General features: G+C 45.3%; 43 protein-coding genes and 1 riboswitch (2 of these 44 only partly in view). Of the genes, 22 read left to right on the top strand and 21 right to left on the bottom strand.

The window, feature by feature from the left end; translation table 11 throughout:
• The 7 genes from SPB21_RS16255 to SPB21_RS16225 form a co-directional block, all read left to right on the top strand.
• On the top strand, window positions 1-1,755 hold the 3' portion of the coding sequence (locus tag SPB21_RS16255; RefSeq protein WP_499867159.1) for a two-partner secretion domain-containing protein. The gene continues 918 nt to the left of window position 1, outside the view; 1,755 of the gene's 2,673 nt are visible here — the last part of the coding sequence; the start codon falls outside the window, past its left edge; it ends in the stop codon at window positions 1,753-1,755.
• A gap of 87 nt (window positions 1,756-1,842) precedes the next feature.
• Window positions 1,843-4,419, top strand: coding sequence for a CHAT domain-containing protein (locus SPB21_RS16250; RefSeq protein ID WP_499867158.1), 2,577 nt, complete (start codon window positions 1,843-1,845; stop codon window positions 4,417-4,419).
• Window positions 4,394-4,579, top strand: coding sequence for a hypothetical protein (locus tag SPB21_RS16245; RefSeq protein ID WP_163700962.1), 186 nt, complete (start codon window positions 4,394-4,396; stop codon window positions 4,577-4,579). Before SPB21_RS16250 ends, SPB21_RS16245 begins: the two co-directional genes overlap by 26 nt.
• Before the next feature lie 305 nt (window positions 4,580-4,884).
• Window positions 4,885-5,781 carry a DUF928 domain-containing protein gene (locus tag SPB21_RS16240; protein ID WP_250565885.1) on the top strand — a complete coding sequence of 299 codons (897 nt, stop codon included), beginning with the start codon at window positions 4,885-4,887 and terminating at the stop codon, window positions 5,779-5,781.
• 209 nt (window positions 5,782-5,990) lie between these two features.
• Entirely contained in the window at window positions 5,991-8,738 is a 2,748-nt protein-coding gene (locus SPB21_RS16235; protein ID WP_499867157.1) for a CHASE2 domain-containing protein, read from the top strand.
• Entirely contained in the window at window positions 8,735-10,132 is a 1,398-nt protein-coding gene (locus tag SPB21_RS16230; RefSeq protein WP_499867156.1) for a sensor histidine kinase, read from the top strand. The genes SPB21_RS16235 and SPB21_RS16230 overlap by 4 nt, the downstream gene beginning before the upstream one ends.
• A 197-nt stretch (window positions 10,133-10,329) precedes the next feature.
• Window positions 10,330-12,105, top strand: coding sequence for a ShlB/FhaC/HecB family hemolysin secretion/activation protein (locus tag SPB21_RS16225; protein WP_499867155.1), 1,776 nt, complete (start codon window positions 10,330-10,332; stop codon window positions 12,103-12,105).
• Between the two features lie 32 nt (window positions 12,106-12,137).
• Here SPB21_RS16225 and SPB21_RS16220 read toward each other — a convergent pair whose 3' ends face one another.
• Window positions 12,138-13,805 (bottom strand): GH3 auxin-responsive promoter family protein, encoded by a 1,668-nt coding sequence (locus tag SPB21_RS16220; RefSeq protein ID WP_499867154.1) that lies wholly within the window; start codon window positions 13,803-13,805, stop codon window positions 12,138-12,140.
• Between the two features lie 122 nt (window positions 13,806-13,927).
• Between SPB21_RS16220 and SPB21_RS16215 the strand changes: the two genes are divergently transcribed.
• Window positions 13,928-14,416 carry a sterol desaturase family protein gene (locus tag SPB21_RS16215; RefSeq protein WP_490795474.1) on the top strand — a complete coding sequence of 163 codons (489 nt, stop codon included), beginning with the start codon at window positions 13,928-13,930 and terminating at the stop codon, window positions 14,414-14,416.
• Between the two features lie 53 nt (window positions 14,417-14,469).
• Here the strand turns inward: SPB21_RS16215 and SPB21_RS16210 are convergent, their stop codons facing one another.
• Entirely contained in the window at window positions 14,470-15,201 is a 732-nt protein-coding gene (locus SPB21_RS16210) for an aspartyl/asparaginyl beta-hydroxylase domain-containing protein (RefSeq protein WP_499867153.1), read from the bottom strand.
• 129 nt (window positions 15,202-15,330) lie between these two features.
• Between SPB21_RS16210 and SPB21_RS16205 the strand changes: the two genes are divergently transcribed.
• The gene (locus tag SPB21_RS16205) at window positions 15,331-15,765 is read left to right on the top strand and encodes a hypothetical protein (RefSeq protein ID WP_163667334.1); all 435 of its coding nucleotides are present in this window, start codon (window positions 15,331-15,333) and stop codon (window positions 15,763-15,765) included.
• A 35-nt stretch (window positions 15,766-15,800) separates the two neighbouring features.
• On the opposite strand, the gene SPB21_RS16200 is transcribed toward SPB21_RS16205, so the two are convergent.
• Window positions 15,801-16,700, bottom strand: coding sequence for a LysR family transcriptional regulator (locus SPB21_RS16200; protein ID WP_499867152.1), 900 nt, complete (start codon window positions 16,698-16,700; stop codon window positions 15,801-15,803).
• Window positions 16,701-16,871: 171 nt separating this feature from the next.
• On the opposite strand from SPB21_RS16200, the gene SPB21_RS16195 reads away from it, so the two are divergent.
• The gene (locus SPB21_RS16195; RefSeq protein WP_499867151.1) at window positions 16,872-17,576 is read left to right on the top strand and encodes a pirin family protein; all 705 of its coding nucleotides are present in this window, start codon (window positions 16,872-16,874) and stop codon (window positions 17,574-17,576) included.
• A gap of 133 nt (window positions 17,577-17,709) precedes the next feature.
• Window positions 17,710-18,135, top strand: a complete 426-nt coding sequence (locus SPB21_RS16190; RefSeq protein ID WP_163667345.1) for a hypothetical protein — start codon at window positions 17,710-17,712, stop codon at window positions 18,133-18,135.
• 13 nt (window positions 18,136-18,148) lie between these two features.
• On the opposite strand, the gene SPB21_RS16185 is transcribed toward SPB21_RS16190, so the two are convergent.
• The 8 genes from SPB21_RS16185 to SPB21_RS16150 form a co-directional block, all read right to left on the bottom strand.
• On the bottom strand, window positions 18,149-18,688 hold the full coding sequence (locus tag SPB21_RS16185) for a GNAT family N-acetyltransferase (RefSeq protein ID WP_163667348.1): 540 nt from the start codon (window positions 18,686-18,688) through the stop codon (window positions 18,149-18,151).
• A gap of 163 nt (window positions 18,689-18,851) precedes the next feature.
• A riboswitch (Glutamine riboswitch) is annotated at window positions 18,852-18,927 on the top strand.
• A gap of 455 nt (window positions 18,928-19,382) precedes the next feature.
• Complete coding sequence (locus SPB21_RS16180) at window positions 19,383-19,916, bottom strand: hypothetical protein (RefSeq protein WP_499867150.1); 534 nt, start codon at window positions 19,914-19,916, stop codon at window positions 19,383-19,385.
• A 193-nt stretch (window positions 19,917-20,109) separates the two neighbouring features.
• Window positions 20,110-20,559, bottom strand: coding sequence for a GNAT family N-acetyltransferase (locus tag SPB21_RS16175; RefSeq protein WP_490795534.1), 450 nt, complete (start codon window positions 20,557-20,559; stop codon window positions 20,110-20,112).
• A gap of 154 nt (window positions 20,560-20,713) precedes the next feature.
• Window positions 20,714-21,043 carry a hypothetical protein gene (locus SPB21_RS16170; RefSeq protein WP_499867148.1) on the bottom strand — a complete coding sequence of 110 codons (330 nt, stop codon included), beginning with the start codon at window positions 21,041-21,043 and terminating at the stop codon, window positions 20,714-20,716.
• Between the two features lie 32 nt (window positions 21,044-21,075).
• Window positions 21,076-21,594, bottom strand: a complete 519-nt coding sequence (locus tag SPB21_RS16165; RefSeq protein ID WP_499061738.1) for a GNAT family N-acetyltransferase — start codon at window positions 21,592-21,594, stop codon at window positions 21,076-21,078.
• A gap of 894 nt (window positions 21,595-22,488) precedes the next feature.
• Complete coding sequence (gene crtI / locus SPB21_RS16160; RefSeq protein WP_499867147.1) at window positions 22,489-24,135, bottom strand: phytoene desaturase family protein; 1,647 nt, start codon at window positions 24,133-24,135, stop codon at window positions 22,489-22,491.
• A 69-nt stretch (window positions 24,136-24,204) separates the two neighbouring features.
• Complete coding sequence (locus SPB21_RS16155; RefSeq protein WP_250565391.1) at window positions 24,205-25,023, bottom strand: GNAT family N-acetyltransferase; 819 nt, start codon at window positions 25,021-25,023, stop codon at window positions 24,205-24,207.
• Between the two features lie 129 nt (window positions 25,024-25,152).
• Window positions 25,153-25,659 (bottom strand): DUF1499 domain-containing protein, encoded by a 507-nt coding sequence (locus SPB21_RS16150; RefSeq protein ID WP_499867146.1) that lies wholly within the window; start codon window positions 25,657-25,659, stop codon window positions 25,153-25,155.
• A 287-nt stretch (window positions 25,660-25,946) separates the two neighbouring features.
• On the opposite strand from SPB21_RS16150, the gene SPB21_RS16145 reads away from it, so the two are divergent.
• The 3 genes from SPB21_RS16145 to SPB21_RS16135 all read left to right on the top strand — a co-directional run bounded on the left by SPB21_RS16145 (window position 25,947) and on the right by SPB21_RS16135 (window position 27,841).
• The gene (locus SPB21_RS16145) at window positions 25,947-26,273 is read left to right on the top strand and encodes a hypothetical protein (protein WP_499867145.1); all 327 of its coding nucleotides are present in this window, start codon (window positions 25,947-25,949) and stop codon (window positions 26,271-26,273) included.
• Window positions 26,274-26,383: 110 nt separating this feature from the next.
• The gene (locus SPB21_RS16140) at window positions 26,384-27,424 is read left to right on the top strand and encodes an alpha/beta hydrolase (RefSeq protein WP_499061742.1); all 1,041 of its coding nucleotides are present in this window, start codon (window positions 26,384-26,386) and stop codon (window positions 27,422-27,424) included.
• A 51-nt stretch (window positions 27,425-27,475) separates the two neighbouring features.
• Window positions 27,476-27,841: a hypothetical protein gene (locus SPB21_RS16135; RefSeq protein ID WP_499867144.1), complete on the top strand. Its 366-nt coding sequence runs from the start codon at window positions 27,476-27,478 to the stop codon at window positions 27,839-27,841.
• 29 nt (window positions 27,842-27,870) lie between these two features.
• Here the strand turns inward: SPB21_RS16135 and SPB21_RS16130 are convergent, their stop codons facing one another.
• From SPB21_RS16130 to cofH, 3 genes are all read right to left on the bottom strand, one after another.
• Window positions 27,871-28,722, bottom strand: a complete 852-nt coding sequence (locus SPB21_RS16130) for an alpha/beta fold hydrolase (protein ID WP_163667378.1) — start codon at window positions 28,720-28,722, stop codon at window positions 27,871-27,873.
• Window positions 28,637-29,365 carry a hypothetical protein gene (locus SPB21_RS16125; RefSeq protein WP_499867143.1) on the bottom strand — a complete coding sequence of 243 codons (729 nt, stop codon included), beginning with the start codon at window positions 29,363-29,365 and terminating at the stop codon, window positions 28,637-28,639. Before SPB21_RS16125 ends, SPB21_RS16130 begins: the two co-directional genes overlap by 86 nt.
• A gap of 118 nt (window positions 29,366-29,483) precedes the next feature.
• Window positions 29,484-30,635, bottom strand: a complete 1,152-nt coding sequence (cofH, locus tag SPB21_RS16120) for a 7,8-didemethyl-8-hydroxy-5-deazariboflavin synthase subunit CofH (RefSeq protein WP_163667383.1) — start codon at window positions 30,633-30,635, stop codon at window positions 29,484-29,486.
• A 149-nt stretch (window positions 30,636-30,784) separates the two neighbouring features.
• Between cofH and SPB21_RS16115 the strand changes: the two genes are divergently transcribed.
• Window positions 30,785-31,804, top strand: coding sequence for a glucokinase (locus SPB21_RS16115; protein ID WP_490795570.1), 1,020 nt, complete (start codon window positions 30,785-30,787; stop codon window positions 31,802-31,804).
• Window positions 31,805-31,949: 145 nt separating this feature from the next.
• A complete protein-coding gene (locus SPB21_RS16110; RefSeq protein WP_499867142.1) occupies window positions 31,950-32,714 on the top strand; it encodes a YebC/PmpR family DNA-binding transcriptional regulator in 765 nt (254 codons plus the stop codon).
• Window positions 32,715-32,878: 164 nt separating this feature from the next.
• Here the strand turns inward: SPB21_RS16110 and SPB21_RS16105 are convergent, their stop codons facing one another.
• From SPB21_RS16105 to SPB21_RS16095, 3 genes are all read right to left on the bottom strand, one after another.
• A complete protein-coding gene (locus SPB21_RS16105; protein WP_499867141.1) occupies window positions 32,879-33,337 on the bottom strand; it encodes a hypothetical protein in 459 nt (152 codons plus the stop codon).
• 155 nt (window positions 33,338-33,492) lie between these two features.
• Window positions 33,493-34,872, bottom strand: a complete 1,380-nt coding sequence (locus SPB21_RS16100; protein WP_163696979.1) for a pentapeptide repeat-containing protein — start codon at window positions 34,870-34,872, stop codon at window positions 33,493-33,495.
• A gap of 111 nt (window positions 34,873-34,983) precedes the next feature.
• Window positions 34,984-40,932, bottom strand: coding sequence for a HEAT repeat domain-containing protein (locus SPB21_RS16095; RefSeq protein ID WP_499867139.1), 5,949 nt, complete (start codon window positions 40,930-40,932; stop codon window positions 34,984-34,986).
• 368 nt (window positions 40,933-41,300) lie between these two features.
• Between SPB21_RS16095 and SPB21_RS16090 the strand changes: the two genes are divergently transcribed.
• Both SPB21_RS16090 and SPB21_RS16085 read left to right on the top strand, forming a co-directional pair.
• On the top strand, window positions 41,301-44,993 hold the full coding sequence (locus SPB21_RS16090) for a CHAT domain-containing protein (protein ID WP_499867138.1): 3,693 nt from the start codon (window positions 41,301-41,303) through the stop codon (window positions 44,991-44,993).
• Between the two features lie 63 nt (window positions 44,994-45,056).
• Complete coding sequence (locus tag SPB21_RS16085; protein ID WP_499867137.1) at window positions 45,057-47,312, top strand: ShlB/FhaC/HecB family hemolysin secretion/activation protein; 2,256 nt, start codon at window positions 45,057-45,059, stop codon at window positions 47,310-47,312.
• Window positions 47,313-48,081: 769 nt separating this feature from the next.
• Here the strand turns inward: SPB21_RS16085 and SPB21_RS16080 are convergent.
• Window positions 48,082-49,632, bottom strand: a complete 1,551-nt coding sequence (locus SPB21_RS16080; RefSeq protein ID WP_163667406.1) for a bifunctional pantoate--beta-alanine ligase/(d)CMP kinase — start codon at window positions 49,630-49,632, stop codon at window positions 48,082-48,084.
• A gap of 164 nt (window positions 49,633-49,796) precedes the next feature.
• Window positions 49,797-50,711 (bottom strand): septal ring lytic transglycosylase RlpA family protein, encoded by a 915-nt coding sequence (locus tag SPB21_RS16075; RefSeq protein ID WP_499867136.1) that lies wholly within the window; start codon window positions 50,709-50,711, stop codon window positions 49,797-49,799.
• Window positions 50,712-51,304: 593 nt separating this feature from the next.
• Between SPB21_RS16075 and purM the strand changes: the two genes are divergently transcribed.
• Window positions 51,305-52,369: a phosphoribosylformylglycinamidine cyclo-ligase gene (gene purM / locus SPB21_RS16070; protein ID WP_499867135.1), complete on the top strand. Its 1,065-nt coding sequence runs from the start codon at window positions 51,305-51,307 to the stop codon at window positions 52,367-52,369.
• 66 nt (window positions 52,370-52,435) lie between these two features.
• On the top strand, window positions 52,436-53,266 hold the full coding sequence (locus tag SPB21_RS16065; protein WP_163667415.1) for a prohibitin family protein: 831 nt from the start codon (window positions 52,436-52,438) through the stop codon (window positions 53,264-53,266).
• Window positions 53,267-53,383: 117 nt separating this feature from the next.
• Here the strand turns inward: SPB21_RS16065 and SPB21_RS16060 are convergent, their stop codons facing one another.
• The gene (locus tag SPB21_RS16060) at window positions 53,384-55,051 is read right to left on the bottom strand and encodes a serine/threonine-protein kinase (protein ID WP_499867134.1); all 1,668 of its coding nucleotides are present in this window, start codon (window positions 55,049-55,051) and stop codon (window positions 53,384-53,386) included.
• A 303-nt stretch (window positions 55,052-55,354) separates the two neighbouring features.
• On the opposite strand from SPB21_RS16060, the gene SPB21_RS16055 reads away from it, so the two are divergent.
• A complete protein-coding gene (locus tag SPB21_RS16055) occupies window positions 55,355-55,783 on the top strand; it encodes a HEPN domain-containing protein (RefSeq protein ID WP_163667421.1) in 429 nt (142 codons plus the stop codon).
• A gap of 9 nt (window positions 55,784-55,792) precedes the next feature.
• Here SPB21_RS16055 and SPB21_RS16050 read toward each other — a convergent pair whose 3' ends face one another.
• Window positions 55,793-57,199, bottom strand: a complete 1,407-nt coding sequence (locus SPB21_RS16050) for an MFS transporter (RefSeq protein WP_499061754.1) — start codon at window positions 57,197-57,199, stop codon at window positions 55,793-55,795.
• A gap of 209 nt (window positions 57,200-57,408) precedes the next feature.
• Here SPB21_RS16050 and SPB21_RS16045 point away from each other — a divergent pair, with 209 nt between their 5' ends.
• Window positions 57,409-57,671 carry the 5' end (the start) of a phosphoribosyltransferase gene (locus tag SPB21_RS16045; protein WP_163667426.1) on the top strand. 292 nt of this gene lie beyond the right edge of the window, so only the first 263 of its 555 coding nucleotides appear in the window; the start codon lies at window positions 57,409-57,411; the stop codon falls past the right edge of the window.

Here is a 57,671-nt window from a genome sequence, read left to right as displayed (position 1 = left end):
AGCGATATTACCAGTGCTATCTTCGTGAATGTTTTTGATGGGGGACGAGGTAACCATTTGGTACTTGATGTCAGCCAGTTATTACTGAGTCAAGCCGCTTGGATCATCACCGATACTGAGGCTTCAGGTGTTAGTGGTGGTATGACCATCAACGCAAACGAGATTTTTCTTTTGGGTAATCCTGACGGAAATGAAGCTGCAACTGTTCTTAGTTCAGGCACGTTTGGCACTGGACGAGGAGGAGACATTGAAATTACTGCTGATCAATTAATTGCTCAGGGTATTTCACGGTTGACTAATGATGTGTTTGGAGTAGGCTCTGATGCTGGAAATGGGGGTGATTTAAAACTGAATGTTGGCTCTTTAGTCCTACGTGATGGAGCCCAGATAGGCACAGGACCGCTTCAAGGGGCAGGTGGTGATGCTGGTGAGTTAGTCGTGGTGGCAACAGACTTCGTGGAAATCACTGGATTTAACACATCTGTAGCGGGACCTTTGTCAAGTGGTCTATTTTCTACGGCTGAACCTGGCTCCACTGGTAATGCTGGCAACTTGAGTATCACCACGCCGCGATTAAGTGTTGTGCAGGGGGGTAAAGTCGCTGTCAACACAGTTGGAGATGGGGATGGGGGCAATATTACTATTCGAGCAGATGAAATAGACGTTGCTGATCCGATTATAGATTTTACTGGGGCAGTCAGTGGTTTAGTGGCCAATGCAGTGACTGGTTCGACGGGCAATGGTGGGTCGTTAGATATTGAAGCAAATCGCTTAACTGTGTATAACGGTGGGCAAATTACAGCGTCTACGGATGGAACTGGTAATGCAGGAAGCGTAACGATTCGTGCCGATGACATTGAGGTCATAGGACAATCGACAAATGATTTCCTGGGTAGCGGCATTATGTCTGGTTCGAGAACCAGTGCCGATGCGGGTTCAGTTAATCTCATCGGTAACCAGATTACGGTTCGTGATGGGGGTAGTGTCTCAGTCAATAGTCTTGATGGCGGTGCTGCGGGTAACTTAACGATTTCTACTGAGAGACTCTCTCTGAACAATGGCACCCTTCAGGCTAAGGTAACTGGAGGTAATGAAGGGGATCTCAACATCATGGCAACTGACGTTATCTTGCTGCGTCAGAATAGTCAAATTATTACCAGTGCCACGGGCATGGCAACAGGGGGAAACATTACCCTAACGGCTCCTGTGATAGTTGGTTTAGAGAACAGTGACATTGTTGCCAATGCAGTATTTGGAAGTGGTGGCAACATTGATATTACGACCAAGGGGCTGTTTGGGTTAGTGTTCCGTGGGCAACTCACCCCAAATAACGACATTACCGCAAGTTCTGAGTTTGGTCTTAGTGGTACGGTTGCCATTAGTAACTTTGATGTCCAACCAGATGCCGGTTTGGTAGAATTGCCTGCAAGCTTGGCTGATACGAGTAACCAGGTTGCTCAAGGATGTACGGGGGGGAGTAATCGGTTTGTTGCCACGGGGCGAGGGGGCGTGCCTGTGGTTCCGACTGAGAATATGAGTCAAGCTCTCACCTGGACTGATACCCGCGACCTCACTGCTTTTCTCAACCCCACCCAGGGTGACGTGCAGGTTGAGGTACCGGATGTGTCCACTGATGCGACATTAGCGGAGGCCAATGTCTGGTACAAGAATGAGTTGGGTCAAGTTGAGCTAGTTACAGCTAATGCCACTGTTCCACCCAATTTCAGGGCTACCTGTTCATTATCGCCTCGTTAAATTATGGGAGAAAAAGGATGCTTTTATCTGCTTAACGCTATTGTTGCTTTAGGAAAATTCTGGTTGCATTAGGGCAAAAGTCAGGCTATGGCGCGTTTGTCTTTCTACTTTAAAGGACTCCGTTGGTTTGGGATTGGGGTATTGGGATTTTTGGGGGCAGTTGCGATCGCCCTGGGGCCCCTTGCTTTACCTGTTCCAGCCGTTACCGAAGATGTTGTACCCGCTGCGTTGCAGATTTCCCCTGAGACAGACCCCCTGGCTGCCGGACGCACTTACTACCGCTCAGGACAGTTCGCCACTGCTGTTACACAATGGCAAATGGCAGTCCAGCAGGCTGCTCAACAGGGAGATCTAGCCCGTCAAGTCATGGGCTGGAATGGGATTGCCTCTGCCCATCAAGCGCTCAATAACTGGGACCAGGCCCATCAAGCAATTGAAAATAGTCGCACGTTGCTAGAGAGCGCCTCCCTTGCAGAACCCATTCTTTGGGCTCAAACTCTGAATACGCAAGCCAGCCTTCTCCTTAACCATAGTGGACAGGCTAAAACAGCTCTAGAGCTGTGGCAAAAGGCGGAGACGTACTATCTCCAAGTCGGTGACACAGCAGGTGTGTTGGGGGCTCGCATTAATCAGGCCCAGGCATTACAAACGTTAGGGTTTTACCGACGTGCCAAACAACAGTTGCAAACCATTACGCAACAGTTGGATACGATGCCTGATGGTGAGTTAAAAATTGCCGCTCTGCGCAGTTTGGGGCAAGCGTTACAGCTGATCGGTTCTCCCCAGCAGAGTTATAACGCTCTGGCCCAAAGTCTTGAAATTGCCCGCGATTTAGAGGCATCTCAATCTGAACTCAGTTCTATTTTCTTAAGTATTGGTAAATTGGTCGCCAGGATAGAGTCACCCCATAAGGCACTAGAGTACTTCCAGGCTGCAGAGGACGCGGCGCTCACTCCCCTCGATCAGCTCCAGGCTCGTTTAGATAAACTCTCCACCTATATTGAACTTAACGACACCATCGCGATTCCAAAAATCACAGAGCAAATTCAAACACAGCTTGTTACCCTGCCCCTGAGCCGGACAACCATATACAGTACGGTGAACCTGGCTCACCACCTGGCCCGCCTCCCCCGCGATGCTCAGCCCCTATCTGCACCTCAAATACATCAGCTATTGACCAATGGTGCTCAAGCCGCAAACGCACTCAAAGATCAGCGTGCAGAAGCGTATTCTCTCTTTCAGTTGGGACAGCTTTATCGTCAGAACCAACAATCTACCGATGCCCTTAATCTGACCCAAAAATCCCTTGCTATAGCCGAATCAATTCAGTCAGTAGACATCATTGCTCAGTCAGCCTGGCAACTGGGAAAGCTATTTGAGCAGCAGGGAGAATTACAATCATCAATCGAAGCTTATACCAAGGCTGTGGAAGCCCTTCAGCTTTTAAGAGGAGATCTACTAGCGATCAATCAAGATATTCAATTTTCTTATCGAGAGCAGGTCGAGCCCGTTTATCGAGATCTTGTTTCCCAACTCCTAATAGAAGGTAGTCAGGACTCTTTAGAAAAAGCACGACTCGTTTTAGAAAACCTGCAGATAGCTGCATTAGATAATTTCTTCCGGGAAGCTTGTATCGACATCGAGAGTAGTAACGTGGAGCAAATTGATCCCAACGCTACAGTTGTTTATGCCATCATTCTGGATGATCGATTGGCGGTCATTTACTCTCAGTTCGAGCAGCCGCTGCAAGTTTACGAAACCAAGATTGAATACACGACTCTTGAGGTAACACTGCGTTCATTTTTGGCGAGCTTGCATCCATCTACCGATTTCCAGGAACAGTTAAGCTATGCTCAAACCCTGTATAGCTGGTTGATCCGTCCGGCAGAAGACGCTGGTATCCTCAAGTCGGATCAAACACTGGTATTTGTTTTAGACGGTCTGCTACGCAATTTGCCCATGGCCGCTCTCCACGATGGACAGCAGTACCTAATTGAAAAATATGCTGTTGCCCTATCCCCTGGTTTAAAGCTTCTACCTGCTAATGCATTAGATAGCCAAGATGCTAGGGGGATTGTTGCTGGTATTAGTCAAGCTCGTGGCCGTTTTGCTGCATTGCCTGCAGTTAAAGAAGAGGTGGCCAATATCAGTAAGCTATTTCCGTCATCTCAGCTATTAGATCAACAGTTTACGCGTCAAGCCTTACGCGAAAGCTTGGCCGCTCGCCAAGTCAATATTCTTCACTTGGCAAGTCATGGTCAGTTTAGCTCTGATTTTAGCCAAACTTTTTTCCTGACCTGGGATGGGGCGATCAATATCAATGAACTGTCAGAACTCCTGGAACGTAGAGAAGCAGATCGTAGTCAGGCGATTGAGTTGTTAACCTTGAGTGCCTGTGAAACTGCTACAGGGGATGATCGGGCCTTGCTAGGTTTGGCTGGATTAGCGGTGCGCTCGGGGGCCCGTTCCACGTTGGCCACACTTTGGTCTGTTAAGGATGAAGTGGCTAAGCAGCTGATGATCGATGTGTATAAAAATTTAGGACAATCTGGACTAACTAAAGCAGAAGCCCTGCGCCAGGCACAATTAAACCTTTTAAACAAAAAAGACTTTGCTGATCCCTTTTTCTGGTCAGCCTATGTACTCATTGGTAATTGGCTCTGAGGTGAGTCTGTTAAAAGAAGACGAGAAACTTCCGTGGATTTACGGAAAAACTGCCCATGCTTTTTCACAACAGTCTTTCCGTGGATTTACGGGGAAAGCCCATGGCAAAGGTTTTTCTGATAATCTTTTTATTACTTTGCGCCGTAAGGTGCTGAAATAAATAAGGGTAAGTGGTTCCTTTTTTATTAAAATTGACAAAGACCTGTCATGGATGACAGCGATATTGTTGCTAAATAGTTACAATTCCCATTAGAAATCTGTTTATTAAAGAATTACTCTAGCTCTAGTTGACGTCTTGGTGCTTGCATATAATGCATATTTTTTGAAAGGAACCTTAAGCCTTCAATTTTGATGCGGTGTGCCAGAGGTCAGTCATGCTTTTGGTGCTTTCATAAGGGGCATCTGCAAGCTTGTGTTCCTATGGATCATTACTTCAGAAATCTTACTGGGGGTTGAGTGAGGCTGATGACTATGAAGTGTGGCGTTTCGATACGTTTGGTCAGATTTGCTGGGACGGTTCTAGGTGTCTGGCTAGTCACCCTAGCGCCTGGCTTAGCCGTGACCTTTATTCCTCCAAGTGATAACACCGCCCCCCCTCAAGCTGATGGGGGAGCTTCCCGCGGTAGTCGTATTCGGTTTATTCCGCCTCAAGATAATTCAGCGCCTGCAAGTGCAGATGGCGGTGCGACGCGCATTGGTTTTATTCCACCGCCAGAAAACTCTGCCCCTGACCAAGCTGCGAGTGGCGCGTCTAGAGTAGGGGATGCTGAAGATATTGCACTACTATTCTTGCCAAATGGTGGCACAGTAGATGAATTCGCCCATAACAACAATGGGACTGCTATGTTGGCGGTAACCCCATCAAGTCTTTATGGCCTCACTGTTTCAGCGCGACCTACAATCATGGCTTATTTGCCTGAAACTGAGGCTCATACTGCAATTTTTAGTCTTAAAGATGAGACGCAATCCGTCATTTATCGTCAGGTTGTTCCTCTGAATGAGGCTGATGGCATTTTAAGAATTACTCTGCCAGAGGGGGCTCCAGAATTATCCATTGGTGAATATTATCAATGGTATGTAACGTTGCAAACGGGCAAATATATTAATCCAGGTAGTCCCTACGTGACAGCTTGGATTAAGCGAGTTGATATGGCCTTGGTGCTGGCTCAGGCAGATTGTCCTACGCAAGATGGTTTAGCTAAAGCTAAGGCATTAGCCCAGGCTGGTATTTGGTACGATGCTGCTGAGCAACTGGCTGCACTACAAATCAACTCTCAAACCCAGGCTGATACGGCTACTAATTGGACTGAATTCCTTGGATCGGTTGGTTTAGATGTACTGTTAGAGCATTCTTTTCTTTAATTAACCCGCAGCGTATATTATCTGTTAAAAATGAAGTCTAAACTTTGCTGGTGAAGGGTGTGTGTCGATCATCATTGACTGATTTAGACAGCAAATCTTGAATACTTCATAACGTCTGCATGGAGTGTAATTTTGACAGATAGATTAATCAGTACGTGTTTTTAATTGCCCTGAGACAATTTATTCAACAAGCTAAGCCCATTTGGCTTGTGGCACCCAGCGTGGCAGCTATTGTGATGTTTGCTAATGGGTTTGGTCTATTAAATTTGCTGGAATGGACTATACGCGATGAGTTCTATCGTCGTCGTTGGTTAGGGCCTACTGACGAGCGGGTAGTGGTGGTCACCATAGATGAGCCAGATATCCAGGCGTTGGGGCACTGGCCGATTACTGATGAAGCCTTGGCCCAGGTGTTGAACAATATTCGAGCTCAACAGCCTCGAGTGATTGGGTTAGATCTTTATCGAGATTTACCAGAAGAACCAGGGCACCAACAATTATTGGATGTTTTTAAGACAACGCCTCAACTCATCGGTGTTGAAAAGGTGTTTGGTACGCAGGTAGCCCCTCCACCGATCTTGGCAGACTCTGGCCAGGTGGCTGTTGCCGATTTTGTGGTAGACAAGGATCAAACAATTCGACGTATTTTAATCGTTGCTGAAGATAAACGAACGTCTGTTATTAAAACTGGGTTGGGTACTCAAGTCGCCCTTAATTATTTAGAAAAGGATAATATTTTTCTTGAAGCTATAAATGCTGAGCGCCAGCACTTTCGGTTAGGGCAGGCTGATTTTTTGCCAATGGTGCGACGGACGGCAGGCTATACCCATAGTGAACTCGGGGGCTATCAAATTTTGATGGGTTGGCATGGTCCCAGTCAGCGATATCAGCAAATTTCAATTATGGATGTGCTGGCTGGTAAGATTCCTGAGAATTTGATGCGCGATCGCATTGTCTATATCGGTTCAGTGGCAGCCAGTACTAAGGACTTTTTTGGTACTCCCTACAGTAATAGCTTCATGCCTACGGATCAGCGTATGGCTGGTGTGCTTGTCCATGCCAACATTACCAGTTATCTATTAAACATTGCCCTGGGACAGCGACCTTTATTGAAGGGATGGACATGGGAGTATCAATGGGCCTGGATTATCCTATGGTCCTTATTTGGAACCGTGGGCAACTGGTTTTTGGAAACCTATAATCATCAAGAAAATCGTCAGCAGCGCTGGTTTTTAATGCCAAGCATTGTCACGGCAATGGGTACTATGTTGTTGCTGGGGGGAAGTTATGTCAGCTTTCTGCTGGGATGGGTAGCCCCTGTGGTATCACCGATGGCTGCTTTGGTGGGTAGCGCGATCGCAACGACTAGTCGCTTTAAAAAGCATCGGTTACAGCTCACAAATCAACAATTAGAATTTTCTAACCAACAGCTTTTGGATTATTCGCTCACCCTGGAAACAAGAGTAAAGGAGCGCACCCAAGAACTGGCTCAAGCTAAACAGGCTGCTGATAGTGCTAATCAAGCAAAAAGTGAGTTTCTAGCCAACATGAGCCATGAGTTGCGTACTCCCCTTAATGGCATTTTGGGATATGCCCAAATTTTGCAAAACTCACGGACGTTAACGAACGAAGAACACAATAAAATTTCAGTTATTCATCAATGTGGCAATCATTTGCTTACTTTGATTAACGATATTTTGGACCTTGCAAAAATTGAGGCACGTAAGCTTGAACTGTTTCCCAAAGATGTGTATCTAGAACCACTTTTATCTGGTGTGGCTGAGATGTGTCAAATTCGGGCCAGTGCCAAGCAGCTGGCTTTTAACGTTGACTTTGATTACCCCCTGCCTCAGATCGTGCGGATTGATGAAAAACGATTTCGCCAAGTCTTAATCAATTTGATGGGCAATGCGATCAAATTCACCGATCAAGGCAGCGTTACTTTCAGAGTAGAACAATTGGATAATCTCCATTCTGGTCATTCACCAGAGCTACCTCACAGTTGTCGGTTACGCATATCGGTTGAAGATACGGGAATTGGCATCATTGCGGATCAATTGGAACAGATTTTTAGACCCTTTGAACAGGTTGATAATAGCCAGCGTAAGTCAGAAGGCACAGGTTTAGGGTTGGCGATTAGTCAACAAATTGTCAATTTAATGGGTAGCCAACTTCAGGTGCGTAGTACTCCAGGAGAAGGCAGTCTATTTTGGATGGACTTGGAAATTCCTGTATTGGACTATGGCGATGGTAATAACCCTATAGCTTTAAATCACACCATTGTTGGTGTTAAAGGGAAAGTCCCCAGTATTTTAGTGGTTGATGACAGTGCAGAAGACTCTAACCTGTTGTTAGATTTTCTTGATTACATGGGATTCCAAGCCCATAGTGTTGATAATGGTCTCTCAGGCTTAGAGTTTGTCAAACAGCAACCCCCTGATCTGATTATCACTGACTTGATCATGCCAAATTTAGATGGCATTGAATTTCTTCAGCAGTTACGCCAGACACAAGAACTCAATACCATACCTACTATTGTCATCAGCGCTAGTGTTTTTGAAGCTGACCGCCAACGAAGTTTAGCTGCTGGAGCTAATGTTTTCTTACCCAAACCCATTGATTTAGATGCTTTAACAGAAACACTAAAAACACTACTCAACCTACAGTGGATATATGATGAGAGCGATTGTAATAATCTTACCCTTGACACACGTCAGCCTGCTGACATAGGTGTCCATATACCTGTTTTAATTCCCGATGCTGTTTTAGATGAGCTCTATGACTGGGCGATGATGGGGAATGTTCAAGATATTGAACAAAAGCTAAAGACCCTAGTGGTGACAGACGCTCAATCACAACAGTTAATTAACACCCTACAAAAGTTGGCTGAAAATTTTCAAATTTCAGAAATCAAACAACTATTGCAAGTTCACGTGTCATCGAGAAGATTTTTATGAGTGTCTCCTGTGATAAACCAGTGCGGATCTTGCTTGTGGACGATAAACCCACAAACTTAAAAATGCTGTCCGATGCGCTAAAAGGTAATGATTGGACGATGCTGGTTGCTACTGATGGAGTATCTGCCATTGAACAGGCTCAATATGCTCAGCCTAGTCTCATTTTACTGGATGTGATGATGCCAGGTATTGATGGTTTTGAGACCTGTCAGCGGCTAAAGACTAACGCTAAAACGAAAGCAATACCCATTATTTTTATGACCGCCCTCTCGAATTCTGACTATAAAGTGCGCGGGTTAGAGATGGGGGCTGTAGATTATATCACTAAACCTTTTCAGCAAAAAGAAGTCATCGCTCGCGTCAAACTTCATTTGCATTTGAAATTTCTGGCTCAAGAGTTAGAAGAAAAAAATAAATTGTTAACCCAGGAGATTACTGAAAAAACTGTGGCAGAATCTCGGCTGCAACAATTAGCTCAAGAACTTGAACATAGGGTTGAGCAACGTACGGCTGAATTGTCAGATTCCCTAAACAAATTGCAGCAGGCCCAGTTACAGCTAGTCCAAAGCGAAAAAATGTCGGCATTGGGGAATTTGGTGGCAGGTATAGCCCATGAGCTCAATAACCCCATTAGTTTTTTGCAAGGTAATTTAGGGCCCCTCCAAGAGTATATTCAAGATCTGTTAGCTTTAGTTGAAGCGTACCAAAAGACATTCCCAGAGCCAGGGCAGGCCATTCAAGAGCAGATTGAAACAATTGAATGGGACTTTTTACGCCAGGACTTAGAAAAGATTTTGTCTTCATGGTTCACTGGCATGGAGCGTATTCATAATATTAGCGATAGTCTTCGAACTTTTTCACGGGCAGACAAAGAACATAAGGTATTGTTTAATGTCCATGAAGGTCTTGATAGCACATTGCTAATTCTGAGGCATCGCCTCAAGGCCAATGAAACTAGGCCAGAAATCGAAGTTAAGAGACATTACCAGAATATTCCGGAAATTGAGTGTTTTGCGGGGCAACTCAATCAGGTGTTTATGAATCTGTTAGCCAATGCCATTGATACGTTGGATGATGTTAATCAATCATCCAGTTGTGACATGGGTCAATCCCGAGTAAATCTGATAACTGTCAGCACTGGCTTGGCAGTAAATAGTAATAATATTGTGATAAAAATTGAAGATAACGGCGCAGGTATGGATGAAGCGATCAAACTACGCATTTTTGATCATTTATTTACAACCAAAGAGGTTGGTCGGGGGACAGGTTTGGGCTTAGCTATCGTGTGGCAGATTGTAGTTGATAAGCACGGTGGCTCTATTGATGTGACATCTACTTTAGGACAGGGAACGTGTTTTACCCTGATGTTGCCGCTCCAATCTGGAATAATTTAGCTAATGAAAGCAGATTAACGTTGTTGGTAGGCGATATTGATGCCATTGGAATAGGTTCGTTGACATCGCTTCTCTGTTATTCTAGACCCCGTTATCAAACGCTCATACTGCTGAAACGTTGAAAATTATGCCACCAACGGGACACCCGGAGGCAGCTTATAGTTTCTAACTTTGCCGGATGGCATATCAATCGGATTATGGCATTGAGAGACAAATTCTTAGCTAAAGTATTGTTGGGGTTAGGGCAATGTGGCTGTTTACTCTTGTATTCGGCTATTGGCCAAAGGCCTGAAGGCGCTCTCATAGCCCAGGTATCGCCGCTCCCTCCTGATACCCCCCCCGACATACCGCTCCCTCCTGATATCCCCCCCGACATACCGTTGCCAGATGAACCCTTGCCACCTTCGTTACCTTCGCCCGATGAGTTGCTATCGCCTGGTGGAGATACATTATCGCCGCAGGATGATTTAGGTGAGGGTGATGCTGCTTTCTATGTGGCAGATATTGAAGTTGTTGGCAGTACGATTTTTGATGCAGACGATTTTGCGGATCTGCTGGACCAGTACCGTGGTCGCCAGGTTAGTTTTAATGAACTGTTACAACTGCGTTCGGCCATTACTGATCGATATTTAGAGGCAGGATATTTAACGTCAGGGGCGTTTATTCCACCCCAAACCCTGGTCGATGATACGGTCATTGTTCAAGTGATTGAGGGTGAGTTAGAAGAAATTATTGTTCGGGGCACCCAGCGGTTACAGCCCGACTATGTGAGGAGCCGTGTGGGTTTGGTGGCCCAGCCACCGCTTAACGTTGATAACCTTTTAGCGGGTTTGCAGCGGTTACAGCTAGATCCATTAATTGAGACAGTTTCTGCTGATTTGCAGGCAGGTGTGAGCCAGGGCACTAGTTTGCTGGTTATCGATATTGTTGAGGCTGATTCATTTGCGGTGAATACGGGCTTGGCCAACAGCCGGTCGCCCAATATTGGGGGGACTCAGGTAAGTGTCGGTGTAGACGAAGGCAACTTATTGGGTATTGGCGATCGCATTACTCTGGGCTATAAGCACACTGATGGCAGTGATGGTGTGGACTTTAGCTATACTCTGCCGGTTAGCCCCAATGATGATACGGTGCGACTGGCCGCTGGGTATGCCGATAGCCAGGTGATCAATTCTGCCTTCTCAGTGCTCGATATTTCCTCTGACAGTGCCTATTATGAGTTGGGCTATCGTCGTCCTTTGATTGAAACCCCCACCCAGTCGGCGGCTTTGGGCCTCACACTCTCCCACCAGACCAGCCAGACCCGTTTAGGCCTTGATGATATTGGGCCATTTCCCCTGTCTCCGGGGGCCGATGAGAATGGCCGCACTCGCATTAGCACTGTGCGGTTTTTTCAAGAATGGACCCAGCGGAGTCAGCGTCATGTACTGGCATTGCGATCGCAGTTCAATGTCGGTGTTGATTTACTCGGTGCCAACATCAATACTGATGCACCTGACAGCCGTTTCTTTTCCTGGCGAGGCCAGGGACAATGGGTGAAACTGTTGGGCAAACCAGATCAGCTCTTTTTTCTACGGGGTGACATTCAGGTTACCACTGACGATTTGCTCTCCCAGGAAGAGTTCAGTTTAGGCGGTGCTCAAAGCGTACGGGGCTATCGGCAAGATGCTTTGCGACGGGATAACGGGGCGCTGTTAACGGCAGAGCTGCGCTGGCCCATCGCCAGGGTGCCAGAGCTGGATGGCTTGTTGCAAGTGACACCCTTTGTCGATGTGGGCACCGTTTGGAATGATGACGGGAGTTCACCGGGACCCGATACGCTAGCAGGTATTGGTTTTGGCCTACTCTGGCAACAGAGCAACAACGTGTCAGCCCGCATAGACTGGGGCATTCCCTTAGTTGATTTGGATACGGACGATGAAGGCCTGCAGGACAGTGGGATTTATTTCTCAGTGCAATATACGCCGTTTTGAGGTTGCTCCCAATCTAAGGTAGGGCCTCTGGGTTAACGAATCTGCTGAATGATTGTTATGCCATCCAGCAATGTGCGATCGCTACTAATGTGCGATAGTTTTACCTGGGCATCATCAGAAACCCCTGACTTTAAACGCTGCTGTCGTAGTTGTTTAAAGCTACCGGCGGCTAAAAGATTGAGCTGAGGGGAGGTAATATCATTCTTCTTACGCTTCAATGCATAAGACTCATTGGCCCGTTGCATATGGCGGTCAAATGTCCGCAAAAACTGTTGTGGCTCAGCGAGTTTTGTCGCTTCTGCCAATTCCATATTGAGAACGTAATAGGGATCAATGAGAGATTTTGAGAGAGTGACGCAAAAATCTTCGATGGGGAGATTGCCCTGCAAAGCTGCCATTGCCTGGGTAACATGATATTCAGTGGTTTTTTCTGAAATCGCTGAGAGGACTCCCCCCTGGCGATAACGAAAGACGATTACTGGCACACCTTGGTATATATCCACCACCTGTAGGACATCGCCAATGTCATAACGACAAAAACCTGAGTAGTTGGTGACGAGCACGCGATAATATTCACCCACTTCTAGCTGGTGAGGCAGTAACGTTTGGGGATTGCTCTTTTCCCATTGATCGGGAGGAACAAATTCAAAGAAGTTTGTTTTGATAGCTAAAATAGCCCCATCTGCATCAAGTCGACAGTAGCTACCAAATGTGGCTTCTGATGCGGCATAGGTGCCCCCAAAAATCGGTGTTTTGCCAAAATATTTGTCAAAACGCTCGAAGTAAAAATCTGAGGGGCCGCCACGGGCGGTGACCAAAAAAGATAAATTTGGCCAGACATAGCGGGGTAATAAACACCCATGTTGCTTGAGTAAGGTTTGTAGCTGTTTGGCCCGTTGCGGCTGAGGCGATAGGTGTTTTTGTAGAGTCTGACGCAGTTCAGCCTCTAGAAGAATGTCTTGGGAAATATCACCGCGGCCAATATCATCGATCAAGGCTGGCCCAAAACGTTCTAAGTAGCTGCAAAACTGCAGCATAATGAGCGGAAAGTTGGCAGCTATGGACGTGAGGTTTTCCTGACGGAGTCCAAATAGCAGACAGACATAGTTACGGGCAGCTGTGTCGCTCACCCGCATGGCATCGTAGGGCTGGGGAAATAGCTGTTTGAAGACCCAAGGATGGGTGCTTCTTATCTGATTGCCGCTGACGTGGCCATAGGTAATGCCGCCCTCAGTTTGCCCTAAGGGCGTAATCAATGTGGTTAGCAATAGCTGCCCTAAACCTCTACCCTGGGCTCGAGCTTGCTCAAAGGCATAACCCATGGCAACCTGATTGGCATAGGAGCGAGTTTGCTGGACTCGTTTAGTGATGGGGATGAGCTTGCGGCTGCCGGTGGAGCCGCTGCTCATGTTAAAGTCCTGCACCGGAAACGGCGACACCACGTTAGTTTCGCCGGCTGCCGCCCGTTCAAAATAAGGGGAATATCCGTCATAGCGCCAACAGGGCACCCGCTGACGAAATTCCTCAAGGTTACTGATGCGGTCTAGTTTTAATGCTTTTCCCAGGACCGTGTCTTGCTGTTCTTTCAGTAATTTTTGTAGAAAGCGGGCTTGGATGGCTTGGGCCTGGGGCAGCTGACGGGTAAAGGCTCGTTGCTGCCACTGGGCGGCCATCGCAAACACAGTTAAGGATAAATGCATGGGGGCATGGGGCATGGGCAACTTCACAATCCGTCTTGTCTGCGTAAAAATCCTTCACAATAATAAGATGAAGCAGTAGATTTATTGGCGTGCCTCTGTGTTTGTCCTTAATGGAGTTATCAATGCCTCAGCCTCTAGTTTTTGTCATTAGCTTTGTAGCGGCCTTTGTGTTTGCCAGTTTTGTTGAGTATTGGCTGCATCGGCTAATGCATTCCTCTCCTCAAGTTGGCCAGCGCCATCGCGATCACCATCGCCGCAATGAAGGCCAGGGTGTGGTGTGGGAGTTTCGAGATTATGTCGTGGGAAGTGCGATCGCAATGGCCATTCCCTTTATCTTTTCCCTGCTGGTGGGTTTAGGCTGGGCCAGCGGCGCGCTAGTGTATGCCGCCTTTTCTGCCTATGCCCACCAGCTACAGCATGAAAACCCTCGCAAGTGCTTCTGGATGAAGATGCCCGTCCACTACATACACCACAAGTACGGCATGTGGAACCACAACTTTGGCCTGGGCGTTGACTGGTGGGACCATATTTTTGGAACTTACAAGCCAGTCGAGTGGCCAACGGAAGACGATTTGCCAGAGCTACCCATGCTGGCAGTCAGATGGTGGTAGGTCTGTAGAGGCGTTCCAGGGAACGCCTCTACAGACGCCTCTATACACCGTCCCTACCGGCTAAAGCTTTCGTAATTTTCCTTAGCCTGTTTCACCTGAGGTGATAGCGCTAAAAGTTTGGATACAGCCGCATTTACCCAAGACAGAGGAAAATTAAAGGGGCGCTCAATATCTAAAAACAACACCACACGATAGCCATTGGTGTCGTTCCAAACCTGGTGGTAGTAGGTGTCATCAAAGATCAAGCTTTTGCCCTCTTCCCAATGGGTAATGGTGGTGTCCACCCGAATGCGACAGGCTTCCTTCGGTTCTGGCACCCGGAGACCCAGGTGATAGCGAATTAGGCCTTTGTGTTTGCCGCGATGTTCAGGGATGTGTTTCCCAGGGGCCAAAATAGAAAAGAAAGCCACCTTTAAGCCAGGAATATCCTGGAGCAGCTCCCAGGTTTGAGGGCATTTTTCACAGTTTTTAGTAGCAACAAAGCCAAACGCACAAAAATAATAGGTTTTCCATTTATTATCTGGGCTAATCCGATTCTGGCGCGGCATAATATCCTGAAAACTGGGCAGAGCATCCACATCAGTTAACACCTGATCCAGCTCTTGGCGAATGACAGTCCAGTTGTTCTCAAGTGTTGTTGCCCAAGGGAACGTTTCCGGTGGAAAAATAGACGCATTGCCGAGGGGAGATGAGTTGCCAAGCCACGCTTCAAATCGGCGATACCAGGGGCGGTCAAAAATTGGGTGAATAGGGGTGTCTGGACTTTGGGGCTGAGTGATTTGCATAAACAGCGTAATACGTTAAGACAAGCTAAAAAACACTCTAAAAACTGGGCAAAACCCGTGGTTACATCAGTGTAAAGATATAGTATCTGGTTAGGCCCACATGTCAGCATGCTCTACCCCTGCTTCCCTATGAAATCGTTTCTGCTTTTTGTCCTTGGCTCCGTAGCGTTCTATGGAACGCCGGCGATAGCCCAGGTAATTCCTGCTGAAAATACCCCTGAAGTAGCAGGTACTGTGAATCAGGATGGCTACTCCGTGATGCTGAATAACAGCGTTGATCGCATGGAGCTAGAGTGCCGCGCTTATCTGGCGGTGAGCTTTCCTAACGGGATTATCGACCCGGCTTACTTGCGAGAAGACCTGGAAGCCACTTTTTTAGAAGCCGGACGTCGAGGTGGCATAACCCCTGACACTCTCTACAATTCCAGCGAAATCATTGCCAATCGAGTGGGTGAGCTTATGGAACTCAGTGATCAAGCTGCTGATATCGAGTCAGGTCTCAAGCTACAGTTTCTCTATGAAGAGATGGAAGCGTTTGTTTGTGAACGATTAGCGAAGGGCTAGTTGATAGGTAACACGACCCATACAAGCTAGCTCAGCTATGGCGTAAACAATCGTTCAAATCGTTTCTGCAAAAATGCTGTTAGCAGCTGTACTTTAGGGGATAAGTGTCGATTGATCGGGTAAATCACACATAGCGATAATGCCTGAGGTTGATAATCCAACACCACTTCTTGCAGGTCCCAGCAAGCTAAACTTTGCTTAACAATGAACTGAGGCAATAAAACAATCCCCAATCCGCGAATGGATGCGTCCCTGAGCACTTCACCATTATTTGAGCACATTGACCCAGTGACAGTGACTCTATTTTCTTTATTGCCATTTGATAATACCCACTCATGGCGACCTGACAATTCACCATAGGCCAAACAATTATGGTTACCCAAATCCTGCGCTGATCGGGGAATTCCTCGATACCATAAATATTCAGGGGCAGCGCAGAGTAAACAATTGAGTTGAGCCAGTTCATGCACCACCAACTGCAGGGATGTTTGGGGTTGGGCAATGCGTACCGTGAGGTCGAATCCCTCTGCTAATGGATCTATAAACCGATCTTCCAACGTTAGCTGTACTTGGACTCCAGGATATTGCGCCATAAAATCTGCCAGAATGGGGCCTAAATGCATGGTGCCAAAGGTCATTGGAGCATTGATTCGCAGCGGTCCGACCGGTTCAACTTGGGTTTGGGAAACTGCCAGTTCAGCTTCCTCTAGGTTTGCCAGAATACCCAAACAGCGTTCGTAAAAGGCGGTACCCGTCGCCGTTGGTGTGACCTTGCGGGTACTGCGTTGCAAAAGTTGTGCCCCTAATTCTGTTTCTAGGCTAATCACTAATTTATTGACTGCTGATCGCGACATACCCATGTCCCGCGCCGCGGCGGCAAAACCCTTAGCTTCCACGACCTGTACAAAGGCATGAATGGCCGCAAACTTATCCATGCTGACCTATCCTTTCAATCAATCTTGAATAGCTTTTTTCGTGAATCTCAAGTAGGTTCATTGTTGCCTAAAAAAGGACAATGCGTCAATTGAATTGATTATTGTCTTTTTTAAAGACGCAATCCATAATTGGATTAGTTCCACCCAATACACCACACGGGAGGTAGACCTATGATGACTGTTCGCCCTGCATCAGAACGAGGTAATGCTAATTTTGGTTGGCTCGATAGCCGTCATACCTTCTCTTTTGGCAGCTATTATGACCCAGCCCATATGGGGTTTGGTACTCTGCGGGTTATCAATGAAGACAAAGTGGCTCCAGGGCGCGGGTTTCCTACCCATAGCCATCGCGATATGGAGATTATTTCCTATGTTGTGGACGGTGCTTTAGAGCATAAAGATAGTATCGGCAATGGATCCATCATCCGCCCTGGTGATGTGCAGCGCATGTCTGCAGGTAGTGGCATTAGCCACAGTGAGTACAATGCTTCTAAAGAGAGTCCTGTACACTTTCTCCAAATTTGGGTGTTGCCTGACAAGCAAGGCATTGAGCCTGGCTATGAACAAACGTACTTTAGCCCTGAAGAAAAACAGGGCAGATTACGCTTGGTTGGTTCCCAAGACGGTCGCGATGGATCCATCACCATCCATCAGGATATGAATCTTTATGCGGCTCGACTAGGGTTCAATGAGCAAGTTGACTATACGTTGCAAGACAATCGTCTTGCCTGGGTTCAGGTGGTGCGCGGGCAGATTACTTTGAACAAAAATCTCCTCAGTGCCGGTGATGGAGTCGCAATTTCGGCCTCTGAAGCAGTCTCTATAGCAGGTCAAACAGATGATACTGAGATTCTGTTATTTGATATGGCTGCATAACCAGGCAAGTCATGCTCAATAGGAGATAGCCTGCAACCATGGGCCTACTTATGTAGGCCCATGGTTTGTCATTGGGATGTTTTTTGCAAGTGCTATTCTGACCTAGCTAACATTTAACATTAGGGATAGTTTGATGATTACTCGTGGATTCCTAGCATCATTTCTCGGAATAGTTTCCATAGCTACTGCGGCACAGGCTCAGATGAGTGATGTACCCCGGTTTGATACTAACGGAGATTTTTTCTCAGCGCGTGTGCAGGGCAACCGAGGCATGTATCCCCACTGGCAATGGGTTGTTGTAGAGACGGATAACCTGGGCCTTAACTGTCGCAGCGACAACGGAGATGTCATCGTTGTACTGGCCTATGGTGCGGTTGTTGACTCTGTCTTTGAGGGCGATGATGCCATTAGCCTGGTCAACGGTCAACCTTGGCTCAAAGTGAACGCAGACTTAAGGGATGTGCAGCGTAGGGTGGTGGATGACTTTGCTGTTGCTTATACCTGTTATGTTCGAGCCAATAATCAATATATTGTGCCCTTAAACCCAGATACTCAGTGAGATGTGTGAGGTCTCACATGGCCGCAGACTGTGACCATTTTTCTTCACTTAATATCCATCGGTTAACAGTTTGCTGAAAGTTAATCCAGCCTGGAGTTGTTTCATAGGTTTTAACGAGCTCAAACCCCACTTTAGCCAAGGTTCTATTAGGGGCTGGATTCATAGCATAAGGCTCACAAACTAATCGTTTAAGTTCAAATGTCTGAAAGTATTTGCTAATGCTTTGCCCAATAAAATAAGTTCCATGGTTTCTCTGGCGCGTTTGAGGTTCCCAGAGATGTAAATGCATGTAGGCTTCTTGACCAAATGTAATCTTATTAATGTTGGAATGACCGATGGCATGGTTATCCAATTCCCAGAGAATATAGTAAAAGTGTCTTTCAGATATTGGGCGGTTAAGGTCTTTGTTCAGAAGGGCTTTCCATTCATCAGCACTGGGTAACTTGGTAGGTTCAACTCCCATGCCTTTAAGGAACTTAGACTCTGCTTTCAGAAAGTATTGGATAATTTGGTCAATGTCATTAGCTTCCAATTCCCTAATAGCTCTATTCAAGAATCTTTACCTCAATCGTTTTGATTTATAACCTGATTTTCATACTAAAAAAATGATTCTAGTGGCTAGATGAATTCAGGTTGATTCTGTTATGAATTGTAGACATTTTGGCTGTACTCCTTGACCATTTAGGGTATGTGTAACATAGAATATAGATGTAAAGACCGTTCATCCTTTGATTCAAAAAGCTTTGAATATTGAAGGACGGAAGTAGGGATATTTTCCTGAAGGAACGCGCCTCTGCAATGTGTATTTTTAGGAGGCGATTCTCATGACATCTAACGCTTTAACCGCTACCGAGCTAATTACCGTACTGACAGTCTATTGCATCGTATTTTGTCCGGTTTTGTGCTGGACGATTAGTGGTTCATTACCTTTCAAGCAGCCTTCTGACTCATTCGACGAGCACTCTCACGCTTAGGTTTGTTTGCATTTGACCAATATGCAATCGGTACGGCCTTGCTGATCTTTATGATGCTGTCGTTAGGCATCATAACTGTAGCTTGGCGAACATCGTTCACAACAACAGTTATAGCTGAAAGCTCTGAATATCAGCGACTATGTGTGCAGTAAACTGCTGAATACATTCAGCAGTTTACTATGGGAGATAAAACACAAGCGTCAACGGTAACCCGTTGATGCCTATTTTGTGCACTGCTTAAATCTATAGCTTCCAAATGGGCCGCCGATAACTCTAGTAATACAAGATTGAGTTATTGAAATAGCCACAATTTAACACGCTTACATTTTGAGGCGTTATGTATAGGTTCTGACTCAGGGGATGATTCTTACGCACTTGAGCTCTGAGAGTTTCTGAATTGCTTGTGAAGCAAACATTACCTGAGACAACAAAAAATGTGCCGCCAGTCATTTGTCCAATATCGGCTTGGGAAATTAAAACTGGTCCACTACATGTGGTGAGGGGCATGACCAGATAAGCTTCAATGTAATCTTCACCACTGATTTCCATTGTGTTAAATCCGACACTGGCAATGTCTTCGCCTTCATACACTAAAGCTTCACATAGTTCGCTGGCGAGGGCTTTGTTGCCCCACCATGGTTGGTTTCTAAGTACCTGGTCTGTAGCCTCATGATCTAACTCAACACTGTAGGATGAGCCGTAGACATCGACAGTCACTGGCTCGCTAGGAGATGCATAGGTTGATTTGACCAGTGCTAACAGTGCAATAAATCCTACAGCGGTCCCAGTGAAGAGTTTTTCTAACATTCTGGTGGTAGAGAACCTAGCTAGAATAATGATTCTGATGCTTTAAGTATTGCCCAACACTTTTTTGAGCTAAACAGAAAAAGTCGATTTGAAATAATGCTTAATACCTCTTTGTACTTAAAATAGTCGTTGCATTAGTGCATGCTTATAAAATTGAAATAACAGTATCATTCGGTATACGTAACCCTTACTCTTAACGACGTTTGATAAATTTCATCTCGCCTGCAAAGTCTCCATCTTGTTCGACTGCGATGGGTGTCCAACCCAGGTGAAGATAAAAGCCATAAGCCCTCAAGTTGGGATTATTTCCAGTGACTAGCGAAATCTCATTAATGTTGCTGGACCATAACCAATCTTCAGCAGCTTGCATCAGCTGACGACCGGCACCCCGACCTTCAAAGCTGGGGCGTACAAACATGCCAAAAATATTTTTTTCTGTTTGATTGGCAATGGAGAAACCAATATCCTCACCATCTAGTTCAGCAATCCAGGCGCAGCAGTCGGTTTCAAGCATTTCTGCGATCGATGCTGGAGTAATACCTAGTTCAGCGATGTCTTCACGGGATTGATGATTTTCAATAACGCTGGTTCTGATTTCAAACAGCGTTTCAATATCTTGCCGCTGGGCAATTCGAATATTCATGGCGGATCTAAGCATAGTCTTATGGGTCAAAAAATATAGTGTTGCTGATCCTCGGGCAGCGTTAATCTGATCAATGCCAATGTAGGAAGATTCTGTCAGGTCAAGTTATTTCCTGGATCAGCAACGGTCAAGATACGAGGTCTTGTTAAGCATGTTAACGATTTACTTGTTTTTGTCTTAGCTCTGTTGTTCTGGGATGAGGTTGACGAAATGGAGCCAGGGCTAAATGGATAAGCCACATAAGCGGAGTGCTGCCAGTCCAGCAGGCTAATAGGCCGATAATGCCTAACCACCATGGCCAGCTGATGTGCAGGGCAATCCCTATACCGATAAATAAGCCCACCATAAAATTTCCGGCATGGAAATTAATTGATGCACCCATATAGTCAGACGTGTGATATCTGGAGTTGAGCCAATATGCCCACACATTAGAACATAGAGTGATGCCTGCGATCGCAAACAACACAATTGTGACTGTGTTCATGATGATTTGACTATTTGCTTAGCTTGACCTAATTAGGCTGCATAAAACTGCGTTTGTTCTTGGGGTAATTTTATGTGATTAGGCTTGAAGGATAGCTCCAGGCAGGTGCATGGATAGCCTGCATTGCTACCTTCAAATGTGTGGACTACCTGAAAGCCTTCGCTGGCGTAGAGCCTACGGGCACGGGTATTGCCACTCAAAACGACTGTCCAGGCTTGGGAGCCAGCGAGCTCTAACCCTAGCTGTAGAAGTTCTCTGCCAATGCCAATGCCGAAGTAATCTGGGTCTACATATAGCCAGGAAACTAAATTTTCGTCAATGCCGACAAAACCAACGACTTGGCCTTGAATGCAGGCAACAAATTTTTCTGAGCGATGAAAATTGTCGATATCTTCTGGGTCCTCTGCCAGGGGCAAAAAGCTATTGGCATCGCAAGAACCTTTTAGCTCATGGGGCCGAGCGCGATCATGGATGTCACATACAACTGACCAATCTTCATCGCAATAGGCTCGGAGTAAAATCGGGCTTTGTGGGATGAGTTGTGTAGACATAGACAGACACCTTGACTGCTGTCGCTTAAACAACAATCCCTTAAGTATGGATTTCGGATAAATCTCATACATGACCCATAGGGGGCCTTTATGTCAGGTGTAGTACAAACAGTCAGGGCAATGCTGGTAGTTGGCAGTCGTTTGTGTCGTTGAGTCTGTTCAAGACTATGCTTGAAAAGCAACTGATAAAGGCCTTAATAGGACGATGCCGTTGTGATGGTTAAAGTTTATTAATGGCACTTAAAAAACAAGGATGAGAGCCAGTTTATCTTCATAGAAACTGGCTCTCATCACTATTTTGGTGCCCAGTTGACATTGTAGTTGTGGACAAGTTGATGTCGCTAGGGCTTTTCTCCCAGTTCATTCAGTAGCTTATATCTGAGCAATACATCGGACATACTAGTCTCAGACGCATTAGTTTTTAGCTTTTTCCTGGGCTCTTCTTTTTTGCCAAGGACGTCTTTGGAAAAGAGCAGAAAAACTGTAGCGAACACTATAATTGCGGGAAAAAGTGTCATGGGAACTCCTTGGTATAACGATCAACAAGATGGCCTAGGCTTGCCTAAGTCACCTCAACACATAAACTCCTCATACCTATCACTTGTCGGACTTGAATGATGATTAATGGACCAATCACCATCAAAGCGTTAATTATGTTCGCTTACCCAAGATAGTGGCTTGGTTTTTGAAAAGTAGGTAAAGACTCTTAGTTTTTCTTTACCTTTGCGATCGCATATCCTAAATGACAGACATAATCATGCTTAAAATTAAAGGCCAGCCGCTATTACAGCAAACTGGCCTCAGCTGATAAGTTGTGATCGGTTAAACCGTTAACACTGATCAAAAGTTGTCATATCGGGGAAAAACAAGCCGTTCGTTTGTGTGAACAACCGCCTAAACGAGAGAAGCCTCTTTCCCTTCAGCAATACCCCCTACAATCTCAGGGGCAATGGCAAAGTCCTCTGCTACTAAGCGGGCTGTCATCTTTGCAGACATCATCACACTGGGTGTACCTGCACCAGGCTGTGTGCCTGCACCGACCATATATAGGTTAGCAATGTCCTCACTGCGGTTATGGGGTCTAAAGAATGCCGACTGTATTAATGTGGGTTCAGGGCCAAAGGCATTACCAATGTGGGCCTGTAGCGTAGTCTCAAAGTAGTCAGGTGTGATGTAACTGCAATGGACTAGGCGCTCCTTGATGTTAGGCAAATATCCTCGTTCATCCATGAACGTCAACACATTGTCTTTTAGTTTTTCACCCATCTCATCCCAGTTGATGCCAGAGGCATTATTAGGAACAGGTACAAGAATGTAGGCTGCATGGTGTCCTTCGGGGGCTAGAGACGGATCTGTCAACGTCGGTAAGTGAACGTATTGAGAATAGTCTTTGGGCATAACCTTGCGACCAAAGATATCTTTTAACAGTTCTTCGTAGCGAGGGCCTAAGATAATGCTGTGGTGTCGCAGTTTGGTGTTCTCATTGCCATCGGCCTTAAAGCCCAGGTACAGTACAAATGCCGACATGGACTGTTGAGTCACTTTTACCCGTAGGTCGCTATTCCAGAAGCGGTACTTGGGCTCAATCATCTTGCCATAGGTGGTGGCCCAATCGGCATTGGAAACAACAGCATCAGCTGTCATGACGGTGCCATCAGCTAAGGTAATGCCTTTGACTACTTTCTTGCCGTTCTCTTTTTTGACATTAATTTTGTTGACCTTGGTGTTGTAAACAATCTTGCCACCCAGATCCTCAAACTTGTTGACAAAGCCACTGACCAAAGCACCGGTACCCCCCATGGCAAAGTGAATGCCCCAGGTGCTTTCAACAAAGTGGATCATGGCGTAGATGCCAGGTACTGAAAGGGGATTGCCGCCCACCAGCAACGGTTCAAAGCTGAAGACCTGGCGCAGTTTGTCACTCTTAAAGTACTTGCTAGTAAAGCTAAATAGAGTCCGTACAGCGTCTAGTTTCAGCAGTTCAGGCACTACCCGGAGCATGGAGCCGACGCTGCCAAAATGGGTATAGCCCAATTCCAAAAAACCCCGGTCAAAAACAGCTTTAGCTGCAGCGTGGAAACGTTGGTACCCTTCAAAGTCGCCGGGTTCACCCAGCTCTAAAATTTGTCGGCGAGTGTTCTCAGGGTCACTGTCGTAGTCAAAGAATGTGCCATCATCAAAGTAGATGCGGTAGAAGGGGAGTACAGGAACAATCTTGACGTAGCGACTGGTGTTGGGGCCACCGGAAATGCCGGACTTGATACGCTTGCTTTCATCGACAATTTCTGCCGGGAAGTCGTCCTGGGTTAGGGCTGCTTGATCACGCTCCAGAGAGAACAACTCTTCAATAAAGTGGGGCACCGTGATGACTGTGGGACCCATATCAAAGGTGAAACCATCTGCTTTACGCACGTAAGCGCGACCACCAGGGGCATCCAGCATTTCCACAATAGTGGTATCAAATCCTAAGCTTTGGAGGCGGATACCCATGGTAAGTCCACCAATTCCAGCTCCAATGACGATGGCCTGCTTGCGCCCCATAACCAACTCCCATCCAAATGTAACGAACACTTAATATTTCTAATATTGTAGCGTTCCAGGGCCGTAGCACTACCCCAACTCAAATGTAGTCACCCCAAAAATTCCGCTAAGCGGCAATTCTGGAGTTGTCTGGGTATACATCCGTGCGGTTTCAAATACGTAGTGCATGTTGTATCGCTTGGCTAGTGCGACTGCTGCACCATTGACTTCCGGTACATCTAAGTAAAATGAGTCCCCTGCTGGCACTTTGGCTATTAGGGCCTGAAAAATGCCATCGGCAACGTTTGCTGTGTCGGCAAATAAGGGGCCAATTTTGTATCCGCTGTGACAGAGGCGCAGAACGCCATAGCCTTTTAGGGTTTGTCCTTGCACCATGGCAACGGCGTGGCTGTTGGGTTGCGCGATCCAGCATGGGGTAAAGTGCGATCGCACCTCAGGAAAAAATCGTCCATCATATTCAATCACGGTTTCTACTGACAGATTTGCCAGCGGCACACAGCCCGAATCATCCGCTTGACCATTACCCACACCTGCGTAGCGAATATTCCGATACGCCAGGCTAAACCCAGACTTAACGTAGTTATCTTGCTGAGCAACTACGCCGTCTAGACCGACATTTCGTCCCTTTAAATATGCAAGTGCACTATGCCAAATGGCTAGCCCATACCCTTGCCCCCGAAATTCTGGCTTCACAATATAAAAGCCAATAAACCCAAAGGATTCACCGTATTTAACGGCTGAAATTGAAGCGATGGGTGCTCCATCTAGAAATCCCATCAGAAACCCTGTGGGGTCGGCATTATAAAAGCAATCGGCATCGTGCAGGCCTGGATTCCAGCCTTCTGCCGCAGCCCAGTCAACGGCGAGGTCGAGCTCACCGCGAGTCATGGGTCGAATTTGGTAGATGGGTGAGGTCACGGTGTTTTGATAGTGATGAGGGGGAAATTTTAGGGATAAATAATTGCTGTCAGGGCTTTACTCAGAAGGCCAGCTTTCCTGACAGCAATAGCTCTGATACTAAGCTCCTAAACTCTGCAGCGCTAAACGAAACTGCTCCAAACGTCGACGGTTCACACCTAGATCTGACTCTCCTAACCGTGCCGCAGAGCGCATCGCAATGCTATTACCATCTTGCAGAAAGTAAAACTCAGCATCATCCACAAACCCCATCAGACGGCTGGTAAACTCCACCAAAATATAGTCATCAGTCTGTTCGATAATCTCAGTGCGGGGCTGATTGTTAATAATGGCCACCAGCTGATCGCGAACAGCGTCTTTGTCAGCCGTATACTCAATCGGTGCAATATAGTGCTCATCATCGCTGGCACTGCTGCTAACACAGTTAGGCGACGTAGGGCAGGCAATCAGTTGAGCATCATGAATGCCAATGTTAGTCGGCGGTGTGCCCGTAAATACACCCTGCAAGCCAGGTAAAACAGCTATAGGTGCAGCCATCGCAGGGGCACTGGTGAACACTAAGCAAACGGCAACTAACAGGGGAAGTAATACGCGAAATAATTGCATGGGGACTGGGTCTAAAAGTTCTGTAAGCTGCTATCAGTAAGGACTCATTTAAACCGAAAAATTCTGGTTAAGCCGGATGTCAGAATTCAGGAGTCAAAATCCAGCCCTTCGCTGACTTCTGATTCCTGGTTCCTGACTCCCCACGCCGCCAAGATTTGTCAGTTTACTTTGATTCCCTTCAGCTCCTATTGATTGTAAGGGCGTTACCAAGTTAAGGAATGATTCTGTCGAGGATATCTAATGGGTGCCGTGCGGTACGACATCAACCCTATCTGGGGGCTAAGCCTATGGGTAAGCTGCGTTATTTATGGTTAGTGCTGCTGACTGGAGTAAGTGCCTGTGGTCCTAAGAAGCCAATCATTCCTGACGATGTTGAAGCGATTGCCCATCGCTGTTATGAAACCGTGGCTACCGCTGAGAGGACGCCAAAACTTGCTCCTTCAAAGGCCATGGAAGACGGAACCTTTTTGATTCCTTGGTCCATTGTAGAATTGCCTGATGAACGTGGTTCGTGCATCGTAGATGGTCGCGGAGCGGTGTTGCTGTTGACAAGCAATGCCGCTGACACGCAATCTGAAGAGCAATCAACCGAACAACCTGCCTCTCAAGAGTAGTCGTGTTATCTGTGCGTTAAGGCGAGCTGATAATTAAGCAGTCCCGCAATCTTTAGGAATATGCTGAGTCTGAGCGGTAGTATTCGTCTATGCCCAGATATCAGGTTGCTATGGCAGACTACCTAACGCTTAAAAATGTTCTGAAGAGCAAAATATCAGCTCGTGAATCAGAGCTATCGCTAATTGATAATCTCTGTCGGTCGTATTTTTTATTTCATAGCGAACCCACTGAAAAAGTGTGTCTGTTTTTCCATGGATTTACGGCTGGTCCCTATCAGTTTATTCCCATGGCAGAAACCTTACACAAAGCAGGGTGTAATGTGCTAGTGCCCTTGTTACCGATGCATGGTTTGGCAGGTCAATGGGGGCCGGGTAATCCCCCGCCGCTAGCAGAAGACCCCCGCATCTATCTTAAGTTTGGGTTGCAGTGGCTTAAAATTGCCCAGAGAATGGGCTCGAAGGTGATTATTGGTGGTTTGTCTGGTGGTGCGACCCTGGCGACGTGGCTGGCCATGGAAAAAGCTGCTGATATCTATCGGGCACTGTTATTTGCACCTTACTTTAGTGCCAGCAGCAAGGTGATTGACTTATTTGTTAGGCATATTGATACCTATTTTGAATGGGAAAAATTAATGGGTCCCAGCTATCCAGGGTTTGAAATTTCTGCCCTGCGAGCAGTGTTACGAATTGCAAAATATAACTTTAAGCGGGTCAAAAAGTCTCCCATTGCCCCGATCTTTATGATCTCTAGTGAAAGCGATCGCGCTGTGAACAACTACGATCACCATCGTTTCTTTGAAGCAGCACTAGAACATCAACCCTATTGCTGGTACAACAGCTTTGATCGGGTGTTAGATATCCCCCATACGATGATGACTGAAGCGGAGGGGAATCGATTTACCAACTTGTTGAATGTGATTACGAAGGCCTACATTGAGAGTAATCTGACCTGGGAAGAGGTAGAGGAAATTGCCTATCGCATGACCAAGCGCCGCACATTTAATTCGGTGGTGGCTGATCTGGGTTGGCAGGACAAGGTATCTCGTGATATGCCTGCCATGATGACCCTGGTGGATAAGTGGGATATTGCAGTTAAGCGGGAGTTGAAGGGGCGTAAAGGATGGAGACGCCATAGACGGCGGAATGATTAAGACAACAGGGAATGTCCAAATGCCTGCTGGTAGCAAGTAGGAGAGTCAATAGTGAATAGCGGAGCCAGTCTATTGTTAGAAGGGACAGTTGCAGAAGCACTGTTAACGCCGACTGAAACGGCAGTTCTGTGGGGACTGCATCACCCCTATTGGCTGGTTGCGATCGCGATCTCTCTAATCATTCTGCTTCAACTTGGCATTTCCCTTGTTGGTCAGCTGCTGCGCCGTCTGCTCAAGTGGCTGGGGCGTTCTCCATTCTCCTTGGGGCGTTGGCTATTGACCAAAACAACAGCTGGAGAATCAGCTCAAGAACAACACGTTGCAACAATCTTGCAGCGATTAAACAGCCTACAGGAAGAGCAAGCAATATTGTTGGCAGAGCTAAAAAAGCAATTGCCCAACAAAGAAGAGTTTTAGGTTTTGAATTTTGAGTTGATGCGGTTTTTCTACAATTCCTGCTTTCGTAAAAATGGCACCACCGCCTCGCTCACCTTATCAGCCCAATCTTCTTGGGCATAATGGCCTACTTCTGTCATTTCGATATACTCGCCATCTTCAACTCCTTTGGCGAATGCTTTGGCGCTTTCTGCTGATAGCCAGGGGTCCGATATGCCCCAAGCCACTAAGGTAGGACGTGACCAGTTGGCAAACCCTTGGGAAATTTGCTCAGTAATTTGAGGCATTTTCATCGCACGGATTGTCCACATCAATGAACGGCCCACATCAGAGCTTTTTAGAAATGGACGGCGGTAAACATCTAGATCGTCATCCGAGACCTGGTAAGGACCACCACCTTCCAGGGTGCGATCCACCAAGAGCGGGTCTTGGGTCACCATGTCACCTACAAAAGGCCAGCCCATCATTTTTACAGAGAAAGGTAGCTCTGCTTTGGGTGGGAGCGGTGTATTGAGAATAATTAATCTTTCGATTTTGTCAGGGTTCTGCGCAGCGTAGAGTAAACCAGTAACCCCTAAAAACCCCTGCACTACTAGGGAAAAACGGCTCAGCTCCAGAGTATCGATATAGTCGCTAAGGGCTTTGAGATAGGTGGCTTGGTCATAAGCAAATTGACGTTTATCTGGTTTTGAAGAGGAGCCGTGGCCAATCCAATCAGGGGCAATGCTACGAAACCCCTGTTCAGCCAACGCTGGCTGAACATCGCGCCAGCTGTAACTTTGGGATACCAGACCATGGAGCATTAAAACAGGTGGCTTATCGTTGGGGGTGTCGGGCACTAGTTCGCGATATACCCAGTTCAGATCCCCAATTTGCACATCCTTGAGCTCGATTTTGGCCATAGCTTTTTTCTCCCACCTGTGGGAAAAAGCTTACCGCATTATTGACAGCCAGGGGATAAGCGTCTAAGTAGCTCTGAAAGTAAGGGCGACAGGAGGGGGCGATCCGCCACAGATTAATGGACCAGCGTTCGAGGTCAGGGCTAATCACCCGATGGGGATTTTGACTGTTGAACACGATAATTGACCCCGGTGGTAAGCGATGGATTGTTTCCGTGGCCCGCTTTTGGTGGAGTTTATCGTAGCCAGTATAGTTCGGGGTATATCCCCACTGAGTTGGAACAGTTGACAGGTTAATACTGACAGCTGGACAGGCGGCATAGGGATCGTCGCGATGCTCACGAATGCCCACACCGCCATAGGCAACGAGTCCCACATCGGGGGTAAGTGGGTCCTGATCGGGTAGGGCAACTTGGCTAGCCCGTTGATAGATGGTGCGGCAGAAGCCCCAAAACTGGGTGTGCTGCACGGCGGGTTGATAAGACCGACCACAGCTGCCTAAAATCGGCTGATGTTCAAGCCAATAACGCTGTCGTCCTATACCATAGCTAGACGTATCCAGTTCTAATAGGGATCGATGCTTGTTGAGATGTTTGCGGAGCTTATGCTGCTTGGCAGGAGGTAAGATGCTGACTATTTTAAGCATGCAGCTAACGGATGCTAGGGCTTGGAATTCGAGCGGATTAATGGTCCTGCACTACTCTACAAATCTGCTATTGGTATGGAAATAGATTTGAGTAAACATTAACGATTAGATGCGTCTGTTAATAATTGATCGTTATCCAGTTATATAAGGTATCCCGCTGTTGGCTGGGACGATTAAGGGTGGCGATCGCACCCGTCAAATCGTCCACTGACTGACAGGTACCCCCTTGCGCTCCGGCCATGGAGGTAATGTGCTCTTCCATCAGGGTGCCACCAATGTCGTTGCAGCCCCAGCGTAAGGCTTCAGTAGCACCATCCAGACCAAGTTTTACCCAACTAGGCTGATGGTTTTTGATCCAACGACCCAAATAAATACGCGCCACTGCCGTTAGTAATAGTGCATCTGAGATCACTGGCTGATCTCGACCGACTCGCTTCCGCAAGGGAGCTGGCGCATCCTGTCCCACAAAGGGCAACAATATAAACTCAGTGATGCCTGTGTCACCCTTTGCTAAAGAGCGCTGTTGCAGCTGACGTAGTTTTTCAAAGTGGCCAATTTGCTGCTCAATGGTTTCAATATGGCCTGACAGCATTGTGCTGGTGGTGGGCATGCCTAGCTCGTGGGCCTGGGTGACAATCTCGATCCAGGTGGCAGTGTCAATTTTTTCAGGACAGAGCACCCGTCGCACCCGATCATCAAGCACTTCAGCTGCGGTCCCTGGGAGTGAGCCGACACCGGCTTGGGCCAGTTCACCTATGACCGTTGCAAAGTCTAAATTGTCTTCGCGGGCAATAAACTGCACCTCCTGGGGTGAGAAAGCATGGATGTGGAGGTGAGGAAATGTTGTCTTGATGGTGGTGACGAGCTGTTGGTAATAGTCCAAAGAGCGACCGTTAATTTTTGCCGTTGGGTGCAGGCCTCCCTGCATGCAGATTTCCGTTGCGCCTGTCTCTACGGCAGCGGTTGCTTTTTCTAGAATATTTTCCCAGCTGAGCCAGTAAGCCCCCGCCTGCCCTGCATCGCGACGAAATGCACAAAAGCTACAGTGCTGTTCGCAAATGTTGGTGTAATTTATATTGCGATTGACCACATAGGTGACGGTGTCTCCCGCTTGCTGTTGACGTAGTTGATCAGCAGTCGCTCGGATGGTTTCCACGGCTGCGGCTGTGGTCTGGCTCAGTAAGGTGATGCCGTCGTCTGGCGAAATATTCTCACCGTCTAGGGCTCGGTCTAAAATGTCGGCTATGGTCGGGACTACGGGGAGGGGCATTACACTCGTTGCGGTATAGATCTAATGGACTGTGGGAAATTAATTCCTCAAGAGATCGTCGATGATCGCGGGGTATCTAAAAGGGCGTGCCAACGACTTTCTATATTCTCCAACTATCACGTTAAATTTGGCCTGATTTCGAAATCATTATGATGCAACTACTAGCGGGTGACATCGGCGGTACCAAAACAATTTTGCGGTTGGTGCAGTCTGGCACTCATCCCCAAGAAACGCTCCATGAACAGCGCTTTGTCAGTGGCGATTATGCTGATTTGGTGCCGATGGTAAAAGACTTTCTGGCAGCAGTTTCAAATGCCCAGCCCCAAGCGGCCTGCTTTGCTATTGCTGGACCTGTGGTCAATAATCGTTCCCAGCTCACAAATTTAGCTTGGTCTTTGAGTGGCGATCGCATCGCTGATGAACTGGGTCTCAAAACGGTAGAGCTGATCAATGACTTTGCTGCCGTTGGCTATGGTGTGCTAGGACTAACGTCAGATGATGTGTGTACGCTACAGTCGGGAACCCATGATGATCAAGCGCCCATTGCCATTATTGGTGCTGGGACTGGACTGGGCCAAGGGTTTTTAATTAACTGCGGTGGCCAATACCAGGTATTTCCTTCTGAAGGTGGCCATGCCGACTTTGCCCCTCGCTCTGAACTGGAGTTTCAGTTACTGCATTACCTGTTAGACAAGCATTCTATTTCCCGTGTTTCTGTCGAGCGGGTGGTTTCTGGCCAGGGTATTGTCTCTATCTATCAGTTTTTACGCGATCGCAACTTTGCCACTGAGTCCGAAGAACTCGCTCAAGTGGTGCGCAATTGGGAGCAAGGCGCAGGCAAACGCAGCGAACTCCCCGATCCAGCCGCTGCCATTTCCAAAGCTGCCACCGTTGACCGTCTTGCTGGCCGCACCATGGAAATTTTTATTGATGCCTACGGGGCGGCGGCTGGTAATTTAGCCCTCAAACTTTTACCCTACGGCGGCCTTTACGTAGCCGGTGGCGTCACGGCCAAAAACATGCCCCTGATCCGCGACGGCAGTTTTCTCACAGCCTTTAGCCACAAAGGTCGCGTGGGCCCACTGCTGGATAATGTGCCCATTCACTTGGTTACCAATCAAAGCGTAGGGTTGATTGGGGCAGCGTTACGGGCGGGACAACTTGCGTGAGGCTCCCCTGTAGGGGCGTTCCATGGAATGCCCCTACAGGGGAGATTTTCCCATGGCCCATTCCCTATTTCTTTCCCAACCTTTCCAATTTCCTTTCAAAACTTCTCGCTACAATAGTGGGCTAGTGTATGACGACTAAGACGTTATGGCAGGGCATAGTAAATGGGCCAATATCAAACGCCAAAAGGCACGGGTTGATGCGGTTAAGGGCAAAGTATTTGCCAAGCTGTCACGGGAAATTATTGTGGCAGCAAAGCATGGTGGCGGTGACCCCGATGGTAATTTTCAGCTGCGGACGGCCATTGATAAAGCGAAGGCAGCGGGGGTGCCCAATGACAACATTGACCGTGCGATCGCAAAAGGGACTGGTAAGCTAGGTAGCGATGGTGACTTAGAATCCATTCGTTACGAGGGGTATGGTCCGGGCGGTGTTGCTGTACTGGTGGAAGCCCTGACCGATAATCGCAACCGCACCGCTGCCGATCTGCGAGCGGCGTTTAGCAAAAACGGTGGCAACCTTGGCGAAACGGGCTGTGTCGGCTGGATGTTTGACCAAAAAGGCGTAGTTGTCGTCAAGGGTGAGTTGGAAGAAGATGCCCTATTAGAAGCGGCCATTGAAGGGGGAGCTGAATCTTACGAATTGACCGAAGTGGATGAAGATACCCCCGGTGCAGAAGTGTTGTGCCCCCCTAGCGATCTGGAGAATCTCAGCATTCATCTCAAAGGTGAAAGCTATACAGTGAAGGATATTGAGGTGCGCTGGGTACCGAGTAATACAGTTGATGTGACCGATATTGATCAAGCAAAGTCTCTATTAAAAATGATGGATGCTTTGGAAGATCTTGAGGATGTACAATCGGTGACTGCTAACTTTGATGTTAGCGAAAAAATACTTCTAGCTCTGCTGTAACCTTGCAAGAACGTGATGTAAACAGCCTGTGAACTCAACAAGTTTGCTTAATGCATTGCTCTAAAACAATGGTGTTTCTTCAAGAAAATTTCCCGATGATCATTGGCTATGAGGAGAGGTTGTTTGAAAATCTTTCCTGATCATTTATAAGCAAAGCCTATTCTTTATTGGTCTATGGGAAGATTCCATTTAAAATCAGGATACAACTGTTTAACCTGGCTAAGCTGAGGTTGGATTTCTACAAAAGGTACTTGTAGTTTCTGAGACAGATCAAGTACGTTGTTTGCAAAGTCAGCAACACCTGCAATACCACCTCCTAAAGTAACTACTATACTTAGGAGAGAAAGAATTCTCATACGAAGCTTGGATGGATTTTTTTCTTTTTGCTTTAAATCACTGCGTAAATCCTCAACATATGTTGTAGCAAGTTCCTTATACTGGCTACTGAAAGATTCGGCTATTTGAACTAAGGATTCCAATATCTTTTCTATGCTATCAGTTCCACTGATATTCTGCTGACATTGAGCATCTATGGAGTTTATAAAATTTCCAGAAGACGAACCACTACCAATACTGTTAGCACCGGTTATTTGCGAACCACTGATGTTGATTTTATCGTTCATAATTATATAATAATCCTCGAATATCCTATCTAGCTATTCTTTCTTCAAAAAAGAACAGCTAGATAAAGTAATAATCAGAAACTTGATGTTTCTCTAACTTTACTTTTTATCCTCCCTTATAAAAAATGCTTAATTTTAAAGCCTTCAGAAATACCCTAAAGATCTTCATCAATTATTTCCTCATTCTCGATAGAGTTGTTAGCTGAAAACCCACTACCAATGGTATTCGAACCCGTAACTTGAGACTTACTGATACTAATTGTATCTCCTTCACTAACTCTCTTATCCATGTTCTGTTCAACCGTTACACTTACGGTGCTGTTGTAAAAATTCATTGGATTACTTTGTGTCTGACTTTTACCATTATCGTGAGCTTCCTTCGGCTTGGTATAACCTTCATCTCGACTCTTGATCATTTCTGATGATAGATCTTCTCTGTCGCTTCCAGTAACATTGATAATGCCAGAACCTACTACATTAGAAAAATCACTCTTTCTGAGAACTGCGTTCCTAAAGTAAACGTTAGTTAAAGAGGATTTACTAAAGCTAGTTTGCAACCTACGTATGAGCGAATCGAAAGCCTGATTAATTAACGGATGCTTCCTTCTTCTATCATCATCTGAGCTAACAGCATCATTTGCAAACATCTCACCGAAAAGCAACATTCCGATAGCTAATATAGTCACTAATAGAGCTGAAATTAAAGCACTTTCACCTTCCAACTTCTCCTTAGCAAAAACTCCTGCAGAAAGCATTGCTCCTAGAAATGCTCCAAGTATCGAAGGTATTAAAGTTAATATCCTCCTGATAAATAAATATCTCCTGTCGCGTCGATCAATTAAGTCAGAGTTCTTTAATACTTGCTTATCTAATTCCAAGTTAAGATAAGATACCTGTGATTGAGTTATAATTCCAACAAGACCTCCCATAACGCTCGCAAAGCCAAGGATTGATGTTGTTGCGAATGGATCAGGTAGTAAGCTTGTGAGTAAGAAAGATAAGGTTGTGATCCCAACTATGAACATTGCAAATACGGCACGAGTACCCTTGTAAATTGCAATAACGATTGATATAAAAAATATTATTACAAAGATAAAACCAAGGAATGAATTAAACTCACTGACTTGCGCTATATTGCCATCAGTAATGCTTTCACCACAATAAGCTTCATTAACTTTTTCAATAGGTACAGAAGCTAGACCATACATAAATACCGATGAGTATCCACAAATCAGCCCTGCTATTGCTCCGATTGGGATACAACAGAGCCTTAAGATAAAAAACCAAAATCGCGTAAAACCAGCCTTTACACGATCAAAACTAACATTAATAAGCCTTGTTTTTTGGAAATTAGCTCCATGAATCAAAGAGTCTGAAAAGCTTATTTGTTCAAGAGTAATTCCCTTAAAAGATGCTCCTCGTAAATCTGCATACGAAAATCGACTGCTATATTCTTTGAGTTTCTGGCCACTTATTTTTGAGAAATCAAAACCTCTAAAATCTGAACGTTTTACATTATTAGTTGTAGTTGCCAAAACTTTACCCTCTTTAGATCTAAGAAACTTTTGAAGTGATAGCTGTCGATTTTATATCCAAGCTTTAAACGATTGCTTGTAAAAAGTGAAATATTGATTTCCTTAAGTATTCTAGAGATTACAAATCCAAGAACCTCTGAACCATCTTACTTGACATATAAGCGCTTGCTCAGAACCAACTCTTCTACTTGCATTCGCTCGAACGCTGTCTCTTTCTGCTCGAATGCTATTGAGAATTATTGTTAAAAGATTATTCACGTTCAAATTATCAAGTCTGCTAATCAAAGTTTCGCTTCTTACAGAGAGTAAAACCTGTTCCAAGGTTCCAACTTGCGAAGATCGTAATCCTGACCTCAGTTTTTCGACATCTCCCAAATTCTCAAATGTAGCTTCAAAAGCCAGAGTTAACTCGATACTACCGAGTTCGGATCTTGCTAGCTCTCTGAGTGAATTTCCTGCCTCTATCCTGACCGATGGATATTCTCGCTCATTCCAAAATACCCCAGTTAAAGATTCTATAATTCTTTTTCTGTAGTAATTAGAGGTTTTCTCCGATGTAAACGCAATTTGAGTGCCTAATGAAATCGCAGCATTCTTTCGTACAGTTATATCTTCATCATTGTTTACTGCATTGATTAGTGCTTCTGTTAAGCAAGTATTTTTATCGTTTTGAATATTTTTCAAAACTTCGGTTACATAGTTATTGTTATTGATATCGTTAGCTGACGGTTCTTCTCTGGGAAGTGCACATTCCCACTCTTCGTGTAACAGTCCTCCAGAATAAGTTGCTGCAATTGCTCTGATATTAAAAGGTTGATCAGACTTTAAACTGTTTACAAATAGTCTAGAAACACGGCTATCGTCAAACCCTAGCTGCCCCATCGAATATAGTAAAACTGCTTTCAGTTCATCAGAATCTGTGCTGTCCGAATTATAGTGAGCAATTAAAAGAGCATTCAGCACTTCTTGGGGATCAAGACCTACCATTGTTCGATAAGCATTTACACCTATCTGAGACACTGCATGAGCTGCTGTTGCCTGTAATTCAATAGTTTCAGACCCACTGGCATTAACAGCAATAGAATGTAACTCTGTCAATGCTAAAGATCCAAGCCTTGGATGAGTATTACCAATCTTGCCCAAAGCATAGGCTGCCGCTGCACGAGATGATGAATCGGTGCTACTTATCAAAATGTCTTGTAGCATATCCTGAGCTTCAACAGAAGCTGTTCTCATTTCACCTAAAGCATAGATGATTTCATTAGCTAACCCAGTATTAAATGTCGACTGTCTTAAACGAGCAACTAATGCTGTAGTCAAAGTTGAACTAGGCAATGCGGTTTGCCAGTCTGGATGACTATTTTCAGCATTACTACTGTAAGACACTTGTGCCAGGAGTCTAATAGCATGAGCAGCTTGCCAAGCGACAGTAGCCTCTGCTTCAAGATCTTGTGCTAATTTTGGAATGACCTCTCTAGGATTAGCTTGTAAAAAACTTTGAATAGACTGAGCCACAACACGGGGTTCATCATTCCCTAAACGCCCTAGTAACAAATAATAGCTCTCATCATTGCTACTTTGATTAATTTTACCCAGTGCTTGAACAGCACTGGCTCGAATTACTGCACTTTCCTTGTCTTCAGCTAATCTCCTCAGTGTGTCTGTTACAGACTTGGTAAGGATAGACTCACGATTAATTTCAGGATGCCAAGCACTGCTAACTATATTAGTTAAACCTAAGCAAAGATTCTCTCGTCGAAGCAGTCCAATGGATGCATTTTCACAATCCTGTGCGAGTTTTATCGCATCACTTGAAAAGTCTCTAAATCCTAAATTCTTAATAAAGATTTCTCTTTCTGATGCACTAAACCATTCAAAAGCATTAGGACCTAAAAGAGATAGAGTACCAACGGCAGTATCACTTAGACGTGTGTCTAGGCGTGTGTCATCTGTATCATCAAGCTCAACTGTCGATGCTAGAGGTAGCAAACCTTCGTTGATGATAAGAGCAATTTTGTCTCGCTTTTGATTACGGTCAAACCGAGTCGAGGCTTGAACATATAGAGCAATCTCCTCCAACAGTTCTACCCGAACGAGGTTCAAATTATTTGATTTAACAATAGGTATCTTATCAATACTGCCTAGATCTAGGGTAACTAAAGCTTTCAAAGCTTTTGTGTCTGGTTCTCTCAACGCAATCTGCCCTAATGCCTCCAGAGCTGGTCTACGTAACTCTTGTCGAAGCAGATAATAATCAGATACCTCTTCTATACCCCATCCCTCTGCTTGATATTCAGCAGGTAGCTGCGCTCTTTGCTCCTCATTTTCTGGATCTTCAGGGGCAAAGTCGGGCAAACGCTCAGGTAATCGAGATGAGCCATTGGCTAAATTACTTGGTAAACATCTACTCTGTTGAATTGAGGCAGTTAGGGGATCTCCTGCTGTTGGGTCAGTTAAACGATCTTCTGAATATTCATGAGAGACAATGCCATACTCCAATGAATCAAAATGAAAATAGCGATCAAAATATGGGTGCTGTCTAAAGTCTTGGTATTGTGCTGGGGTTAAACACCAATCTAACTGACGATTTCGTCGTTCATTATTTTTACCTTCCTCCCCTACATTTACAGGGCAGTTAGCATTGGGTGTCAAATTCCGTCTACTGTTACCAGCTAAGCTGACCAAGCAACTAACTACAGCCTGTCGCCGCCAGTAATATGGATCAATCTGTCCAAGTGCAGCGATCGCACCGCTCTTCATAAGTCGTAGCTGTTCGATCAGTGATGGTTCATCTAAAACTGGCTCTCTTGTACCAGGTTCTTCTAGATTTGAAACTGTTTGACGATTTGACGCGCAAAAATGTCTGTAGGGCTGAGGATAAACATAAATTCGATCCATTAATTCTTGGACGACAGCATCATTATCAATGCCGACAGCTTCAAGAGCATAGCCAGAACCCGCACAGGCTAGTAATGAACTGTAGGGTAGAGAAAGTGTATGTTGAGCTTGGTTTAAATCATTAGCTGTGTCGTATAGTGCCTTACTGTCATTTTCTAATGCATCAAGTAAGTTACGACTCAAGCGCATTAACCGCCTCTGATCATTGGCATCCAACCATCTATCACTGCTGTGGAGCTCTTGTTCGTTGAGTTTATATAGCCCTTCCCATAATTCCTGTAGTTCTGCATCAGCTCTACTATTGCTACTCTCAACAACGCTAGTAACAGCCGCTTGCACGCGATTACTAGCATCAAGGTCTGAGGTTAGTAGCCGACGAAACCGACTAATGTATTTTTCTTGCCCATCATCAGGTTTATAGCTAATAAATTGTCTAAGGGATGTTCGTTCTAGACCAATTTGGTCCAATGCTTCGATAACAACTGCCCGAGTCACTGGATTATGAAAGTAGCTTAAATATTCATCCTTTATTGGCTGGTCAATTCGGGGATCAGGAAGAGTAATGGGGTGTAGAAGTCTCTCTATAAGATCATGTTCTCTAGAATCAATCTGAGCAAAGACATAACTAGCAATGCTGTCCCGCACACTGTCAGAAGCGAATGTATTAGAGTCATTGCTTGCTAACAGCACATCGCGCACCCTTAAAACCCATAATAGGTCTTCAACTATTTGCTTTTCTTCTAAGCTAGCCTCTATTTTCCCATCGCTAATACCAATTTGACCTAGCACAAATGCTGCGGCTACAGCTGCTCGATCAGTTTTAGAAACCTCTACATTTGGTATTTCTAGTTTGCAGGTTTCGTGCAAAGTATTGCTCTTGCTCTGCCAAGAGATACTAATGTCTGAAGCCATTTCCGCAGCTAATGCACTAATTTCTTCAAGAAACATTTCATACTCATACTGACCTAGGGAAAGTGTCTGTCTCAATTCATGAGGTTTTTTACTCTTAATGAATTCAAATAGTACTTGTCCTAAGTTATTTTGAGCATTAAACCTCTCTGTACTCATATCCACAGAGGTAGGTATAGTCATAACCTTGAGGCAAGTTTTGAGTTCCTGTAATTTTTGTGTGATACCTTGAGCACTTTCATTATCCCCAGATAACCCAAACTTTTCTTTAAGCTCTACTGCTTTACTAGTTTGCTCTAAAGCACGACCGTAGCGCCCTATGGTAAAAGCAACAGTAGCAATAACATTTTCTGATTGCTTTTCATCTATACCATAGTCGTTGAGGCCTAAAAATAGTGCTTCTAGTACGCTGATTTCTCCACCGTCAATCTTGTATGCAAATTTTTGCTGCTGTAATATTTTTGGATGGAAAGATGCAATTTGGCCTAGGGCATAAGCTGCCTGCTGACGAATTTCCCAGCTTCTGGAACTCAAGCTTCTGCCAAGGAAAACAGCGAGTTTTTCCAAGGAATCTGAACTTTCTTCGGTTAGATTGAGCCTTCGATAATTAACACCGCCTGCAGCTTTTGTAGCAGATAACTGTAGTCGCTCATTACGGCTACCATTAATAGATCCCTCAGCTGCCTTAACTAACTCTCTAAAATCCTTGCTGTAGTACTGACGAAATGCGACTTCGGCTGTTTGCCTGAGCTCTTCATCCTTATCTACAGCGAATCCTTGTTCAAGGGTAACAAATAAGTTGTCTGCTCCTTGTGACAGGGATCTTGGTCTTAGGGGGATTTGAACTCCTGCATCGTTCGCTTGGTTATTAAATGTTGAATTAGATTGCGTTTCCAGTGAGCCAGATGACTGTGGCTCTCTCCTCGCGTCAAGGCGACTGGCAATATCAAGTGCTGATAGCTGTTCTGCAGTCTGCTGTTCAATGGCGTCGCGATCATTGTGATATTCATCTAAATCTTCTTGAGCTACACCATATAGGTTTCTAACTGCAAAAGAATAGAAACGATCCCCAACACTACCAAGGCGTTCTATAGCTGCGATCGCACCTGCTCGAACCTCACCAGTCTCTTCAGCATTAGCTGCGATCATATTTAATAAGCATAAAGTATGAGAAGACAGCACGTAAGGGGAATCAGTCTCCTCTTCAACGTCATTACCATTCTCCTCATCTTCAGCAGTCCGTATTGGGCAATTTACGTTTGTATTATTTGAGCTGGAGCTTGGATAAAAGATCGATGCTGCTAAAGCTTCGATAGTTGCAATCCGAATATCAATCAGTAGGGCATCAGAAGCAACATCACGATTCTCAATCTCTAAAACTGTTTGTAGATATTTTTTCAGTAAGTCATCCGTATTCTCAGAAATGAGCTTCAGCTGTCCTCTATAGTAATCACTATCAGACCTTGCTAGATATTGCTGTAGTCCCTGTCCTATATCCTTTAGAGCCTTAAGAGCTGTTAAATGAAAAGCTACTTGAGCTCTGTAGGTAGCTGCTTGAACTTTTTCTGTTTGTGAAGCATTACTACCAGCACTTAGTCTTTCATGAAAGGTCCTAGCGTCTTCAGTATTAGATATGTCTAACGTAATAAGACTATCATCGCTATTCACGAAAAAACTTACGAGCTTTTCTAGATGCTGATCCCCGTTCGATGAGGCTACCGACAGAATTGCAACTTTGCTTAGTAGAGTCATAACAGAAGTTTGCAGTTGCCATGACTCAGCGGAGTTAGTAGTACGTTGAGTTTTTAGAAGCCTCTCAGCTATACTCAGTAATCTGCTTATATCTAAAGGATCTATATAATAACTATCGGTTTCTGGCCTGATTTGATCAATAACTGCTCCCAAACCATGTAACACCATTGTTTTATCGGTGTCATCGATGCTTTGTTCTTCTGACTCTAAAACTATTAGCAGCTCATTAAAAATACGACTTAAGTCTTGGTTGGAGCAGCTATCGATAGAGTTAATAACTTCATATAGCTGATTGCTGAAATCCGTGTTCTGTCTCTCTAAACTTTCTAGATAAATGTTTTCACATCTATCACTTCCATCGATCTGAGCGAAGCGTGAGTTGCGACTTAGGTCGGAAGGCCTTGGTGTAATCGCAAAAGTAATATCAGCTACCAATAACGGAAATATGCCAATACCTGCCAGTAAACGCTTGAATACTTGCTGAGAAACCTGCTGCTTCATAGATGCCCAAATCTATTGATAGAAAAACACTTACAAAATAACAATATGATTTGAAAAGTACGTATATGCACTGACACAATCACAATCTTCAAATATCTTTAGAGTAAATGCTCTTAAATTGAGATGTATGAAAACGATTAGCGTTGATACGTGAGTTTGACTATAATTTTAGGCGAGTAAATAATAAAAAAGCAAAGGTTGTTTGAGAAGATTAATATCATAACAGTTGAAAGCTTGATAGCTTGATTCATGTACATTTGCTGTACTTAGAAAGGTATCTTCGTTTGTTTAGTAATGAGAGAGTAATGTGTTTTTGTTAGATTTTTATGACATTTAAATTGATAATGATGTTTGTTTTGACTTAGCTTTTGACTCTTTTAACCACTGATTATGTAAAGGGTGTTTCGATGTTCAAGATTGAGAACAAGATAGTTTGGCGAATTTTAGGTCGTTCAGTCTCTTTAGGACTTCTCTCGCTTATATCTTCTGAGATAGTTGAGGCGAACCCTGTTCCTTCTAATGATGGAACAGGTACTATTGTTACTATTGAGGGATCTCAATTTAATATTGATGGCGGCCAATTTTCAAGAGATCAGGCAAATCTTTTCCACAGCTTTCAGTCGTTTGGGCTTACCCAAGAGCAGATTGCCAATTTCTTATCCAATCCTCAAATTGAAAATATCCTAGTACGTGTGGGCGGTGGTCAGGCATCCCTGATTGACGGACTTTTGGAGGTCAGTGGTGGTTCATCGAACCTGTTTTTCATGAACCCTTCTGGAGTTGCCTTTGGACCTAATGCAATTCTAAACCTGCCAGCTGATTTCATAACCACTACGGCGAACGGTATTGAGTTTGAAGACGGTTGGTTTAGTGCATCAGGTGTCAATGACTACACGTCCTTATTAGGTACCCCTCAAGGTTTTGCATTTACAGGGAGCCAACCTGGTGCGATTTTAAATCTTGCTGATTTATCGACCCAGTCTGGCCAAAACTTGGCTCTGGTTGGCGGTACAGTTATTAGTTCAGGTACATTGTCAGCTCCCAATGGAGAATTGTTGGTGACTTCTGTGCCAGGTAACCAAGCCATTCGTATTGGCCGACCTGGTAGTTTTTTGCAACTTGAAGTTAAATTACCCAGTGAACTGGAGTCTTTGCCCCAAGATTGGGCATTACCAGTTTTGTCTTTGCCGCAGATGTTAACTAGCACAGCGGAGGCTGCTAATACCTCTGTAGAGGTCGTATCTGACCAGGTTCAAGTTGCTGGTGGTGAGTTCCAAGTTTCACCAGGAGATATTTACGTTCAACAAGCAGATGGTGGTTTTCTAAGCCTTTTGTCAAGTAACGATTTAACCTCGGTTAGTGGAGATTTTCAGGCAACTCAGGACCTGCAACTTTCTGCTAATGATGCTCTACAGTTACGAGATACCCTAGAAAATCCCTTTATTGCCGTTGCAAGAAATAATTTGCAACTACAGGGCAATCAGTTCGTTGATATCTTAGCACTGACTCATCCTGAGACAGCATTTGCTAGTGGTGGTAATTTGCAATTAGTGAGTAGCCAACCTATCTCGGCTGATGCTCACTTTTCTAGTGGCGGCAGCTTTTCAATTCTTGATCTAGATGCAGCTCCTGGTGACTTTAGGAGTTTATATGACCCCATTATTAGTGCTAACGGTGATGTTGTATTTGGTGACTATATAGGGTCTTCTCTCAAAGTTGAGTCACGAGGAAGCATTCAAGGTGGCAATATAATTATCACTTCTCCTGATGTAGGCCTCACCGGTTCTGATCCAGACATTAGACTTTTAACAAGTGCCCGTACGGTTATTCTTCGGGCGGGATTAGATACTCTAGCAAATCCTGATAACCTCCCCGCCTCAGCTGGAAGCTTTTTCTTTCCGACTCAATTTGAACCAGTTGATGGACTTTCAAATCCAGGAGATATAGTTGTAGGTAATATTCAAACTAGTTTCGGTGAAACTGGGGGGAATATTCTACTCAATGCAGAAGGCAGTATTACGGCTGGTAATTTGGATACATCTACCTCGTCTTCAGATGCAACTGGAGGCTTAGTTAACATAAATGCAAGTGGTAATATTACTTTAGGTAATATTAGATCTACTGCACGAGAGAATAGAGGTGGTCAAGTTACTATTAACTCCGCTTCGGGCGACATTGTTGTAGGTGATATTGATGCTTGGGCTTTTAATGGTCCTGGCGGAGATATTAATATCTCCGCTATTTCGTCTACTGGTGATGTTACTACTGGCAACCTTCGAACCGAGAGTTTTGGACAAGATAGAACAGGTGGGACTGTTAGTCTTGCTGGAAGCAGCATATCGACGGGAACAATAAATTCTAATCTAATTTCTACGACTTCATCGACGTTAATTGAACCTCCTCCAACATCAACTTTCGTGTCTTCTCCAGAGGTTGAAGCGGAGATCAACACGGCTGAGTTAGACGCACAAAGAAGCGAAGAGTTTGAACAGTATTTTGGTCGTGACTTTACTCGCAAAATTGTAGATTCCAGTACTATTCGATACGCTTTGCATGAAATGGAATTACAGGAGCCATCTACTAAGGCTGCTGTAGTATATATATCTTCTGATGATAAGCGTGTTTTTATCCGTGTTGAAACAGCTCAAGGTGGAGCTATTGAAATTGAGAGCATTGCTGATTTTGAGCAAAAGCTAACTGAGGAAAGGAGAATTGATCCTGATGATCCCGAAGTTGATGATTCTGGATTCGTTTTAGATAAAGCTGTTTCTCATGATGCGCAAACTGGCTTAAACTCTGCTCGTAGTAATAGTAATACCTATAGAAGAAAAAATCAGTTAGCAGAGATATTGGCGCAAAAAGAGCCAGAGCTTCTTTCTTCTGAGGCTGATGATACTGAGAGTGAGCAATTTGAGCTTGAAGAAACTAATGAAGTCTCTCGTGATAGTTTAGTGGAAGAGGTTGAAAATCTATGGAGAGAGATTCAAAAGCCAGGTACGGATACCCATTTGCAGTATTCTGATCGCTTATACGATTTACTCATTCGTCCAATCGAGGCTAAGTTTGAAGAAGAGGGAATAGAAAACATCAATACTCTACTGTTTTCTATGGAAAGTGGATTAAGACTTATTCCCCTTGCTGCACTCTACGATTCGGAAACAGATCAATACCTCACTGAGAAGTATAGAATTAGTGTTATTCCAAATTTTGAATCCCTTGATATCCGTCGTAGTGATTTGACGAAAGCAGATGTGCTAGCAATGGGGATCTCTGAGTTTCAGAATTCTGATATATATCCTCCTCTTAGTGCAGTTCCGTTAGAACTGAAGCTTATTCAAAATATATGGAACGGTAATACTAATGGAGGTGATACTGAATTTGAGCAGTCTTCAAATCGTTTTGTTGAGGTAAAGTCGAATCAACAGGTTACGTTAGACAACGTCCGAAATGCGCGGAGAGATCATCCGTTTCAGATTGTTCATCTTGCAACCCATGCAAATTTTAGTGCAGGCAGTGTTAGTGATTCTAAAATTCAACTGTGGGATACTACGCTACCCTTAAATGCTCTCCAAATTGATACACTTAATTGGCGGAAACCACCAATTGATTTGCTGATTTTGAGTGCTTGTCAAACCGCTTTAGGTGACTCAAACGCGGAACTTGGTTTTGCTGGGTTGTCTTTGCAAGCAGAAGTTAAGTCTACATTGGCTAGTCTTTGGTATGTCAGTGATTTGGCTACATTAATTTACATGATGGAATTCTATCGTAGCTTAGGTAGTTCGAAGACAAAAGCAGAAGCCGTCCAAAAAACTCAGCTAGCTATGTTAGATAAACAGCGTCTTCGACAGAATCTTCAGGAGTTAGAGATCATAATAGAATCTTTATTAGTGAGCCAAGATGCTACATGGGCTAGTAATACTGAGGAAGTATTGACAGAAACTGCAATTCAAGGAATTAGAAATATCCGAAAGAGGTTGCGCGAAAATAGGTCTGAAGTTGTAGAGCAACTGAGTCATCCTTTTTACTGGTCTGCTTTTACCTTGATAGGGAGTCCTTGGTAAGTATTGCTAGAAGCAAAGTTCTTTGTTCTTTGAAAAGAATTTTTGCGCTTAAGCAGATTTTACATGGTTGTTGGTGTTTTCTTTAAGATGTATTCTATCTCTTCCAGTCGGCATTATGTTCTGTCATTTTTTAGTTTTTCCCTTGCTTTGTCAGTCACTACATCTACGCAGGCTCAACCTTCTGAGATGCAATCGAAAACTCTTAAAACTTCTTTGTTAGAACAACCAGTCAGTCTATCGGGAAATTTTGCCTTAGAGAATTCTAGCCTTCACTTAGAATATGAGAGTAGTAATGCTAACATTACTACTCTAGTAGGAACTAATTCTGAAGGCTTCAATGATGTGGGCATTTCTGTTTCTAATTTGGATTCAGATCCGGCGGAAATAGCTGACAATGTTCCTGTCAATGTGGTTTCAGGTGCTACATCATTTGTTTGTAGCCAAGATGATGTCTTAAGTGTCTCCTCCAATCAATTGATTGAATATGATGATCATGAAAATATTGTTATTTTAGAATACTGCTTTAGTGAAAGTTCTCTGTACGATAGAAGAAATGGAGACAAAAAGAATGAGGAGTTTGCGGCAAAGCTTGATGCTCTTCTTACTCCTTTCCTTGGACAAACAGTGCTACCTGCACAGATTAGAAATATTCAAGAGGCTGTAACGCTACAATATCTTAGTGCTGGTTATATTACGTCTCGCGCAATAGCTCCACAAGTATTGCTTGATGGGACTTTATTAATTCCTGTAATTGAAGGTTTTATTCAAGATGTAAGGGTTACGAGTCAATATTCTTCAGAGTATATCTACGATAGTGAGAGTAAACCTGTAGATAATGAAGAGCTTATACTTCAAGAACTCGAACCTCAATCCTTATTAGACAACTTTGATGAGACAACAAGAAGCTTGGAATCTAGCATAGAACCTATAAGGCTTGGAGAGCGCACTCCTTTAGGAAACTATATTCGAGCACAATTGAGACCGGTAATAGGTGATATACCGATATCAGATGATATGTTGGGCTTCGAATTTGAACGCCCAGTTAATTTGTCAGATTTAGAAAGCTATGTCCGTCTACTTGCTTTAGAGCCTCGCTTTGAAACGGATCGTACCTTATCAGTATTACGTGTTCCGGAATTAGAGCTAGGGGAAGATACGTCTCTTGAAGGGGGCAGCATATTAGATATCACGGTACAGGAGGTTGTTTGGGATGTCGAAGCATCATTTAATAACTACTCACCACCCAGCCTAGGAGATCTTGGACTCGATTGGAATGCAAACTATTTTAACGAATACGGCGAGACATTTGTAGTTAACGGGCGACTAAATTTGGATGAGGATACTACTGGATCTGTTTTTAGCTCTGAGGATAGAGATATTTTGAGCGATGAATTATTTTCATCTTGGCAGGTTAGTTATAGTCCTCCTCCAATAAATCGTGGATTAGGGCGCTTAAATTTCAACGTATCTCATGATCAAAATGATGTTGTGCAGGGCAATTTTGCACCCTTTGGTTTTCGTTCTGATACTGAAAGATACTCCCTAAATTATCGTCAACCTTTAATTCGTTCGCTTCGCCGAGAATTAGCTCTCGAGTTTGGTTTCTCAGTCGAAGAAAATCAGACCTTCATTGGGAAAACGCAGCCTTTCAGAGTTGGTTTAGGCCCAGATGATTCTGGTGTTAGTCGTACATCAACGCTATCCTTCGCTCAAGAATATACTGAACGGGATAGTGATGAACTATGGCTTCTACGTTCTCAGTTTAATTTGGGGTTAGATTTATTTGATGCCACCAGCAATGACTCATCCATTCCAGATGGTCAATTTTTTAGTTGGAATGGTCAAGCCCAGTTTCTTAAGACACTGAGCAACAAGCACACTTTGTTTACTCGTGTGTCAGTCCAACTGACTCCGAACAGTTTACTACCGCTTAACCAATTTGTAATGGGAGGAGCACGTTCCGTTAGAGGCTACCGAGAAAACTTTCGTTCTGGCGATAATGGCATAGTTTTTTCTGTAGAAGACCGTATAGATTTTGATTTGCTTGGTAGCGAGAAGCTACAGTGGTTAGACTTACAAGTTATTCCATTCGTTGATGCGGGGTGGATTTGGAATAACGATAATAATCCTAATCAGACATTAGATCCTAATTTTATTGCAAGTGTTGGAATTGGCCTGCAAGCTAACATCCTAGAGTCAGAAAGGTTGAAAATTAGACTAGACTACGGTGTGCCACTCGTTGATAGAAAGGAATTGGATAGTAGCTTGCAAGATCAAAGATTACATTTCAGTATTAGCTACAACCATCACTTTTACTGAGTTAATGCTGTTCCTATAGTATTAGATTAACCTAGATCTATACCTATTAGGTATACGCCTTATTCCAGGTTAAACATTTGGCTTAGTATTTGATGAGAAGGTGTATAAAACGAACTCTGTATTCAACCTAGACTACTAGATGGACAACTCTTAAAAAACACAATAACTATTCACAGTTGCTTATGGAAAAGCTGACTTACTTCAAAAAATATATGGACATATCTACATATTGTTAGGCGATAGCAAAGATACTACTTTAATTGTTTTTTTAGAGCATCGTATCACTTTAACGGTTTTACTATAGTAATAATTCTTGGTTTATCAAATGCCTAGATGAACCGACTATGATTTTTCTGCACTTTTATTCATAAAGTTAGACATCTTCAATAGATGTCTAACTTTATGATACAGATGCGATAGCTTATGAGTTTTTACAACACCTTGTCTAGACTCAAGCTTAATAGTGGAAAAAGCGCTTTAAAAAGAAAAATGCCTGACCCCATAAAGCCCCCAGGGTCAGACAGCTCACCTGTAAAACGCATGGATACAAGATTCAAATAAACCATCCAAATGCCCCCTCGGATGATTAGTCGCCTTGCACGCGTTCTTCAGAATTAGCTTTATTTTCCCCTGCTTATATGGGTAAAAGCTTCCTCGTAAACACGTAAATTAGAGCCGAAATTGACGGAAAATCTGAGCCAATTTACGTATATTTACCCCTGGTTTTTATGGGCGGTCTGAGCAGGAGGCTAGTCGTTATCAGTGTGTGTTACTCGTCATCACTGACAACTTTTTCTTTATAGAGGGTCAACAGCTTATCCAAGACGCTTTCAATGGCCAGAGAATCTGTAACAACTTCAATGGCATCATCTGCTTGGCGCAGAGGAGAAATCTCTCGCGTACTGTCTTTATGGTCACGCTCACTAATGGCTTGAGCCAAATCAGACAGCTCAGGAACAGGCTGGTTCTGGTTAGCCAAGTCTCTTTGGCGACGACGAGCCCGTTCTTCAACGGATGCTGTTAAAAAGATCTTGAGCTCAGCATCGGGGAAGACATGGGTCCCAATATCTCGACCATCTGCCACGACACCACCGGTTAGGCCATATTGCATCTGCTGTTTGACCAGCGCTTCCCGCACAGAACTCTGGGCGGCAATCGTGGATACGTTGGCAGTGACCTCTGAGGTGCGAATAGCTTGGGTTACCAATGTATCGTTTACCCAGACTTCCGGGGGGTGAGGGCCTGCATCGGCAGGAGTTGCAACAAGCTTGATCTCACACTTAGGTAGCAGGTCAGCAACAGCAACTTCATCGTCTGGGTTGCATGCCTGGGCAAGAACGTACCAGGTAAAAGCACGGTACATAGCCCCAGTATCTAAATAAAGCAGACCCAATTGCTGAGCCAACTGCCTAGCCACCGTTGATTTACCAGCACCAGCGGGACCATCAATGGCAATGATGGGTCGCCGTGCCCGTAAAACGACGTTATCGATTAATCGTGTAGTCCCTACAAATGCTGCTACTGCCAACATACCAACTGTTTCAACTTTTTCTAAGGGGGCCAACGTATATGGATTTACCAGTTCGATGTACTGGGGAGCGACAGCGGGTGCCGTTTCTAAGTACTGAAAGACGATGCAAGCGAGAGAATGTTGCGATCGCACACCTGCTTTAAACTTCTCTTTGGCTCTCCTTAACCCCCGATAGAGTATAACTGCTTGTTGACGTTCCTGCTCGCTTAAATACTTATTCCTAGAACTAAGGGCTAATCCGTCCGCTTCTCGCACAGTTGGGCAACCAATGATGCTTCCTGGCAGATTTAAGTCCTTAACCAATCGGCGAATGATGGCTAATTGCTGCGCATCCTTTTGACCAAAATAAGAGCGCTGTGGTCTCACTAGGCTAATAAGTTTCGTGACGACCGTGGCGACTCCGTTAAAGTGTTCAGGGCGAAACTGTCCACACAGGGGTCTTGCCAATGCGGGAGGGGGCAAAACTGTAACCAGAGCGTCAGCGTCTTGAAAATTAGGCCCGTAAAGGTCTAACGCTGTTGGCGCGAAGATACAGTCAACGCCAGCAGCTTCACACATTCTGGCATCTAAGTCTAAGGTTCGCGGATAGGCTGCGAGGTCCTCATTGGGGCCAAACTGTAGGGGGTTAACAAAAATGCTGACAATGACCAACTCATTATCGCGTCGTGCCCGATGAATCAGACTGAGATGACCTTGGTGCAATGCTCCCATGGTAGGCACTAGACCAATGGATCCAGACTGTTTGCGTAGCCAACATCGCAATCCTTCTATCGTTTTTAGTAAACGCAAGACAGTCTCCTGGCAACCGCCTTAGACACAAGGTTTAACGATAGCAGACGGCCTAGTTGTCTTACTAAGACAATCATCTAGGGATAGGCCTGTAGCCTGTCTCTAGATGATTGCAACACTTGGGTGTCGCCATGACCACATAGGGTAGACCTGATTGACCCAGACTAACGCAGCACTTCAACTTGTACAGGACCGACACCAGCTGCTTGCAGCCCAATGGCACTGGCCGCACCAGCTGAGAGGTCAATGATGCGCCCACGGCTGAAAGGGCCACGGTCATTGATGCGTACCACAACCTGCTGACCATTGTTCAAGTTGGTGACCCGAACTTGAGTGCCAAACGGTAGGGTGCGGTGAGCGGCAGTCATGGCGTATTGGTTAAAGGATTCACCACTGGCACTCATACGACCGTGAAATCCTGGCCCATACCAGGAGGCCATGCCGCTATAGCTAGAACGGATGGCTGCCACTTGCTGTGGTTCGGGTCTACCGATGACTTCAGTAATGGGCTCTGTCGCACCATCACCGATAAGACGGCGTAACCGATTGGTAATTTGCAGAACGTTTTCTGCGTCATTTTCGGTGGCATCGGAAAGCTGCACTGTTTCACCCAGGGTGAGCAGCGGGCTGTCTCCAGCTTTGACCATGTAAGTGCCGTCATCCCAATGGGCGGTGAAATCTGTGTTGCGATCGCTCAATTGCTCCAGCTGTGCTGCCATTTGAGTTGCATCAGCAATAACCCTGTTGGTTGCGGCTTCTTCTAGGGGCACCCAACCAGATACAACCTCAGCTGTATCAGATGAATCGATGTAGGTTAATACGGGAATATTTTTAACGTAAACCGTTGCAGCTTGCCGACTTTCATGGGCATGGGCATTAACGCGAACGGTGGTCGTCGACCGATTAAATTTCTGAAGCGTATCGGTTGAAGACGACTCCAAGGACTGGTCGTTGACTGAAACCTCAAACGCTCCAATGGGACCTGTATCAAAGGTTTGGGCATGGACCCGTTCAGGAATCGAAACGGCAGTGGCAAGCAATGTGGCAACTGCTACACGACCAATAAACTTTTTGTTCATAAATCAGAGTGCACCAGGCATATGCGTCTACATCGCAGAGCGAGAAGTGGCAAATTCAATGGATTGAATAGGGTAGCTTCAAGATGACAATGCATCGCGGACAAAATAAAAATTGGCAACGCGAGCTAATCTATCACGAAGATTTTGCTGTTTGGAACCGCATTTTTGACCGGGAAAACAGACAATGGCCTAGCGGAACATCTTTACAATTTCTTCATTCGCCAGTTACAGGCTTCGACAGCCAAGGCTTATAGACGGTTTTCTAGCTGTCCTAGCAGACTAATTAGTTTTTGAAAAATTATGTATGGCTTTGCAATGATTACAGATTATTAATAGATGCCAAATAACCTTACAGTTCGTTTTTAGACTTTGTCCCCGTGGTAAGTCTAGTTTCCATGACCAATAATGTTCTTGTCAACGGACATATCATGAAGATTCTATAGGTTTGGGCATTGTCTTTGGGTATTGTCTTTAGGCATTGTCTACTGGAGGTATCGCCCATCTTCCCTTAGGGGCTGAGGCCCTTAGCGCGTAGGGTGGGCATTGCCCACCGTCCACAAGTATTCTAAGGGATGCTATTTCTTGTAAGGTCTATGGATTATCGACAGGCAGGGGTGGACGTTGAAGCAGGTCGTGCGTTTGTGGAAACTATTCGCAGCCTGGTGGAAGGAACTCGCCGTCCTGGAGTGTTGGGTGGTTTAGGTGGGTTTGGCGGTTATTTTGAGCTTCCCGAGGGATATTCTCAGCCCGTTCTGGTTTCGGGGACAGATGGTGTAGGTACCAAACTCAAGTTGGCCCACATGTTGAATCGTCACAATACAGTGGGCATTGATCTTGTGGCCATGTGTGTCAATGATGTGCTGACGTCAGGGGCGGAACCTCTCTACTTTTTAGATTATTTGGCCACGGGGCAATTGGCCCCTGAGCAGCTGACCCAGGTGGTAGCAGGGGTGGCCGAGGGGTGTCGTCAGTCGGGCTGTGCTCTATTAGGTGGAGAAACGGCTGAGATGCCTGGGTTTTATGGCCAGGGTGAGTATGACATGGCCGGATTCTGTGTCGGTATTGTCGAAAAAAGTGCCATTTTAGACGGTTCTCGGGTGCGCATAGGGGATGTCTTAATTGGACTACCCAGCAGCGGTGTGCACAGTAACGGCTACAGTCTGGTGCGCAAAATTATGGCGGAAGCGCCTCGGCAGGAGTCTTTGGGTGGGCAAGTCGTAGATCGATCGGTCGGTTATGGCTGGGATGAATGCCCGGAGCTATGGGCGGGTCAGTCCCTGGGCGAGGTGTTGCTGACACCCACTCAACTCTATGTAAAACCAGTGTTAGCTGCCCTGAAGAGTGGCTTAGAAATTCACGCTATGGCCCATATTACGGGGGGTGGTTTTCCTGAGAACTTGCCTCGTTGCCTCGGTGAAAATCAATCTATATATATAGAGGCGGATAGTTGGCCCATACTGCCGGTATTTAAGTGGTTACAAGCAGCTGGCAATGTAGCGACTGCTGAAATGTTTAAAACCTTCAATATGGGTATTGGTTTTGTACTGGTTGTACCTGCTGATCAAGCCGAAGCTACGTTGGCTCATTTTCAATCCGCCTATCAAATTGGCACTGTGATTGATGGAGATAAAGTGGTCACCGGGTTGCCAGAAGGTTAGGATACGTTGGGGAAAGAAAATTTTGTCTAAAAAAATTTTCCCCATCTACACTCGGAGGAACTAATTTTGAGCGCTCGGACGGGTAGCTGGCAGCCAGCTGCGATCGCACTTTTGGCCATTATTACCGGCCTGATTTTGACCAGCACTTTGGTCATTATTAATCCTGGTCAGGCCGGTGTCTTAAGCATTCTAGGGAAAGCCCAAAATGCCCCCTTGCTAGAGGGGATTCACATCAAGCCACCCCTGGTGTCTTTTGTGGATGTTTACGATGTTACGGTTCAGAAATTTGAAGTGCCCGCTGAAAGTTCCACCAAGGATCTTCAGGATTTACGGGCTCGATTTGCCATTAACTTTCGGTTAGATCCTAGCAATATTGTGGAAATCCGCAGAAAGCAAGGAACGTTGGCCAATATAGTTACCAAGATCATTGCCCCCCAGACCCAGGAATCCTTTAAGATTGCTGCTGCCCGTCGTACTGTAGAAGAGGCGATTACGCAACGAACGAAGCTAAAGGAAGATTTTGACGATACTCTCAGTAGCCGTTTAGAAAAGTACGGCATCATCATTCTTGATACGAGTGTTGTTGATCTCTCATTTTCAGAAGAATTTGCCCGAGCGGTAGAAGAAAAGCAAATTGCTGAGCAAAGTGCTCGTCGAGCCGTGTATGTAGCCCAGCAGGCTGAACAAGAAGCCCAGGCAGAAGTCAACCGGGCCAAAGGTCGCGCCGAAGCCCAGCGTTTGTTGGCTGAAACCTTAAAGGCCCAAGGGGGTGAACTGGTGCTTCAGAAAGAGGCCATTGAAGCCTGGAAACTCGGTGGTTCCCAGATGCCCAGGGTGTTGGTTATGGGAGATAAGGGCGGTCAGGTACCCTTTATCTTCAACATGGAAAACGAATAGGCGAGAACGTAATTACGTTGTTGTCGATAATTACGCCTAATTACCAAACCCGGTGTAGAGACGTTCCATAGAACGTCTCTACATCGGGTCTCGTTTTATATGAGAGATCTCGGTTTTCTAACGTACGTGGATGTGAATAAACCCGTTATCATTGCGTTCGATGCTGCCGGTTAAACCGTTGTGCTCAAAGGGAAATTGATTTGCCTGACCGGTACGTACCTGCTCTAACCCCCCTTCAATCTCTCGGGTAGATTGTCCATTGAGCATACCTGCTAGTGCTGTGCGCATGATTAAACGATCGTAAGAAGGGGCAAAGACGGCCTCGGCTTGCTGAATAGTGTCACCAGCAGCATTGTATATATAGGCAACGGTTGCTCTATTGGGATCTAGCTCGTATACAGCCGTTGTGGCTGATGGAGACACAGACTGTCGTGTGGGTTCCCCCAGGCGATTAACAACAGCTGTTGCCGCTGTGCCAGGGGCAAAGCCAGGTACGGGTACGATACTGCCATTGCCAGGTGTAGCAGTATTGGGATTGCCACTGTCTTTTAATATTAGTCGTGGCGATGTGGCAACAGGTGTTGGCGGTGCGCTCTCAGCAGTTGTTGGATCCGGAAGGACTTCTGTTGGAGTGCTGGGTTCTTCTGCTAATGTTTCCTCTGGCTCAGGTTGGGAGACTTCGGGAAGTCTAATCTCTGGCATAGAGACTTCAAAGTCTTCTGTCTTGTCCCTTACATTACTGACCGCTTGGCGAACAGCAATATATACGCGATAGCCTAAAAATCCTGAACCTGCTATCAGTCCCAGGAGCATAAGAGAAAAGAATGTTTTAATAACGCCTGAACCCTGTCGTTTCTGTTGTTGCTTCTCCTTAGCACCAGTTTGAAAATCATCCTGACCTGAAACATAGCCTGAAGGGCTGCCAGGGGCCACAACCTGGGTCGCTTGGGTGGTGGGTGGTTGTAACCCCCGTTTGTTGGCTGCTGGTAACAGCATTAGCCAGGTGGCAATTGACTGGGGGCGCTCAGTTAGTTGCAACGCCATGCCCTGGAGGATTGCCTGTTCTGTGCTGGGGCTGAGAGTGGCGTTGACCTGTCGAGGGGGAGTGAGGGGGTGGTGCGATCGCACCACAGAGGCTACCGGCACTTGACCGGTGACAGCAGAGTAGAGGGTGGCCGCTAAACCATAAACATCTGAGGCCGCTGAACGTCTTGCCTTGGGCAAATACTGCTCTAGGGGAGCGTAGCCTTCAGAAACTAAATTTGTATGGGTTTGGGTTTGACCACTCACCAGTTCTCGGGCAATGCCAAAATCAATCAAAATCGCATTGCCCTGGTTAACCATGATGTTTTGAGGTTTCACATCGCGGTGAAGCAAGCCTTGGGCATGCACGGTTTGTAATGCACTGGCAATTTGTCGAATATACTGTAAGGCTAGGTCTTCCTGTAAAGGTCGATTGGGAAAAATAAGCTCTGATAGCGGTTGCCCTGGAATAAAATCCATGACCAGATAGGGGCGCTCCGCCTCGATAAAAAAGTCAGTAACGTTAACGATATGGGGATGCTGGCACTGAGCTAAACGACGTGCTTCTGCCTGAAACTTTTGCAGTTGCTGATCGTTTTCTGCATCATTGGTTGGCCAACGTAGCGTCTTAATGACGACTACTTGATTGAGGCTTCGGTGCATAGCACGATAAGTCACCCCAAAACCGCCGCGTCCCAGCTCGTTCTCGATGACGTACTTTCCGTTTTGGAGACGGGTGCCCACCAAATTTATGCTGCTCACCGTGCCACTTTGTATAATTTCACACGATTACCTCTAACATAAAATTTCCTTGAGTGCATGATATTAGCGACAGCCTAAAAACTGTGCCATGGGTTGCTGTCAAGATAATCCTAGACAGGATATGACCCAATGTCTCAATCGTTTTAACCTCTTGGGAGCAAGGGGCTTAATATATCTGACTATCCGTGGTAGGTTCAGAATCATATTTTCATATCTTTTAAAGAAATCTTTAAGATTGGGACCAATTTATGCTTTAATGTCCGCTGGGACGGATATTTTCAATGTTTTCCGGAGTTCTTGTTCATGAAGTCTGAGCAGAAGCAACGTCTTTTAAATGCAAAGGAAAATATAAAGGCAGCTCAGCTATTAGCCCATAGTCACTTTTACGATATTGCTATTTCTCGCGCCTATTACGCCATGTTGTATGTGGCTGAGGCACTTCTCCTGGAGCAGACTGCAGCTGTACCTACTCAAAATGAAGCTGTCAATAGTCTATTTTCAGAACAATTTTCAGAAAAAAGGCCTCTATTTCAACCCTATAGTGCGTATCTAAACGATGGCTTAAACGCAAGACTGCGCGCAGATTATTCTCATACAGATAAAGCCACCCTGGCTGATGCTAAGCAACACATTAATCGTGCTAACGCGTTTTTAGATTTAGGTAAGCATTATCTCTCTACTGAAATAGCGCCAGCAGAGCCAGCGGAAGTTGGTGCTCGCCGACGCAGTTAGTGGTGTTGCCTACTGCTGTATTTGTTTACGGCGTTCAGCTAGCTTAAGTAGGGTTTCGGCATGGACTGCTTTGGTGATGGGATAGAAGTATGCCAGCACCATGCCACCCACGAGTAAGATCAAGGGCACAGGTCCCATAAAAAAGCGAATTGCCCACAGTGCAGAATCTGGCTGTGTGGCAAAGCTTTTGTCGAATCCTGATGTTTCTAGCGCTAAACTGACGAGAAAAATACCGACAGCAAGCCCTATTTTTTGTAGCAAAGTCATAAATGCATAGAAGGCCCCTTCACTACGTTGCCCTGTTTTGAGTTCATTAAGTTCGATCACATCTGGCAAAATCGACCAGGGAACAACATAGGCTGTGGCTACACCAAAACTGGCAAGGATACATAGTCCATACATGGTCATGAGTTGCCCTGGCTGTAGGGAAAATAGAGCAATTTGCACCATTGTCCAAACGCCAGCTCCTAAAAAGTAAAGCCCTTTTTTACCAATACGTTTAGCCAATAAGTTGCAGACAAACATCATCAGAATGGCCGTACCTTGTACCAACAGTGCGGCTAAAAAATAATCATCGGCTCCCATCCAAAAAGTCACGTAGAAGGGAATGATGGCGGCTGTAATCTGGAGCGCCAGCCATGAAAAAAGATAAATTCCTACGACAAATAGAAAGGGGCCATTGCTTAAAACAATTTTTATCTGCTGTAAAAATGAACCGTTGTTGTCAAAATCGCTGTTTTTAAGCGATTTCCCGAGATAAGCTGCCTGTTCTTGAGAGTGCCGAAATGTGCCAAAGACACACCAATAGATCGTTGCAATTGAAATGCCACCCCCCAGGATGCCCAGGATGCGATATTGCTGTTGGGGATCTGTGGTAATTTGACCCACCACCAGGCCTAACGCCAAAATTAGCACCGCCCCTGCTAAGGAGAATGACAGTCGAAAGGATGTAAGCTCTGTCCGCTCGTCATAATCCTGAGTCATTTCGGCGGTCAGAGTCGAGTAAGGCAAGTTTGTCGTCGTAAAAAATATCTGAAATACCACAGAAACAAAAACGTAGTACCAAAACAGTACGTTTTGATTGGTACTCCCTGGAACAATCCAATTTAGGAAAAACGTAGCTCCAAATGGAATGCCCGTTAGCACTATCCATGGATAGCGTCGTCCCCAACGGGTGCGGGTGCGATCGCTCAAGATCCCGACAACTGGATCATTGACAGCATCCCAAATTTTGCCAATCAGCAACACGGTGCCTGCTTTGAGCGGGTCTAATCCAGCAACATTGGTTAAGAAAATCAGAAACGAAAACGCTAATAAATTAGAGGTTAGACCCGCTCCCATATCCCCGGCACCGTAGGCCAGTTTTGTAGACCAAGTCAGTTTTGGAGGATGCGATGGTTTGCCTGAAGTTTCCATAGTGTGGAGAGGTTGCTAGAAATTATTAAATCATCTGTAGAATGAGGCTCAAACCTGACTGTATCGTCACACCAAGCGTCACACTAGAATCTTTGTACGCTGCCATTGCCTGGTGGGGCAACGTTTTTAAGAAAAGACGCTGCTTTCAGGCCATGTAACAACGCTATATTATTGCCCTATTTGTGTCCCCCCTTTCCTCCGAGTTATCCATGTCCGTAACTTCAGATCTTGCAGCTACTAGGCCTTCTACCGATACTGATCTTTATGTGTCTTGGTCAGACTACTACCAAGCCGTTGAAAATTTAGCAGTCGCTATTCATCAGTCAGGATGGCAATTTAATCAGATTGTCTGTCTGGCTAAGGGCGGTCTGCGGATTGGAGACGTTCTTTGTCGTATTTATGGTCAACCGTTGGCTATTCTCTCCACATCGTCCTATGGCGGTGAAGGCAACCGGACCCGTGGGTCAATCAC

It is taken from the genome of Leptothoe sp. ISB3NOV94-8A (assembly GCF_043421595.1).
Lineage (GTDB): Bacteria > Cyanobacteriota > Cyanobacteriia > Phormidesmidales > Phormidesmidaceae > Leptothoe > Leptothoe turfae.
The sequence above is the reverse complement of the archived record's forward strand: the minus strand, read 5'-3'. Positions and strand labels throughout refer to the sequence as shown.

Coding starts and splice junctions, on each gene's coding strand:
- SPB21_RS16230 (WP_499867156.1), top strand. CDS start 8,735: ATGAGTGTCTCCTGTGATAAACCAGTGCGGATCTTGCTTGTGGACGAT.
- SPB21_RS16180 (WP_499867150.1), bottom strand. CDS start 19,916: ATGTTAGAAAAACTCTTCACTGGGACCGCTGTAGGATTTATTGCACTG.
- SPB21_RS16215 (WP_490795474.1), top strand. CDS start 13,928: ATGCCTCAGCCTCTAGTTTTTGTCATTAGCTTTGTAGCGGCCTTTGTG.
- SPB21_RS16105 (WP_499867141.1), bottom strand. CDS start 33,337: ATGAACGATAAAATCAACATCAGTGGTTCGCAAATAACCGGTGCTAAC.
- SPB21_RS16095 (WP_499867139.1), bottom strand. CDS start 40,932: ATGAAGCAGCAGGTTTCTCAGCAAGTATTCAAGCGTTTACTGGCAGGT.
- SPB21_RS16145 (WP_499867145.1), top strand. CDS start 25,947: ATGGGTAAGCTGCGTTATTTATGGTTAGTGCTGCTGACTGGAGTAAGT.
- SPB21_RS16175 (WP_490795534.1), bottom strand. CDS start 20,559: ATGAATATTCGAATTGCCCAGCGGCAAGATATTGAAACGCTGTTTGAA.
- SPB21_RS16190 (WP_163667345.1), top strand. CDS start 17,710: ATGATTACTCGTGGATTCCTAGCATCATTTCTCGGAATAGTTTCCATA.
- SPB21_RS16195 (WP_499867151.1), top strand. CDS start 16,872: ATGATGACTGTTCGCCCTGCATCAGAACGAGGTAATGCTAATTTTGGT.
- SPB21_RS16220 (WP_499867154.1), bottom strand. CDS start 13,805: ATGCATTTATCCTTAACTGTGTTTGCGATGGCCGCCCAGTGGCAGCAA.
- SPB21_RS16170 (WP_499867148.1), bottom strand. CDS start 21,043: ATGAACACAGTCACAATTGTGTTGTTTGCGATCGCAGGCATCACTCTA.
- SPB21_RS16155 (WP_250565391.1), bottom strand. CDS start 25,023: ATGACTCGCGGTGAGCTCGACCTCGCCGTTGACTGGGCTGCGGCAGAA.
- SPB21_RS16085 (WP_499867137.1), top strand. CDS start 45,057: ATGGTTGTTGGTGTTTTCTTTAAGATGTATTCTATCTCTTCCAGTCGG.
- SPB21_RS16225 (WP_499867155.1), top strand. CDS start 10,330: ATGGCATTGAGAGACAAATTCTTAGCTAAAGTATTGTTGGGGTTAGGG.
- SPB21_RS16130 (WP_163667378.1), bottom strand. CDS start 28,722: ATGGCCAAAATCGAGCTCAAGGATGTGCAAATTGGGGATCTGAACTGG.
- SPB21_RS16075 (WP_499867136.1), bottom strand. CDS start 50,711: ATGAACAAAAAGTTTATTGGTCGTGTAGCAGTTGCCACATTGCTTGCC.
- SPB21_RS16200 (WP_499867152.1), bottom strand. CDS start 16,700: ATGGATAAGTTTGCGGCCATTCATGCCTTTGTACAGGTCGTGGAAGCT.
- purM (WP_499867135.1), top strand. CDS start 51,305: ATGGATTATCGACAGGCAGGGGTGGACGTTGAAGCAGGTCGTGCGTTT.
- SPB21_RS16205 (WP_163667334.1), top strand. CDS start 15,331: ATGAAATCGTTTCTGCTTTTTGTCCTTGGCTCCGTAGCGTTCTATGGA.
- SPB21_RS16055 (WP_163667421.1), top strand. CDS start 55,355: ATGAAGTCTGAGCAGAAGCAACGTCTTTTAAATGCAAAGGAAAATATA.
- SPB21_RS16250 (WP_499867158.1), top strand. CDS start 1,843: ATGGCGCGTTTGTCTTTCTACTTTAAAGGACTCCGTTGGTTTGGGATT.
- SPB21_RS16210 (WP_499867153.1), bottom strand. CDS start 15,201: ATGCAAATCACTCAGCCCCAAAGTCCAGACACCCCTATTCACCCAATT.
- SPB21_RS16125 (WP_499867143.1), bottom strand. CDS start 29,365: ATGCTTAAAATAGTCAGCATCTTACCTCCTGCCAAGCAGCATAAGCTC.
- SPB21_RS16245 (WP_163700962.1), top strand. CDS start 4,394: ATGTACTCATTGGTAATTGGCTCTGAGGTGAGTCTGTTAAAAGAAGAC.
- SPB21_RS16165 (WP_499061738.1), bottom strand. CDS start 21,594: ATGTCTACACAACTCATCCCACAAAGCCCGATTTTACTCCGAGCCTAT.
- SPB21_RS16115 (WP_490795570.1), top strand. CDS start 30,785: ATGATGCAACTACTAGCGGGTGACATCGGCGGTACCAAAACAATTTTG.
- SPB21_RS16240 (WP_250565885.1), top strand. CDS start 4,885: ATGACTATGAAGTGTGGCGTTTCGATACGTTTGGTCAGATTTGCTGGG.
- SPB21_RS16050 (WP_499061754.1), bottom strand. CDS start 57,199: ATGGAAACTTCAGGCAAACCATCGCATCCTCCAAAACTGACTTGGTCT.
- SPB21_RS16110 (WP_499867142.1), top strand. CDS start 31,950: ATGGCAGGGCATAGTAAATGGGCCAATATCAAACGCCAAAAGGCACGG.
- crtI (WP_499867147.1), bottom strand. CDS start 24,135: ATGGGGCGCAAGCAGGCCATCGTCATTGGAGCTGGAATTGGTGGACTT.
- SPB21_RS16140 (WP_499061742.1), top strand. CDS start 26,384: ATGGCAGACTACCTAACGCTTAAAAATGTTCTGAAGAGCAAAATATCA.
- cofH (WP_163667383.1), bottom strand. CDS start 30,635: ATGCCCCTCCCCGTAGTCCCGACCATAGCCGACATTTTAGACCGAGCC.
- SPB21_RS16150 (WP_499867146.1), bottom strand. CDS start 25,659: ATGCAATTATTTCGCGTATTACTTCCCCTGTTAGTTGCCGTTTGCTTA.